54 protein-coding genes and 1 tRNA gene (2 of these 55 only partly in view) are annotated in these 56,941 nt (G+C 51.2%); 25 read left to right on the forward strand and 30 right to left on the reverse strand.

Translation table 11 applies throughout. From position 1 onward, the window contains the following. Positions 1–1,021, forward strand: partial view of an FISUMP domain-containing protein gene (locus BUA93_RS01615; protein ID WP_175547352.1) — the 3' portion only. The gene continues 686 nt to the left of window position 1, outside the view; the window shows 1,021 of its 1,707 coding nt (coding positions 687–1,707); its start codon lies off the left edge, out of view; its stop codon occupies positions 1,019–1,021. A gap of 12 nt (positions 1,022–1,033) precedes the next feature. Here BUA93_RS01615 and BUA93_RS01620 read toward each other — a convergent pair whose 3' ends face one another. Next, positions 1,034–1,723 (reverse strand): LrgB family protein, encoded by a 690-nt coding sequence (locus BUA93_RS01620; protein WP_072976857.1) that lies wholly within the window; start codon positions 1,721–1,723, stop codon positions 1,034–1,036. Further along, on the reverse strand, positions 1,720–2,160 hold the full coding sequence (locus tag BUA93_RS01625) for a CidA/LrgA family protein (RefSeq protein WP_072976859.1): 441 nt from the start codon (positions 2,158–2,160) through the stop codon (positions 1,720–1,722). The genes BUA93_RS01620 and BUA93_RS01625 overlap by 4 nt, the downstream gene beginning before the upstream one ends. Positions 2,161–2,273: 113 nt before the next feature. Between BUA93_RS01625 and BUA93_RS01630 the strand changes: the two genes are divergently transcribed. The 4 genes from BUA93_RS01630 (at position 2,274) to BUA93_RS15810 (ending at position 6,878) form a co-directional block, all read left to right on the forward strand. Continuing rightward, positions 2,274–3,887 carry a phosphohexomutase domain-containing protein gene (locus tag BUA93_RS01630; RefSeq protein ID WP_072976861.1) on the forward strand — a complete coding sequence of 538 codons (1,614 nt, stop codon included), beginning with the start codon at positions 2,274–2,276 and terminating at the stop codon, positions 3,885–3,887. Between the two features lie 24 nt (positions 3,888–3,911). Continuing rightward, complete coding sequence (locus BUA93_RS01635; RefSeq protein WP_072976862.1) at positions 3,912–4,715, forward strand: hypothetical protein; 804 nt, start codon at positions 3,912–3,914, stop codon at positions 4,713–4,715. 105 nt (positions 4,716–4,820) lie between these two features. Next, positions 4,821–5,567: a YebC/PmpR family DNA-binding transcriptional regulator gene (locus BUA93_RS01640; protein WP_072976864.1), complete on the forward strand. Its 747-nt coding sequence runs from the start codon at positions 4,821–4,823 to the stop codon at positions 5,565–5,567. A gap of 174 nt (positions 5,568–5,741) precedes the next feature. Beyond that, a complete protein-coding gene (locus BUA93_RS15810; RefSeq protein ID WP_139257664.1) occupies positions 5,742–6,878 on the forward strand; it encodes a hypothetical protein in 1,137 nt (378 codons plus the stop codon). A gap of 89 nt (positions 6,879–6,967) precedes the next feature. Here the strand turns inward: BUA93_RS15810 and BUA93_RS01655 are convergent, their stop codons facing one another. From BUA93_RS01655 to BUA93_RS01695, 9 genes are all read right to left on the reverse strand, one after another. Then, a complete protein-coding gene (locus BUA93_RS01655) occupies positions 6,968–8,182 on the reverse strand; it encodes an N-acetylmuramoyl-L-alanine amidase family protein (RefSeq protein WP_072976870.1) in 1,215 nt (404 codons plus the stop codon). Next, positions 8,182–8,652, reverse strand: coding sequence for an SsrA-binding protein SmpB (smpB, locus tag BUA93_RS01660; RefSeq protein ID WP_072976871.1), 471 nt, complete (start codon positions 8,650–8,652; stop codon positions 8,182–8,184). Before smpB ends, BUA93_RS01655 begins: the two co-directional genes overlap by 1 nt. A 3-nt stretch (positions 8,653–8,655) precedes the next feature. Beyond that, positions 8,656–9,795 (reverse strand): GTPase ObgE, encoded by a 1,140-nt coding sequence (obgE, locus tag BUA93_RS01665; protein ID WP_083597075.1) that lies wholly within the window; start codon positions 9,793–9,795, stop codon positions 8,656–8,658. A gap of 30 nt (positions 9,796–9,825) precedes the next feature. Further along, positions 9,826–10,791 (reverse strand): N-acetyl-gamma-glutamyl-phosphate reductase, encoded by a 966-nt coding sequence (argC, locus tag BUA93_RS01670; protein ID WP_072976873.1) that lies wholly within the window; start codon positions 10,789–10,791, stop codon positions 9,826–9,828. An 87-nt stretch (positions 10,792–10,878) separates the two neighbouring features. Next, positions 10,879–11,376, reverse strand: a complete 498-nt coding sequence (locus BUA93_RS01675; RefSeq protein WP_072976874.1) for a YchJ family protein — start codon at positions 11,374–11,376, stop codon at positions 10,879–10,881. A 678-nt stretch (positions 11,377–12,054) separates the two neighbouring features. After that, positions 12,055–12,675 carry a methyltransferase gene (locus BUA93_RS01680; RefSeq protein WP_072976876.1) on the reverse strand — a complete coding sequence of 207 codons (621 nt, stop codon included), beginning with the start codon at positions 12,673–12,675 and terminating at the stop codon, positions 12,055–12,057. Beyond that, the gene (gene rlmN / locus BUA93_RS01685; protein WP_072976878.1) at positions 12,669–13,742 is read right to left on the reverse strand and encodes a dual-specificity RNA methyltransferase RlmN; all 1,074 of its coding nucleotides are present in this window, start codon (positions 13,740–13,742) and stop codon (positions 12,669–12,671) included. Before rlmN ends, BUA93_RS01680 begins: the two co-directional genes overlap by 7 nt. Before the next feature lie 86 nt (positions 13,743–13,828). Then, the gene (locus BUA93_RS01690) at positions 13,829–14,185 is read right to left on the reverse strand and encodes a helix-turn-helix domain-containing protein (protein WP_072976880.1); all 357 of its coding nucleotides are present in this window, start codon (positions 14,183–14,185) and stop codon (positions 13,829–13,831) included. Between the two features lie 535 nt (positions 14,186–14,720). Continuing rightward, positions 14,721–14,794 (reverse strand) — tRNA-Arg (locus BUA93_RS01695). Positions 14,795–14,899: 105 nt separating this feature from the next. Here BUA93_RS01695 and BUA93_RS01700 point away from each other — a divergent pair. Continuing rightward, entirely contained in the window at positions 14,900–17,206 is a 2,307-nt protein-coding gene (locus BUA93_RS01700) for a penicillin-binding protein 1A (protein WP_072976881.1), read from the forward strand. A 153-nt stretch (positions 17,207–17,359) separates the two neighbouring features. Here the strand turns inward: BUA93_RS01700 and BUA93_RS01705 are convergent, their stop codons facing one another. Beyond that, positions 17,360–17,905 (reverse strand): TlpA disulfide reductase family protein, encoded by a 546-nt coding sequence (locus BUA93_RS01705; protein ID WP_072976882.1) that lies wholly within the window; start codon positions 17,903–17,905, stop codon positions 17,360–17,362. Between the two features lie 164 nt (positions 17,906–18,069). Continuing rightward, positions 18,070–19,896 carry a hypothetical protein gene (locus BUA93_RS01710; RefSeq protein ID WP_072976883.1) on the reverse strand — a complete coding sequence of 609 codons (1,827 nt, stop codon included), beginning with the start codon at positions 19,894–19,896 and terminating at the stop codon, positions 18,070–18,072. Between the two features lie 69 nt (positions 19,897–19,965). Between BUA93_RS01710 and BUA93_RS01715 the strand changes: the two genes are divergently transcribed. Next, entirely contained in the window at positions 19,966–20,865 is a 900-nt protein-coding gene (locus tag BUA93_RS01715) for a hypothetical protein (RefSeq protein WP_254793800.1), read from the forward strand. A 13-nt stretch (positions 20,866–20,878) separates the two neighbouring features. Next, positions 20,879–21,424: a DJ-1 family glyoxalase III gene (locus BUA93_RS01720; protein WP_072976884.1), complete on the forward strand. Its 546-nt coding sequence runs from the start codon at positions 20,879–20,881 to the stop codon at positions 21,422–21,424. Positions 21,425–21,539: 115 nt separating this feature from the next. On the opposite strand, the gene sufB is transcribed toward BUA93_RS01720, so the two are convergent. Continuing rightward, a complete protein-coding gene (gene sufB / locus BUA93_RS01725) occupies positions 21,540–22,955 on the reverse strand; it encodes a Fe-S cluster assembly protein SufB (RefSeq protein ID WP_072976885.1) in 1,416 nt (471 codons plus the stop codon). Positions 22,956–23,130: 175 nt separating this feature from the next. Between sufB and fliB the strand changes: the two genes are divergently transcribed. Then, the gene (fliB, locus tag BUA93_RS01730) at positions 23,131–24,099 is read left to right on the forward strand and encodes a flagellin lysine-N-methylase (RefSeq protein WP_072976886.1); all 969 of its coding nucleotides are present in this window, start codon (positions 23,131–23,133) and stop codon (positions 24,097–24,099) included. Positions 24,100–24,157: 58 nt separating this feature from the next. Here fliB and BUA93_RS16125 read toward each other — a convergent pair whose 3' ends face one another. The 12 genes from BUA93_RS16125 to cas1 form a co-directional block, all read right to left on the reverse strand. Next, entirely contained in the window at positions 24,158–24,325 is a 168-nt protein-coding gene (locus tag BUA93_RS16125; RefSeq protein ID WP_175547353.1) for a hypothetical protein, read from the reverse strand. Between the two features lie 78 nt (positions 24,326–24,403). Next, a complete protein-coding gene (locus tag BUA93_RS01735) occupies positions 24,404–25,024 on the reverse strand; it encodes a formate/nitrite transporter family protein (RefSeq protein ID WP_254793801.1) in 621 nt (206 codons plus the stop codon). Positions 25,025–25,083: 59 nt separating this feature from the next. After that, a complete protein-coding gene (locus tag BUA93_RS01740) occupies positions 25,084–26,190 on the reverse strand; it encodes an iron-containing alcohol dehydrogenase family protein (RefSeq protein ID WP_072976887.1) in 1,107 nt (368 codons plus the stop codon). 66 nt (positions 26,191–26,256) lie between these two features. Continuing rightward, positions 26,257–27,183, reverse strand: a complete 927-nt coding sequence (locus tag BUA93_RS01745) for a DUF4421 family protein (RefSeq protein ID WP_072976888.1) — start codon at positions 27,181–27,183, stop codon at positions 26,257–26,259. A gap of 110 nt (positions 27,184–27,293) precedes the next feature. Next, on the reverse strand, positions 27,294–27,734 hold the full coding sequence (locus BUA93_RS01750; protein WP_072976889.1) for a DoxX family protein: 441 nt from the start codon (positions 27,732–27,734) through the stop codon (positions 27,294–27,296). 74 nt (positions 27,735–27,808) lie between these two features. Continuing rightward, entirely contained in the window at positions 27,809–28,255 is a 447-nt protein-coding gene (locus BUA93_RS01755) for a GNAT family N-acetyltransferase (protein WP_072976890.1), read from the reverse strand. A gap of 95 nt (positions 28,256–28,350) precedes the next feature. Then, positions 28,351–28,605 carry a hypothetical protein gene (locus BUA93_RS01760; protein WP_072976891.1) on the reverse strand — a complete coding sequence of 85 codons (255 nt, stop codon included), beginning with the start codon at positions 28,603–28,605 and terminating at the stop codon, positions 28,351–28,353. A gap of 60 nt (positions 28,606–28,665) precedes the next feature. Continuing rightward, on the reverse strand, positions 28,666–29,127 hold the full coding sequence (locus tag BUA93_RS01765) for a hypothetical protein (RefSeq protein ID WP_139257666.1): 462 nt from the start codon (positions 29,125–29,127) through the stop codon (positions 28,666–28,668). A 213-nt stretch (positions 29,128–29,340) separates the two neighbouring features. Further along, a complete protein-coding gene (locus BUA93_RS01770; RefSeq protein ID WP_072976895.1) occupies positions 29,341–29,574 on the reverse strand; it encodes a hypothetical protein in 234 nt (77 codons plus the stop codon). Then, positions 29,571–29,795, reverse strand: coding sequence for an NUDIX hydrolase (locus BUA93_RS01775; RefSeq protein WP_254793802.1), 225 nt, complete (start codon positions 29,793–29,795; stop codon positions 29,571–29,573). The genes BUA93_RS01770 and BUA93_RS01775 overlap by 4 nt, the downstream gene beginning before the upstream one ends. Positions 29,796–29,930: 135 nt before the next feature. Beyond that, complete coding sequence (gene cas2 / locus BUA93_RS01780) at positions 29,931–30,242, reverse strand: CRISPR-associated endonuclease Cas2 (protein ID WP_072976897.1); 312 nt, start codon at positions 30,240–30,242, stop codon at positions 29,931–29,933. Further along, positions 30,230–31,126 carry a type II CRISPR-associated endonuclease Cas1 gene (cas1, locus tag BUA93_RS01785; RefSeq protein WP_072976899.1) on the reverse strand — a complete coding sequence of 299 codons (897 nt, stop codon included), beginning with the start codon at positions 31,124–31,126 and terminating at the stop codon, positions 30,230–30,232. Before cas1 ends, cas2 begins: the two co-directional genes overlap by 13 nt. Before the next feature lie 756 nt (positions 31,127–31,882). Between cas1 and BUA93_RS01790 the strand changes: the two genes are divergently transcribed. Continuing rightward, complete coding sequence (locus BUA93_RS01790) at positions 31,883–32,986, forward strand: PDDEXK nuclease domain-containing protein (RefSeq protein WP_072976900.1); 1,104 nt, start codon at positions 31,883–31,885, stop codon at positions 32,984–32,986. Positions 32,987–32,990: 4 nt separating this feature from the next. Here BUA93_RS01790 and BUA93_RS01795 read toward each other — a convergent pair whose 3' ends face one another. Then, on the reverse strand, positions 32,991–33,569 hold the full coding sequence (locus tag BUA93_RS01795) for a GNAT family N-acetyltransferase (protein ID WP_072976902.1): 579 nt from the start codon (positions 33,567–33,569) through the stop codon (positions 32,991–32,993). An 81-nt stretch (positions 33,570–33,650) separates the two neighbouring features. Here BUA93_RS01795 and BUA93_RS01800 point away from each other — a divergent pair, with 81 nt between their 5' ends. From BUA93_RS01800 to BUA93_RS01870, 15 genes are all read left to right on the forward strand, one after another. After that, positions 33,651–34,361 (forward strand): SDR family NAD(P)-dependent oxidoreductase, encoded by a 711-nt coding sequence (locus BUA93_RS01800; RefSeq protein ID WP_072976904.1) that lies wholly within the window; start codon positions 33,651–33,653, stop codon positions 34,359–34,361. Positions 34,362–34,551: 190 nt separating this feature from the next. Continuing rightward, positions 34,552–35,472, forward strand: a complete 921-nt coding sequence (locus BUA93_RS01805; RefSeq protein WP_254793803.1) for a fibrobacter succinogenes major paralogous domain-containing protein — start codon at positions 34,552–34,554, stop codon at positions 35,470–35,472. Between the two features lie 252 nt (positions 35,473–35,724). Further along, on the forward strand, positions 35,725–36,033 hold the full coding sequence (locus BUA93_RS01810) for a type II toxin-antitoxin system RelB/DinJ family antitoxin (RefSeq protein ID WP_072977248.1): 309 nt from the start codon (positions 35,725–35,727) through the stop codon (positions 36,031–36,033). Continuing rightward, a complete protein-coding gene (locus BUA93_RS01815; RefSeq protein ID WP_072976907.1) occupies positions 36,030–36,623 on the forward strand; it encodes a PIN domain-containing protein in 594 nt (197 codons plus the stop codon). The genes BUA93_RS01810 and BUA93_RS01815 overlap by 4 nt, the downstream gene beginning before the upstream one ends. After that, a complete protein-coding gene (locus BUA93_RS01820) occupies positions 36,620–37,042 on the forward strand; it encodes a DUF2442 domain-containing protein (protein ID WP_072976909.1) in 423 nt (140 codons plus the stop codon). The genes BUA93_RS01815 and BUA93_RS01820 overlap by 4 nt, the downstream gene beginning before the upstream one ends. Positions 37,043–37,134: 92 nt before the next feature. Then, on the forward strand, positions 37,135–38,181 hold the full coding sequence (locus BUA93_RS01825) for a fibrobacter succinogenes major paralogous domain-containing protein (RefSeq protein WP_254793804.1): 1,047 nt from the start codon (positions 37,135–37,137) through the stop codon (positions 38,179–38,181). Between the two features lie 446 nt (positions 38,182–38,627). Then, a complete protein-coding gene (gene ilvC, locus BUA93_RS01830; RefSeq protein WP_072976913.1) occupies positions 38,628–40,106 on the forward strand; it encodes a ketol-acid reductoisomerase in 1,479 nt (492 codons plus the stop codon). Positions 40,107–40,503: 397 nt separating this feature from the next. After that, positions 40,504–41,070: a deoxycytidylate deaminase gene (locus BUA93_RS01835; RefSeq protein WP_072976915.1), complete on the forward strand. Its 567-nt coding sequence runs from the start codon at positions 40,504–40,506 to the stop codon at positions 41,068–41,070. A 234-nt stretch (positions 41,071–41,304) separates the two neighbouring features. Beyond that, the gene (locus BUA93_RS01840) at positions 41,305–42,279 is read left to right on the forward strand and encodes a TIGR02147 family protein (protein ID WP_072976917.1); all 975 of its coding nucleotides are present in this window, start codon (positions 41,305–41,307) and stop codon (positions 42,277–42,279) included. Then, complete coding sequence (locus tag BUA93_RS01845) at positions 42,272–43,954, forward strand: pectate lyase family protein (RefSeq protein ID WP_175547354.1); 1,683 nt, start codon at positions 42,272–42,274, stop codon at positions 43,952–43,954. The genes BUA93_RS01840 and BUA93_RS01845 overlap by 8 nt, the downstream gene beginning before the upstream one ends. Positions 43,955–44,017: 63 nt before the next feature. Further along, the gene (locus tag BUA93_RS01850; RefSeq protein WP_072976920.1) at positions 44,018–44,335 is read left to right on the forward strand and encodes a hypothetical protein; all 318 of its coding nucleotides are present in this window, start codon (positions 44,018–44,020) and stop codon (positions 44,333–44,335) included. Between the two features lie 59 nt (positions 44,336–44,394). Further along, a complete protein-coding gene (locus BUA93_RS01855; protein ID WP_083597078.1) occupies positions 44,395–45,732 on the forward strand; it encodes an alpha/beta hydrolase in 1,338 nt (445 codons plus the stop codon). Between the two features lie 58 nt (positions 45,733–45,790). Then, the gene (gene glyA, locus BUA93_RS01860) at positions 45,791–47,074 is read left to right on the forward strand and encodes a serine hydroxymethyltransferase (protein WP_072976923.1); all 1,284 of its coding nucleotides are present in this window, start codon (positions 45,791–45,793) and stop codon (positions 47,072–47,074) included. Between the two features lie 264 nt (positions 47,075–47,338). Continuing rightward, positions 47,339–48,037, forward strand: coding sequence for a hypothetical protein (locus BUA93_RS01865; RefSeq protein WP_072976925.1), 699 nt, complete (start codon positions 47,339–47,341; stop codon positions 48,035–48,037). 8 nt (positions 48,038–48,045) lie between these two features. After that, positions 48,046–48,900 (forward strand): ABC transporter ATP-binding protein, encoded by an 855-nt coding sequence (locus BUA93_RS01870; protein ID WP_254793805.1) that lies wholly within the window; start codon positions 48,046–48,048, stop codon positions 48,898–48,900. Between the two features lie 96 nt (positions 48,901–48,996). Here BUA93_RS01870 and BUA93_RS01875 read toward each other — a convergent pair whose 3' ends face one another. The 3 genes from BUA93_RS01875 to metG form a co-directional block, all read right to left on the reverse strand. After that, positions 48,997–50,892 (reverse strand): BamA/TamA family outer membrane protein, encoded by a 1,896-nt coding sequence (locus tag BUA93_RS01875; RefSeq protein ID WP_072976927.1) that lies wholly within the window; start codon positions 50,890–50,892, stop codon positions 48,997–48,999. Beyond that, positions 50,889–54,782: a translocation/assembly module TamB domain-containing protein gene (locus BUA93_RS01880; protein ID WP_139257670.1), complete on the reverse strand. Its 3,894-nt coding sequence runs from the start codon at positions 54,780–54,782 to the stop codon at positions 50,889–50,891. The genes BUA93_RS01875 and BUA93_RS01880 overlap by 4 nt, the downstream gene beginning before the upstream one ends. Before the next feature lie 94 nt (positions 54,783–54,876). Then, on the reverse strand, positions 54,877–56,941 hold the 3' portion of the coding sequence (gene metG / locus BUA93_RS01885) for a methionine--tRNA ligase (RefSeq protein ID WP_072976931.1). 5 nt of this gene lie beyond the right edge of the window; the window shows 2,065 of its 2,070 coding nt (coding positions 6–2,070); its start codon lies off the right edge, out of view — the gene reads right to left on this strand; it ends in the stop codon at positions 54,877–54,879.

Here is a 56,941-nt window from a genome sequence, read left to right on the forward strand (position 1 = left end):
TGACAGCAACCATGTTCTTGGTTACAGCTCCAACTACTATTATTATTGCGATGGATCGTGGGAATCCTGGGAAGCCGCTCCGTCCGAAATGATCGATACGCTCGGATGGGGAAGCGCCGAAGACGGAATCTTCAGGCCGGGTGATTATTCCTACAAGAGCAATCGCTACAGGGATCTGCCTGCAATCTGCAACTTCAATGGCGAAGGCGGCGCCGTTTACTTTGTCCATGATGGTTCCTGGCGTCTTGCGACCGATATGGAAGTCTGTATGTTGCGCCTTTGCAATAAGAGCCACACCGGGGATACGGAATTGCTGGAAGGTTATACCTATAGGTGCAACGGCGAAGACTGGGTCTTTGATTCGCTTTACTCTAGCGCCAAGGTGGACCGCTTCAAGAAAGGCGTGACTTATGGAACTTTGCTGGATGCTCGCGATAGCAATTCCTACAAGACGGTTGTCATTGGCGGAAAAACCTGGATGGCTGAAAACCTGAGGTATGCGGATACAGTGGCGACGACTACTTTGAAGGCAGGCGGTTCTTCTTGCTGGCGCGACGATCCGAATAATTGCGAAATCGGTGGCCGTACCTATAAGTGGGCAGCCCTGATGGGGATCGCCAGTACCTACAATACGCAGAAATATGCGGATTCTCTTGTCAAGAAACCGGTTCAGGGCGTCTGTCCTTCTGGCTGGCACGTGCCGGATTCAACGGAATGGAAAAGCTTGATTTCGGCCGCGAACAATTCGGCATCCATGATTAAATCCGAAACCGGCTGGCCTTACGACGAAGATGCTGTGCTCCCGAACAATGCCTTGGGCTTTACCGCCGTTCCTGCGGGATATACTTACAGCTCTTATGATTACGGGAATCTCGGAGAAGTGTTCTGCACGATGCACCAGGTGGGGGCATCCTCATTTGTCGGCTACTCCGTGACGTACAGCTCGTCGTATATTTCTAGACGGGAAACGACGAAGGTGAGTGGCTGCCACTTAAGGTGCGTTCAGGATACGGAAGAATAATCTTCCTTTAAATTAAATCCACGGAACTATGATCGGGGCTATCACTGCGGTGAATAGCCCCGCTATTCCTATAGAGAGGCTGCTCATGGCGCCTTGGATTTCGCCGAGTTCCATCGCCTTGGTGGTTCCTAGGGCGTGGCTTGCGGTGCCGATAGCGATTCCCTGAGCCACCTTGTGCTTAATGCGGCAGAACCTGCAGACGGCTGGGGCGGAAACGGCTCCCGTGATTCCTGTAACGACTATCGAGATGATGGTTACCGAGGGAATGCCGCCAATCTGCTCGGAAACAACGGAGCCCATGGGAATCGTGATGGATTTGGGAAGCAGCGAAAGCATAAGGGTGTCGCTGAGGCCGATGGCCTTGCTGACAAGGATGACGCACGCCATGGAAGTCATGCTCCCGGCAACAATTCCGGCGAGGATGGGCTTCCAGAATTTGACGAGCTTGGCGATTTGTTTGTAGAGGGGGACGGCGAGTACGACCGTTGCGGGCGAGAGCAGCACCGAGATGTAGTCTCCGCCGACATTGTAGCTTTCGAGACTGATCCCTGTAGCCAGAAGAAATCCGACGATAAGGATGTTGGCTATCAGGAGCGGATTCAGGAAGGAATACTTCCATTTTTTGCTGATAGTAACGCCGATTTCAAAAGCGGTGACGGAAAGGAGAATGCCGAACAAGGGCGAATTGACGATTTCGTTCATGGATGTCCTCCCTTCTTGTCGTTATTAGAGGCGTCTCGGTTGGCGAGGCGTTGGGCGTGACGTTCGGCGCGGAGGGCCAGGTTCTCGCGGTATTCCTGCTTACGGATAAAAATCTGCGTACAACGCCCGCTGACGGCGAGGGTGGCAAGCGTGAAGACGATGCAGAGAAAGAGCAAAAGGGGCCATTTCGAAAGGACGTCGTCGCCTACAGCCATAATGGCGATGCTCGGAGGGAGGAAAAATAGGGCGAGGTGGTTCAGGAAAAAGCTGGAAACCCCTGAAATTTGCTCAGGCTTGATGATTTTAAGACAAAGTAATGCGAGGAGCAGGACCATGCCGATAATGTTTCCCGGCAGGGGGATTCCCACGATGCGGTGGAGAAATTCTCCCGCAACGCAAATAGCGAAAATGACGGCGAGCTGAAGCGGTATTCTCATGACGGCCGCAAATGTAGAAAATGTCTGTTAGCGACCTCATCCGGTTTGCCGCTTCCTGTGTATTACCCTGTTTTTTACTAAATTACACTCGTTAAAACTCAAAAGGAACCGTTATGGAAAACATTACGCAGATTTGGAAAAAGATTCAGTCCCCCGAATTCAACCCGGCTACCGATATGGGCCTGGTCGAACAGGTAAAGCAGGTCGCACTGACCTCCCAGGAGCCCGCCAAGGTGAGCTTTGGTACTTCTGGCTGGCGTGGCGAAATCGGTTCCGAATTTACGCTCCGCAACCTGCAGGTGGTGGGTGCCGCAATCGTCCGCCTCTATAAGGAAGCTACACCTGAACTTTTTGAAGCTCTCGGCGTGAAGGATTTTGCCGAACTCCAGAAGCGTGGCGTGGTCGTGGGTCACGACAACCGCTTGCTCGGTCACGAATTCTGCGAAGCCGTGGCTGACCAGTTCGCCAAGGCTGGTGTGAAGGTCTACTATGGCGGCGAAATGCCGACTCCGGAATTCAGCGCCTGCATCGAGATGCTCGGTGCCGCCTGCTCCATCAACATGACTCCGAGCCACAACCCGAGCCACTACAACGGCATCAAGTTTAACCCGGCCGATGGCGGTCCTGCCGGTCCGGAAATCACGAACGTGATTACCAAGCTCAGCAACGAAATGATGGCCACCTGGAAGTTTGAACCGGTAGGCAAGGTTGACTGGGAAATCATCGACTCCCTCAAGATTTACAAGGAATTCCTGGTCAAGCAGGGCACCATCAAGTTCGACCGCATCAAGGACTTTATCAAGAAGGGCCGCCTGACTCTCGTTTGCGACCATGTGCACGGTTCTACCCGTCGTCGTCCGGCTGCTCTCCTCGACAATCCGGAATGCCTCATTACGCTTCGCAACGAAGACGATTCTCTGTTCGGTGGTATCGCTCCGGAACCGTCCAGCAAGAACCTCGAAAAGGTCCGCAAGGTCCTTGACGAAAGCAAGTCCTGGTTCCGCCTGGGTGCCATTTTTGACCCGGATGGCGACCGTATCCGCTTCTACGACGGCACCCGCGAAATCGACATGAACCAGTTCGGCGCTATCGCTTTCCACTACATGGCTACCTGGCGCAAGGAACAGGGCTGCGTGGCTAAGTCCGTTGCTACCTCTAACTTTGTGAACATCATTGCCGAAAAGCTCGGCGTGCCCGTGATGGAAACTCCGGTGGGCTTCAAGAACTTCCGCCCGTGGCTTTCCCGTAACGCCAAGCAGAAGGCTCTCGTGGCATTCGAAGAATCTGACGGTATTTCGGGCCTCAACAACACGCTTGAGAAGGATGCCCAGTTCGGCCTCCTCATCGCTCTTGAAATCATGGCGGTGACCGGCAAGAACCTCGGTGAATACCTCGACGCCCTTTACGAAGAATACGGCCGCTTCTATCCGACTCGTTCGGGCTTCGAAGTGGACAAGTCCCTCGTTGGCGAACCGCTGAAGGCCAAGGTGAACGCCATCGCCGATATCGCGAAGCCGGGTGCAAAGGTCATGGTCGGTAACAACGAAAAGACCGTGAAGCAGCTCCTCACGCTCGATGGCGTTAAGATCATCTTCGACGATGACTCCTGGATGCTGGTGCGTCCGTCCGGTACCGAACCCAAGGTGCGCATTTATACGGAATGCCGCAACCCGGATGAAAAGGACCCGATGTTCGAGGCTGCCAAGGCTCTGTTCTTCAAGAATTAATAAGTCTTTCAAAGGGAGGTTCCTATGAAAAAACTTATAGCTGTTCTGTTTCTCGCTTTTGCCGTGGTTTGTTCGGCGCAGTCTTCCCTTAAGCCTGAATTCCAGGCTTTTTCGGGTGCATTGCTGAAGCTCAAGAAGGTGGAAAAGGGGTATCACAAGTTCCGCCTGACGGTGGATGTCAACCCGTGGGCCTTCCAAGCCGATGGTGAAGTGCAGGCTCCGGGCGGAGACGGCGATGCCCTGATTACGGGACTCTTCGATGGCGATGTCTATGCGGTTCTCGCCTATGTCCCTTCTACCGCGGCAGGTTCCGACGGTAAGGAATACCAGGTGGGCCTCTTTGACATGATGCTCTACTTCGATGACGAACCCACAAAGATTCGCAACCTTCGCTTCAAGTTGTTGCCGCCGGCAAACGATGAATGGGCGATGGGTATCTTGAAAGATGCTCTGGAATCTGGCTCGCTGCTCGGCAATGTCTGGGGCGGCAAGTACGACAAGGCAATCACCAAGGCTTCTGCCGATCCGATGGACAAGGCGAAACTTCGCGCTCTCCAGAAGAAGAGTGGCAAGAAAATTGACGAAGATGCGACCATCAATGCTCGCAAGCGTCGTGTCGAGGCTGACGAAGAAGTCGCTCCGAAGAAGAAAAAGAAAGCGGCGATGGAAGATGACGCTTCGTTCAACAAGCGCAAGCGCCGCGTCGAGGCCGAAGAGGAACCTGCTCCGACCAAGAAGAAAAAGAAGAAAAAAGTTTCTGGCGATGAATGCGACGATCCGAGTCTTTCTATCAAGGAAAAACGCCGTTGCCAACTCAAGAACAAGTAAATTCAGAATTCGGAATTATGAATTAGGAGTTGTTAGCTGATAAAAATTCCGAAATCCGAATTCCGAATTAGGTCGATTTTTTAATCTAAAAACTAGAGGTAATCTATGTCCGGTCACTCCAAATGGGCCACCACCAAACGCAAGAAAGCCAAGACTGACGTTGCTCGCGCCAAGGCTTGGAACAAGTTGATCAAGGAAATCTCCATTGCTGCTAAGCTTGGCGGCGGAAACCCGGATGCGAACCCGCGTCTGCGTGCTGCAATTCTCAAGTCCAAGAGCCAGAGCCTTCCGACCAAGAACATTGAAAGCGCTATCGCCAAGGGTACGGGTGCCAACTCCGGTACCGAAATGACGGAACCGCTGTACGAAGGACGCGGCCCGGGTGGCATTGCCATTATGGTGCAGTGCCTGACCGACAACAAGGTCCGTACCGTTGCCGAAATCCGCAACATCTTCAACAAGAACAACGGCTCCATGGGCGAATCCGGTTCCGTTTCTTGGGCATTCACCTACAAGGGCGTGATTATCGTTGATGCTGAAAAGTATCCGGAAGACCAGGTGATGGACCTCGTTCTCGAAGCTGGTGCCGAAGACATGTCCACCGAAGACGGTGTGCATGAAATCTCCACTTCTCCGGAAGCATTCGACGCTGTTTCCAAGGCTCTCGAAGCTGCCGGTATCGAAATGATGAGCGCCGAAATCACCTACGTCGCTAACGACCCGGTGAAGCTCGGCCACGAAGATGCCCAGAAGCTCCTCAAGCTCATCGACAAGTTCGAAGACCACGACGACGTCCAGGACGTTTATCACAACGCCGAAATCGACGACGCCGATATGGACGCCGCCGAGTAATCTCGTGTGTCATTCTGGAGGACCGAGGGTCCGATAGAATCCATAAAACGTTAAAAGCCGATTGCCAAGTGCAGTCGGTTTTTTTTGTGTAAATCACGCTTTTTTGTAAAATTGTTAAGATGTTTGACTGCTATTTTAAATAAATTATATATTATGGTAAAATAGGAGGATTCTATGAATATTCGTAATGTTTGGCGCTTGTGCTGCGTATCGGTAGCATCTCTGTTTTGGGCGAGTTGCGGTAGTGATACAAGTACGCAGGCTCCTGTGCCGGAAGTTAACGATCCGGATTCTCCGGAATCATCGTCGGCGGAACCGGCTTCTTCTGAACAGTCTCCGGAAAGTTCCTCGTCTCTGGAATCGGCTCCTGTCTCTTCGGAATCGCAGCCTTTGTCAAGTGCCGAAGAGGGAAGTTCCTCGTCTATTGATGAACCCGGTTCTTCTGAATCATTGGAATCGTCCAGTTCCAAAGAATCTAGCTCCTCTAGTTCTGAACCATTAGTCTTGGCGAGAGACTCTTCGGTGACTTGCTCGAAAATCGATGATTACGAATCCGTGTGCGGTTCAACGACGACTTCTTCAAAACTTTCTTGTATGGATTTGCAAGAGTTCTTGAAAGCGGATACGGCGGTATCCTGGATGACGTTTAAAAAATGGGAAGACGATTTGGAAAAATGTGGGGCCATTGAGGAGTTTGTTGCACTCTATGGTATCATATACAATCCCTGCAATTCGTACCGTACCGTGACTAAACTTAAATGCTCCGATGGCTTGACCTATAAATGGTTCAAGGAAGAGGATGGCGTTGTCTATACATCCGAAGAGGAATATAACAAGGCCAAGGGAATCAGCTCGAGTTCCGTGGCCGAAAGTTCCAGCTCCGAAGCAGAAAGCTCAAGTTCCTCTTTGCCTAAAGACTATATCCAGTGTACAGAGGATGGTTTCGCCTTGTTTGCCGATATTCTTGCCGAAGTGCAAAAAGAAATTTATCAAAGAATGTCTGATGCATTGGAAAATCCGGACTCGGGCTTGACCGATGCTCAAAAACAGTTCTATGAAGGACTGCTGGATCGTGAAAATAAAAAATTGAAGGGAAATTTATCTCCTTATTATATGGATGATTATCAATATGATATCATGTATACAAGTTTAAAGAATGATTCAAAACATTGGTTCGATGGCTATATTGCCAAAACCTATACTTGTGTGGGAGGAACGCTTACGACAAACGAACACTATCAGGAGAAATACGATAATATCCTTAAAGAGTGTTTAAATATAATTAATCAGGCCGCCGAACGCCTTGATTAATCTTAAAAATGAATCGTTAACAAAAAAGCCGATTGCGATTGCAGTCGGTTTTTATTTCGTCTGATAATCTTTGAAAGGTCTTCTCGGAGCTATCTGCCTAAAGTTTCGCGGTAGTTGTGGACGGCGGCCTTGTAGGTGCTGACCGCCTTGGCGACGCGGGCTGCGATGTCTTCTTGCGCCTTGGCTGTTGTCATGTAGGCTTCTTCTTCGGGGTTGCTGATGAAGCCGATTTCAAAGAGAACGGCTGGCATGAGCGCACCTACGAGCACCATGAAACCTGCGCCGCCGACTCCTCCGCCCTGACGCTTGATTTTTCCGCCGTCAAAAGCCTTGAGCATTTCTTCGGTGAACATGTAGCTGTTCTGCTTGTACTTTTCGAGGCGCGCTTCTAGCTTGAACCATTCGATGGGAGAGAGTTCTTCCTTGGCGTTCTTTTCGCCGTAGAGCGTTGCCACCTTGTTTTCGCGGCGGGCGATTGCCTTGTCTTCTTCGCTTTCGGGAGCGCGGAGCACGTACACGTGGTAGCCCTTGATTTGTTTCTTGCGTTCGGGAGTTGCGTCAATGGCGTTGCAGTGCAGGCTGATGAACAGGTCGCCGTCCCACTGGTTTGCAAGGTTTGCGCGTTCGCCGAGTTCAATGAACACGTCCTTGTCGCGGGTCATCTTGACGTTGAAACCTTCCTTTTCGAGTTCCTTCTTCAGGAGCTTTCCGACGGCGAGCACGATGTCCTTTTCGTTGGAGTTCTTGCCCTGGGCACCGGTGTCCTTGCCGCCGTGGCCCGGGTCGATTACGATGGTCTTGACTTCGCGGGTGCCTGCGGTTTCGTTTTTCGGCGTTGCGGTCTTTGCTGCCGGAATCGCTGCGGTTTTAGCTGGTGCGGCGGAAGCGGCTACGGGAGCCGCTGAGACTGCGGCGACTTTTGTGGGGGCTGCAGCCGGTGCGGGAGTGGACGCCGCAGCGACCTTGTTCGTGTCAGTCATCCTGGAAGGAGCCGAAGGCGACTGACGGGATCCATCCTTAAATAGGCCTGCGACATCGGCAGAATCCAAGAGAATGTGTCCGTCTGTAATTTCGGGAGCGTGCTTAAGCTCAATGGAGTTGCCGTGGCTGCTCACATAGGGGAGCCCGATGGCGAACTTGAGCGTGTCACCTTCACCTGCGAGCAGGAATGTCTTTTGAACTGGGAACCAGTGGAAGCTGGCCTTGTGTTCCCTGGCGACTTGTTCGGCATCAACCTTGTTGCTAGCCCAGGCAGAAGCTGCGAGAGCTGCGCAAAGGAGGATGTGCCAAACAAGATTTCTCATTATTTATGCGCCTTTGCCGCACGGGCCATTTCGAGTTTTGCGTCGCGGTTGATGATGTCCTGACGCTTGTCGCGCTGATCCTTGCCGCGGCAGATTCCCATTTCGAGCTTGGCGCGGCGATTCTTGAAGTAGAGCTTGAGCGGGATGAGCGTGCAGCCCTTTTGCTCTTTTGCTTTGCGCATCTTGGCGATTTCATGCACATGTGCCAAGAGCTTGCGGCGCCTTGCCGGAAAGTGGTTGAAGCGGTTCGCGAACAGGTATTCGTCGATGTGCGCACCCACGAGCCAGATTTCATTCTTGCTCTCGTCGATGTCAATCCACGCTTCGCCCAAAGTGCACTTGCCATCGCGGATAGACTTGACTTCCGAACCGATGAGCATGATACCTACTTCGAAGGTTTCGTCGACAAAGTAGAGGTGGTTTGCCTTGCGGTTTACGATGACCGGAGTGCTTTGTTCCTTTTTCGCCATTCGTTAAGCCTTCTTCTTGCTGCGGGCTGTTTTTGCTCCGGCGGCCTTGGAGCCTGTTTTAGCGGAGCTTTTCGCCGCCGAGCTGGCCTTGCTCTTTGCGATTTTCTTTCCGGTGCCGTCGATGCCGGTGGTGGCGCTGCTGAGTTTCTTGCTTTCCCAGCCGACCTTCTTCTTTTGCACGTGGGGCACGGCTTCGTCCAGAGCCAAGGTGAGTTCCTTGCAACCGTCGCCTGTTACGGCGGAGGTCACGATGACGGCTTCCTTGTGGGCCTTGAACTGCTTGATCGCTTCGTCGATGCCGAGGTCGCTCTTGTTGAGAGCGATTACGTAGGGCTTCTTCGCGAGCTTCGGGTGGAACGCCTTGAGTTCTTCCTTAAGAACGGTGAACTGCTCGTAGGCGTTTTCAGCAAAGCCGTCGATGACGAACAACAGCGTATGCGTGCGTTCGATATGCTTCAGGAACTGGTGGCCGAGACCCTTGCCTTCGCTGGCGCCTTCCAAGAGACCCGGAATGTCTGCGACCACGAAGCTGTGACCGTTCATCTGCACGATGCCGAGCACCGGTTCGAGAGTGGTGAACGGATAGTCGCCGACTTTCGGGCGTCCGCTCGAAATCTTGTTCACGAGGCTAGACTTGCCTGCGTTCGGGAATCCGACGAGGCCCACGTCTGCCATAAGCTTGAGTTCCAAAAAGAGTTCGCGACGTTCGCCTTTTTCGCCGGGCGTGCACTTGCGCGGGGCTTGATTGGCAGGTGTCGCAAAGTGCTGGTTGCCCATGCCGCCCTTGCCGCCGCGAGCGGCAATCCACTTCTGGCCGGGTTCGGTAAGGTCTGCCAAGATGCGACCTTCGGCATCTTTCACGATGGTGCCGCGCGGAACGTCTACGATCAGGTCTTCGGCGCTACGGCCGGTGCAGCGCTTGGCGCCACCGGGCTGTCCACTTTGCGCCTTGTACAGGCGAGCGTTACCCATGTCGAGGAGTGTTGAAAACTGTTCGTTCACCTGCAGAATCACATGGCCGCCGCGACCGCCGTCACCGCCATCGGGACCGCCGAGGGGTACGAACTTTTCGCGGTGGAAACTGCAAATGCCATCGCCGCCCTTGCCGGAGCGAACTTCAATTGATTTTTCGTCTAGGAACATGGGAAGTGGTTCGTGGTTGGTGGTTAGTGGCTAGGAAAGGCTTACGCCTTCATCGATTCCCAGGGCGATATTCATGTTCTGAATAGCGGCACCGCTTGCGCCCTTGCCGAGGTTGTCGATGATGGTCGTTACCTGCATCACGGTTTCGTTGCCGAATACCTGGATGCGGGCGTTGTTCGTATCGTTGCAGACGGTAGCGTCAAGGCGGCCGTTGAACAGCACGGGGGCTGCTTCGTAGGGCATCACCTTCACAAAACGGGAACCTTCGTAATGCTTGGCGAGGATTTCGGTGAGGCCTTCGGGGCCGACCTTCTTGGTGAGTTCATTTGCAAAGATGGCGACCGTGACCGCCATGCCCTTGTAGTAGGGGCCGAGCACCGGGTTAAAGAACGGCGTATTTTCAAGTTCGCAGTACTTCTTCATTTCGGGGAGGTGCTTGTGTGCGAGCGCAAGCGCGTACGGGGCGGGCGCCATGATGGCCTTCGATTCGCCGGCAGCATGTGCAAGTGCTGCAGCTTCTTCGTATTCGGCAATCAGCTTCTTGCCGCCGCCGGAATAACCGGTGATGCTGTAGGCGGCAAGGTTTGCGCTCTTTGGCAGAATGCCTGCGGCAACCAGCGGATGCACGCCGAGGATAAAGCCCGAGGCGTGGCAGCCGGGGTTCGCGATGCGCTTGGCCTTTGCAATTGCTTCACGCTGGGCGGGGCTGAGTTCCGGCATCCCGTAGGTCCAGTCCGGATTCACGCGGTGAGCGGTAGAAGCGTCAATCACGCGGGTGTTCGGATTTTCGCAGAGGGCGGCACTTTCGACAGCTGCTGCATCGGGCAAGCACAGGAACGTCACGTCGGACTCGTTGATGAGTCGCTTGCGTTCGTTAATGTCTTTGCGGAGTTCGGGAGAAATGCGCAACACTTCGATGTCGGTGCGCTTTGCGAGTCTCTCATAAATCTGCAGGCCAGTGGTACCTGCTTCACCATCTACGAAAACTTTGAACATGGTTAATAGTGGTTAGTGGTTGGTGGTTAGTGGTTAGGACTAACAATAGCGGCGAAGCCGCCCTGTTTACTAACCACTGTCTACTGTTTACTTGCCTGCGCCGCAGCACTTCTTGTACTTCTTGCCGGAGCCGCACGGGCACGGATCGTTACGGCCAACGACCGGACCTTCGTGACGGACTGTTTCCTGCTTCACGGCACGACCGTCGTAGAAGAACCATGCGCCGCCGACCTTATGGAATTCGCCGAGCTCGTGGTGGTTACGGGTGATGTTGCCCTGCTTGAAGCGTGCAATGAATTCGACCCAGCCGATGTTCTTTTCTTCTTCGGTCTTGGTCTGCTTGATTTCGATGCCGAGCCATTCGGATTCCTTGCTCCAGGCGGTCACGCTCGGTTCGTCGAAGTCGCTGCGCTGCGTGGGTTCAAGAGATTCCTTGAGCCAGCCGATTTCCTGCTTTACATAAGCGGTGTAGCGGGAACGCATCAGGGCTTCGGGGCTTGCCGCGAGAGCCTTCTGCTTGATGATCGGTTCACAACATTCGCAGTATTCCTTACCGGAACCGCAGGGGCATAAATCTTTTGCCATAATTCAATCCTTGTGTCTACGTTAGAGCGGCTTGGCCGCCGTTAAAATCTGAGAAAAAAATAGAAAAAATAAGGGGCAAGAAATGCTGCTTATGAATAAAACTTGTTCCTCTTTGAACATAACTGCTGAAGGTTAATGTTGTACCTATAAAAAGGCTTGTGTTTATATGCTTATAGGTATAGGGAAAGATCCATAAGATTGTCGTACCTATAAATGCTGCTGAAATTGAATGTTTATAGGTACGATTTAGGATAAAGTAATTGTTTTGCTTGCGGAACGTACCTATAAAATGCATTAAGGTGTGCTATTTATAGGTATTTTGGTGGAGGAAAAGTCTTTTGGTGGGGCCATTGAAACGAAAAAAGTCGTTTTTGTACCTATAAATCCACCAAATAAAGAGATTTATAGGTACAAAAAGTCAAAATGGGCGTCCTACCACCCCAAAAATGTCAAAATTTTTGAAAAATAGGCGCTAGGTTAAATGGAAAAACAGACTTTCTAACGAAAAAGGCGAGTGCTTATCACTCGTCTTTTTCCTTAAGCTTCACACTAAAGATGGATAACTTAACTAAGGCAATAAATTGCCTGGTTTTGTATAGCTCTAGTCCCAAATGCTTGCCTCGGAAATGAAAACGCAAGAGATTCCGCTTCACTCGGCTTACGCATTTGTCGCCTAAATTATAGGCACTTCTTGAGAAGCCAAATTTCTTCCTTGCCTTCGCGGTTCGGGAGGCTGTTTGTCGGCTTGATGCGTTCGACAACGTCGAATACGCCGCCGAGGCGCGCCATGAGTTCGCCTTCGCTGGTGGCGTGCGGCGGACCCTGCAGGGTCTTGCCGTTCATGAGCGGATAGAGGAAGAGAATCAGCAGGCCGTCATCCTTCATCATCTTGTAGCAGACTTCGAAGAACTCGTCGCGGCGGCCCGGGTGGATTGCTGTAAAGCAGCAGTAATCGTAAACGATGTCAAAAAGCTGGCCGCCACGCTTGTCGTCTTTCGGCGAGAGCGAGAACAGGTCCAGGTCTAAGGAACGCAGGTTCTTGTGCTTGCGGCTCAAGTGGTCAAGTTCGTCGACGGCAGAGGGGGCAAAGTCGACAGCCAGCACGTCGTGACCGCGCAAAGCCCATGCTTCGGCATCGTAGCCAAAGCCTGCGCCGGGAACCAGAACGGAACCCGTAGCGGGACAAGAGGGGTGCTTGAAAAATTCCGTCAGAGCGGGCGTCACCTTCTTGAGATTCCAGTAGTCCTTGCCTTCGGCATAAAGATTGTCCCAGAAATCCGGGAGGTTCTGCGTTAACATGATTTACCTTCCTTTTTGTACGCAAGCTGCCCGCAGGCGGCGAGAATGTCGCGGCCGCGCGGGTTGCGGATCGTGATTTGAATTTCGGCTGCCCTAACCATAGCCAAAAAGTCTTCTACCTGCTCCGGCGTGGGGGCATGCAGCGTGGGGTCGTCGCCGTCGTTTAGCACAATGGCGTTCACCTTGACGCGACGGGGGGCGCAAATGCGAATGAGCTCCTTGGCCGCCTTCGGGGTGCAGGTAATGTCCTGGATCAGGACAAATTCAAACGTTACATAATTATCGGTTCTGCGAATGTATTCGTCAACCGCTTCCAAAAGTTTTTCGATGGGCCAGGTCTTGTTCACTGGCATCACGGACGAACGGTATTCGTTGTTGGTGCTGTTGAGGCTTACCGCAAGGCAACAGGGGGTATTGCGGTCCACCAGTTCCTTGATCTTGGGAACGACTCCGCTCGTGCTCACGGTCATGCGCTTTGCGCCCATGTTGAACAGACTCTGGTTATGCAATGTACAGCAGACGCGGTGAACGTTTTCCAGGTTGTTCAAGGGTTCGCCCATGCCCATGAAGATGATGTTGGTGACCTGGGCTGTCTTGCCTTCTTCGTTTAGGAGGCCAGAATCCTTCAGGTACCAGTTTACGTTGATGATTTCTTCCAGGATTTCGCCTGCTTCCAGGTTCCTGGTAAAGCCCATCTTGGCGGTACGGCAGAAAGCGCAGTTCATGGCGCAGCCGACCTGGGTCGAAACGCATACGGAATAGCGACCGTTTGCGGGAATCATCACTGTTTCGATATGATGGCCGTCGTGGGTCCTGAAAAGCCACTTGACAGTGCCGTCGACCGAGACCATGCGGGTTTCTTCGGTCAGTGCGCGGAGAGAGAACTGATTTGCCAGCTTTTCTCGGAGCGCGGGGGAAATGTTCCCCATTTCATCGTAGCTTTTGACCTGCTGGCAGAAAAGCCATTTCTGAATTTGGCTTGCTCGGAACGGCTTCTCGTCCTGCTCGCGGAGCCAAGCTTTGAGCTCGTCCTCCGTTAGCGTTTTTATGTTCTTCGGCCATTCCATCGGAGGGTAAAGATAGCAAAAAAATATATTTTTGTTAAGGGTGAAAACTCACTAAAAAATGAGGGCCCAGCCTTATAATTTGGCTTTTATTTGCGCTTCCGGTGGCATTTCTTTTTTGCGTTTTTGATGTAGGCTGTTGCGATTTTGTTGGATTCGGATGCGTGAAGTGTGTCACTTGTGGGCTGGAAATTTTCGTTCGCCAGTAGTGGGTAAAGTTTGTCTACTTCAGCGAAAAATTCGGATAGGGGAACATTATAGGCGTTTGCAAGAGCGCAAAGAGTGAATATAGATGGTTGGCGTTTCCCGATTTCTATTTGTGAGATGAATTGCCTGGTGATGTTCGAAATGATGGAAAGCCCGTTTTGGGTGAGCCCTCGTTTGTATCGGCTGGCAAGAAAAACGAGGCGTACGGCTTCTTGCAGAGTGTAGTTGTTGTATTCCATATTCCCGTAAAGATAAAGGTGTTATTCCCCTAGTACTCTCTACCCATACACTCTCGTTACGGGGCAATTTTAGAATATCGTTTGTCGCATGCGTGCAAACAGTAGTTTGCAAAATTTGAAAAATAATCTTAACGAAAAAAATGCGGCTCCGGTTTCTCGCCCGTTTGTATAAAGATGAGATTTGTTATTTGATGGTGTTTTGTATAGAAACAAGAAAGGCGTCTCACTTGCCGTGAAACGCCTTCCTTTCTGCGGGTGCCAGGACTCGAACCTGGAGCGGTATATAGACCGGATGTGCCGAATTCATATAAAAAAGCCAGTTGTGGCACATCCTCTCGCAAATGGGCTTGCCCATTTGCTCACAGAAGCGACCGCTCGTTCGTCGTCTCGGGTGCGAAACCTCCGGTTCCTCACTCGCTCTCGCAACCGCCCCTAGTTAATACTAGGGGCTTTGTTGCTCACAAAGGCTCCAGTTTCTCGCCTGATTTCTGTCAAATAAAAAAGACGACTTGCTTGTCGCAAATCGCCTTTTTTCTGCGGGTGCCAGGACTCGAACCTGGAGCCTTTTGGTTCGTAGCCAAACGCTCTATCCAGTTGGGCTACATCCGCTTGATTGATGGCCCAAATATAGCATATTGCAGACTTTTGTCAAGGGTGGTTGAATAAAAAAATGAAATTTTTTCTATCTTTCGTGAAAAATAACAATATTATATTATGAATAAAGTCAAGTCTATACTGCTTTCGATTCTTAATGTTTTGAAAGGGTGGTTTACCGACCGTAAAGTGGTCAAATGGTTGATCATCTTTGCCGTGCCTGTGATTGCCGCCTTCATTGCGGTGATTGCCGTCTATAACCATTTCTCTCCGGAACTGCCTTCGCTTTCGCAGCTTGAACAGATCAATCCGAAGCTTGTCACGAATATCTACGACATGAACGGAAAGATTGCTCACGAATACTTTGTGGAACGCCGCGAATGGACGAGTTTCGATTCCATTCCCGAAAATGCGATCCACGCCGTGATGGCCACCGAAGACCGTGCCTTCTATAGCCACTGGGGCATGAACGTGTGGGCGATTCCCTCTGCTGTTATGGAAAGTGCCTTGTCGGGCAAGAAGCTCCGCGGCGCATCCACCTTGACCCAGCAGCTGACCAAGCTCCTGTTCCTCACGCCGGAACGTACGATTTCGCGTAAGATCAAGGAAATGATGACGGCTATCCGTATCGAACAGACGTATACGAAAGAAGAAATCCTTGAATTTTATATGAACGAAGTTTACCTCGCTGGCGGTAACTACGGCTTCCAGGCCGCGGGCAAGTTCTACTTTGGTCGTCCGCTCGATAGCCTTACGATTCCGGAACTCGCAGTGCTCGCCGGTATGTTGCAGCGTCCCGAAGCTTACCGCCCCGACCGTCATCCGAAGGCTTCCCTGGAACGCCGCAATACGGTGCTCTATGCCATGCGCGATGCGGGCTACATCAACGATGACGAATATCATGAATATATCAAGACTCCGATTGAATTGGCGAAGAAAGAAGTCTCGGATGAATCCGGCTTGTATTTCTATGAAGAAATCCGCAAGTACATGGAAAAGAAGTACGGAGAAAACTCTCTGTATGCCGACGGCGTTTCGATCAACTCGACGATTGACCCGGACATCCAGGCTTATGCCGACAGCGTTGCCCGTGTGCAGGTCGAAAAGGTTCGCCGCCGTGTGAAGTACCGCGCGACCCGCCGCCTGTACCTGAGCAAGAAGTACAACATGCCCGAAGATAGCGTGGTCGCTCATTTCGATAGCGTATACACTCTCTTTAAGAAGGAATACCTGGCCGACGACTTGAAGCGCCCTGCTGACAAGCGCCGTTTCCCGGACTCTATTCTTTACCATCATCCTGAAGTGGCTGCCATCCTGATCGAAAACGAGACGGGTGCAATCCGTGCCATGGTGGGTGGTTCCGACTTCAACCAGTCCCGCTGGAACCGTGCGGTGCAGTCCCTGCGTCAGCCGGGTTCCTCGTTCAAGCCGATTGTGTATTCAACTGCCATGGACAACGGCGCAAGCCCTTGCGATTCCGTGAACGACCAGCCGGTGAGCATTCCTGATCCCGACGACAAGGACAAGAACAAGGTCTGGCGTCCGGCGAACTTCGAACATGACTTCGAAGGTATGATGACGCTCCGTCGTGCGCTGTACCGCTCCAAGAACTTGCCGGCGATTCTTACCGGTATGAAATACGGCCTTAACAACGTGGTGAACTACGCCCGCAAGTTCGGTATCGTTCGTGCTCCGTTGATGGCTGTCCCGAGCCTTGCTTTGGGTTCCGTGGGTGCTACGCTTATGGAAATGACATCCGCTTATACGGTGTTCCCGAATGGCGGTAACCGCATAGAACCTTACATGATCGAATCGATTGTGGACCGCAACGGCGAAGTCATCGAAAAGAATTCCAAGGTCGAACACGAAGTGCTGCGTCCGGCATCGGCCTACCTGATGGTCGACATGCTGAAGGACGTGAATATTCGCGGTACGGCTGCCCGCGTATGGGCCAATGGCTTTACGCATCCGAGTGGCGGCAAGACCGGTACCACAAACGACTACACCGACTGCTGGTACATCGGCTTTACCAAGCAGTACACGATGGGTGTGTGGGTCGGCTCCGACAGTCCGGGAACTTTAGGTGCTGGCCATACGGGTACCGAAGATGCGCTCCCGGTTTGGATCGCCGTGATGAAGGAACTTCATAAGGACTTGCCGCGCAAGCCGTTCCCGGTTCCGGCCGGTGTCGTGAGCAAGGGCGTATGCAACCATACGGGTAAGCTCGCCGGTGAATTCTGCTCCGAAAAGACTTATTGCCTCTATACGGCAGGCTATGCACCGACCGAAGTCTGCGACGGAAATCATTTCGAAGTCAAGACAAAGTCTGCCGATGACGCAACGCTCTTCAGCAACAAGGGTGCAAGTGAGGCTCCCAAGCCGAGCAGCAGTGGCCCTGCCAAGAAGAATACTCGCAAAATGTTCTAGAGGTCGCGTCCTATGGACGCTTTGAGCTATGAGGTCGGTCGCTGAGGCTCCCTTTGGGGGCCTTGCTTTATATGGTTTTGTGACTAAACGAAAAGTGCCCCGGATAGGGGCACGTCCTCATTCCTCAAAGCCACGTAGTGGCGAGCTCTCTTGCTACTTAAACATCTTATTGAGCGTGGCGCGCATGTGGTTCATGTTCGCTTCGTTCAAGGTCTCGTAACGGTAGAAGGTGCCGTCTTTTTGCACCACGTAGACAACTGGGATATAACCAGTGCCGTAGGCGGGGCCGAACTTGTAGTCGCTATCCTGGAATACGGGAATCGCTACGTGGAACTGGTCGATAAACAGGCGGATGTCGTTTTTCTTGATGCCACCGCCAAGACCGATGGCAATGCCAGTAAGGCCCTTGGGTTCGTATTCCTTGACGAGATCCTGAATTTCAGAAATGTGACGCTGGCAGTGCGGGCACTTGGGACTAAAGTAGTAGATCAGGAGCGGCTTGTTGGCGAAATGGCTGAACAGAATTCCCGGATCGCTGATTCCCGACAGCGGCTTCGAAAAGTCCATTTTCATGGGCTGGCCTGTGGTGGAATCTTGCATCAGTTGAATGTCTGCCATCGGAGGTTCCGGTGCGAACTGTGCAAAAGGGGCTACTGTTGCAAGGGCGATAACACTTAAGAATTTCGAAACAAATCGCATGGTATACCTTCAAATCAAATATGTTTGGATGCGGTGACTTGCCGAACCCAACGGCATTAAAATACGAAAAATTTTCATAACAAGACAGAAAAACAACAAAAAAAATCAATTTTTCAAAAAAAAAGACCGTTTGGAGTAGTCCAACTTGGAATAATCGAATCGCGTTATAAGCTGTATGTCGTGGTGAGCATATAGTGGGGCTCGCCCTTGCGCACTCCGTTCAGCGGGATGCTCACGTCAAGCTTGTTAATGAGGCGGCTGATGGACTTGGTCTGTGCGAAACGGACGCCGAAACCGGCGAGGTAGACGAGGTCTTTGCGGTTGATTTCGTCGAGATCCCAGGCCGTTTCTCCGACACTTCCGAAAACGACGAATACCGGCCTGAGGGTTGCCAGTTCGAAGTCTGAAAAGTAGCGCTGTTCCAGGTTGCCGTAAACGCGAGCTTGTCCTGCGTAGAATCCGGTTGGGAATCCGGCGAATCCGTTGTAGGCGTCGAGAGTAACCTGTTTGCCGTAGCGAGCGTCCTTATAGAAATCGACAAGTCCCGTGAGCGCTGTCGAAAAGTAGTTGTTCGCGTGGAAGATGTATTCGCCGAAAGCCTTTCCGTAGTAGTCGTGACTTTCGCCGTGGTCCAGGTAGAAATTCATTTCGGTCTTGAGTGTCAGGTGGTGCGAGCCTCCACCGAGCATCAGGCTTGTCCAGAAGTCCAGTCGGATATCGTTGTCGCTTGCTCCGATCTGTTCGTAGTTCTTGGAAATTTGAGCCTTGAGGGAGTAGCCCTTTTCGATGTCCTCGGTCCACTTGACATTGTGCAGGTTCTTGATTTTTTCGTAGCGGATGTTCGAGAACATAAGGTAGAGGCCGATACGGGAATCCTTATGGTCGGGGAGCCAGTAGTCGTAGGCGAATGAGGAATCCATGACGTAGGTATTCAGGTCGTCGTCGGTGAAAATGTGGCGGAGAAGCGTGCCTTCGCTTGCGGATTCGTAGCGGTAATCGTAGGTGCCGCCGATATAGAACTTGCGGTAGGTGCCGCCGAAGGAGCGGCTGAGCCTGAAACTGAGCGAGTCGTCGATGAAGTCTTCGACCTGCATCAGCGAAACAGTCTTCTTGCTTGTCCAGCGGTTGTAGCGGGGGAGCGACTGGAGGTACTTATCCCTTGCGATGGAATCGATTTCGCTTTCGCTCTTGAGCTTGTTGAGGGTATCTGCCCGGGCGGCTTTCAGCTGGGCGAGGAATCCCTTGTTCTGCTCGTAGTTGTAGGATATAATTCCCGGTGCGAGCTTTCCGCTGCCGTAGTAGTAGGCGATACGTTTGTTCTTCAGGCCTTCGAGTGTGTAAGCCCATTGGTTCTGGCTGCGGCTGAGGAACGGAACGTACATTTTCCAGTAGGCGAGGTGCCCATCGGTGTTGTAGCTGTATAAAAAGTCAAGGTGGTTGTAACGGAACAAAAAGTGCGGGTCGCCGTATTCCACTTGCCACATATTGCGGAATTCGTCGTGCCCATAGTAGAAACCGAGCTTTTGGCCGAGACCGAGGAAATTGCTTTCCTGGATGCCGATACCCCAGTTCAGGTTGTCGTAGCTCCATTCGTTGCCAGCAAATCCGAAACTCACGGGTACGGCTAGCGTCCAGTTGTCGCTGGTGTTCACGGTTGCGATGTTCTTTCCGTTTTCGTTAGAAATGTTGATGCTCGCGTCCGAAAGAAAATTCTGGCTGCGCAGGAAGCGTTCTGCTTCTTGCACCTGAAGGTTAGTGACGGTTTCGCCCTCGTTGAACAGAAGGAGCTTGCGGACGGTTGATTCGCGCGTCTCGACATGGAACCAGTTCAGAAGGTCGTAGGCCCACTTGTCGTATTTGGTGTGGTACTTGGAATCGTCAAACGCGTCGCCGATGTTGTAACGGATGGAATCAATCTTGAACGCACCGGGGGTGTCCTGTGCCAGGGCGGCAAGGGGGACGAACATTAAGATGAACAAGATAATCGGCATTGCGGGGATAATATAGAAAAAAGCTCCCGCCCAAGAAAAATGTTCGGAATATGTTGCTATTTTACGAGTATGAAAAATTCTTTAGAAATTCGGAATGTCGGGATGGATATGAAGAATAGAAGGGGCTTCAAGGCGCTGAAATTATTTTGTCTGTTTGCTGTGGCGATGCTGGTCGGTTGTGCCGGTGGTCGTGACGGGGGTGACCTGGAGGGCGGTGCCGATGATTCCGGCATGAAGGACGCCCCTTGCGAAGTTTGTGGCAAGCGCGGCGATATCGAACTGAAAATCACCGACGAGAAGTCTTACCGAGAGTGGAACAAGAAGGCTTTTGCCCGCCTGGATTCGTCGGCGGTCATGGGCGTTTTTCCGGCGCTTTCGGTGAAAGCGGAGCGCCCTGCCAAATGCAAGTTCTGCCATAGTTACAGTGCCGATGCGCTTGATTTTGACTTGGCGAGGGTGGAAGATTCCCTGATGGTGAGGGCATTCCCGAAAATGCGTCGTGAACTGATGCTTCCTGGGATGCGTCTTCCGGATGCCGATTCGTCGTTTGTTGATAGTTTGTCCAAGATGCTGCTCGAATCGGTTTTCGCGGATGGAAAGAAACTGGCTGATTTTACGCCGTGGCTAGAACGCGACGGGGTAGAACAGGATATTTCCCGAGGACTTCCCGCTTCGTTCAAGAATTTGCTGAATGCGCTGGCGAGTCGCTATGAGTTGCGCTATCTTTCGATTCCCGTTGCGCTTCAGGTGCGAATGGATACGGACTTGGGAAAGAGTGGCGGCTTTACCTGGAAAATCCTATGGACGCTGTGGGATGCCCGTTACGGGGAACTCGTGTTCCTGGTGTATTCGGAATTTACCGCCGAGACGACGAGTCGCGTGGCGCCTGAAAAGGAGTGGGCGGAACCGTTTGCAGCTCGCCTGTGGAAAATGCTTTCGACAGATTTAAGCAAATTGGAAAATCATTAAAAAGAGGTAAACAATGCAGATTTTATTTTTGTTGGCCGATGGTTTCGAAGAAACCGAGTTTGTGACTCCGTTTGACTATTTGCAGCGGGCGGGTTTTGAGGTCGCTCTCGCAAGCGTTTCTGGCAGGGCCGAAGTGATTGGGTTACGTGGCCTTAAAATCCAGACCGACTTTGCTCTTTCGGGGGCCGATACCGCAAAGTTTGGCGCCGTCCTTTTGCCCGGCGGCGGCATTGGCGTCAAGAATCTGAAGGCCTCTGCCGAAGTGGAAAAGGTCATCTGCGATTTCAACGACAAGGGCAAGTGGATTTTTGCCATTTGCGCGGCTCCGCTGGTGCTTAGCAAGGCGGGAATCCTTGCCGATAAGACTGCGACCTGTTTCCCGGGCTGCGAAAGTGAACTTGTCTGTAAAAAGTTCGTCGAAGACCGCGTGGTCGTAGACGGGAACATCGTCACGAGCCGTGGGGCAGGTACTGCCGAAGAATTTGCGTTTGAATGTATCGCGCAGCTCGGTGGCCGTGAACTTTCGGAAAAAATCCGCAAGCAGGTCGTCGCGCGGTAGATTTCATTCAGCAGGTCGTTCTCGACTGACCCTATAGAGGAAAGGTGGGGATCCTTGAACTGCGTTATGGATCCCGTCGCCACGGCGTGGCTCCAGGATGACTGCTTCTAGGCTGTTAACCTACAGAATGTTCGAGCTTAAGGGTCAGTAACTGACGGGCTTCCGTAGCGAATTCGCCCGGGAGTTCTTTGAACACGTCTTTACAGAAACCGCCCACCATCGCCTGAATGGCATCTTCGCGCTTGATGCCGCGGCTTTCGAAATAGAAAAGCTGGTCTTCGCTGATGCGGCTGGTCGTCGCTTCGTGTTCCGTGGTGGAGCTTGCGTTTGCGACAGTGATGTAGGGGAACGTGTGGGCTGCACTCTTGTCGCCCACCAGCATGCTGTCGCACTGGGTGTAGTTGCGGGCGCCTGTAGCCGACTTGCGGATGCTCACTTCGCCGCGGTAGGCGTTGCTGGAATAGTCTGCGCTGATACCCTTCGAAATGATGGTGCTCTTGGTGTTCTTGCCGATGTGAATCATCTTGGTGCCGGTATCGGCCTGCATGTGCCCGTTGGTGAGGGCCACGCTGTAGAATTCTCCGACGGAGTTGTCTCCCAGCAGCACGCAGCTCGGATACTTCCATGTGATGGCGGAGCCTGTTTCGACCTGCGTCCAGCTGATGCGGCTGTTCTTGCCGGCGCACTTGCCGCGCTTGGTGACAAAGTTGTACACGCCGCCGGCGCCCGTTTCGCGGTCGCCTGCGTACCAGTTCTGCACGGTTGAATATTTAATCGAAGCGTTGTCTTTTGCCACGAGTTCCACGATGGCGCTGTGCAACTGCTTGCTGCTGAATTCCGGCGCCGTGCAACCTTCGAGGTAGCTCACGCTCGCACCTTCATCAGCGATAATCAATGTGCGTTCGAACTGGCCTGCTTCCTTGTTGTTGATGCGGAAGTAGGTGGAAAGGTCCATCGGGCACTTGACTCCAGGCGGAATGTAGACGAAGCTTCCGTCGCCAAAGACTGCGCTGTTCAAAGCCGCAAAATAGTTGTCGCCTGCGGGCACCACGCTTCCCAGGTATTCCTCGATGAGTTCGGGATATTCCTTGATGGCGTCGCTGATGCTGCAGAACAAAATGCCCATTTCCATGAGCTTGCGCTTGTGGCTGGTGTAAATGCTGACCGAGTCAAAGACCGCGTCCACGGCTACGTTCGCCAAACGCTTCTGTTCGTCGAGCGGAATGCCGAGCTTTTCGAAGGTGGCGAGCAACTCCGGGTCCACGTCCTCGATTTTCTCATGACTCTTCTTGGTCTTCGGGGCGGAGTAGTAGACGATGTCCTGCAGGTCCACCGGATTAAAGCTCAGCTCGCCCCAATTGGGCTGCTCCATGGTCTGGAGCTTTTCATAGGCTTTTAGTCGGAAATCGAGCATAAACTGCGGTTCGCCGCGGAGCTTGGAGGCTCTTCGGATGACATCTTCGTTCAGGCCTTTTTCGAAGGCCTCGTTTTCGATATCCGTGACAAATCCGTATTTATAATTTTCGCTCATTTTACACCTTTTTTGCGGGTGCAAAGATAGAAAAAGGCGAACGTCGCGACAACCGAGCTTGCCTTATATAGAGGACGGTTTGGGTAATTGCAATATAAAAGTTATATTGTAGGGTATAAATCCATTCTAGGATGGGACACCCATAATCGGATTATGGGTGTGAGGTGATTGGTCTATGATTCTTCGAAAACCCGATTTCTACGATAAATTCAAGTGTACCGCATCGCTGTGCTCCGATACATGTTGCGTCGGTTGGGAAATAGATATCGACAAGGTTTCGCTGGATGCATACCGCAAGGTAGCAGGTGTTTTTGGAGATAAGCTGCGGGCTAACATCGAGGAGGGGCATTTCAAGTTATTGCCTCATGACCGCTGCCCCTTTTTGGACAAGGAAAACCTTTGCGAAATTTATACGCATCTCGGCGAGGACGCCCTTTGCGATATCTGCACCGAGCATCCGCGATTTGTGGAAGTCTTCGGCGATATTATGGAACGCGGAATCGGTCTCTGCTGCGAAGAAGCGGCGAGGCTTCTTTTTGCGGGGGAAGGTCCGCTTCAGTTTGTGACCTGTGAATGCGACGAACCTGAAGATGAACTGGACGAAGATGATATCGAAGTCCGCGATCAGGTGCTATACATGCGTGACGATTTTTTCAATACGCTTGCCGATAGCGATATGAAGTTTGGGAACAAACTCTACAATGTTTTTGGCTACACCGGAGAGAATCCCTTTGCTCCGTTTGAAAGCGTAGAAGCTTTTGTGGATCAACTCGCAAAAACCATTAGCTATGGCCCTGCTTGGGATGCGGCGCTAGCACGAATTCAGAACCGCATCAAGGCTCCCTCAAGTCCCCAAGAACGTGCGGCGCGCATCGAAGACGAAGGCTATTTTTCTGAAAACGACAGTATCCGACTGCTGGCTTATCTGATTTACCGTCACTACGCCAAAAGCTTATATGACGGTCTCGAACAGGGAAAACTGCAGTTCGCCCTGTTCTTCTGGAACGTGGCCCGATTCTTTACAAAGGAATTGGCGGGAGATGCTCCGGGCGACATCAAGGTCAACGCCGTGAAAATTCTTTCGAAACAGCTTGAATACTGCGAAGAGAATATGGCGATGATTGAAACCGCCTTGGACGAATAAGATTCTCTTTAATTGCAGGGCTGAGTGGAAAAATTTTTCTTACTCCAATTTGGAATATCTACGCTTCGAGGCGTTCGCCAATTACAAGACTGAGGTAGGCGACCGCTGCCGAAATGGCGGCGAGGATGCTTCCCGAACCCAGGAACATTGCTCCGAACACGACGGGGGCGAGCATCAGGAGTGTAGAAAACAGGATTTTGTTGTTTGCTATGCTAAAACGATTCATAATTTACCTCTCTTTTACAGAGGTAAATATAGATTTGAAATGATGTCAAAAACTGACAAAATGTAATAATTTCTGTTATTATTCCCGCGTAGGCACGAATCTCCACGCTAGCGGAATCAGTCCACCGCCAATAGAGTTCCCGATGGTAATGACCACGAGAGATTTTAGCATCAACGCTGAAAAATCTCCGGCGAGCGAGAAGTAGAACATGTCTGCGATGCAGTGCTCGAATCCGCTCAAGATAAAGACCATGACCGGGAGAAAAACGATGACAACTTTTCCGGCCTGGTTTTCAATTCTCTTGTAACCGTCGGCGGCAATGAACATCAGCATGCCACAGAAAATGCCCAGTATGAAGAGGCTTACGATGCTGTCGCCCTCCTTGATGAGGCAGAGTGCGTTTGACTTGGCCTGCAGGGTGTCGCCATAGCGTGTGAGCGCAATCATTCTTGCAAAAAGGAACGTCCCGATAAAGTTGCCGAGCCATACGATTCCGAGGAAACCCCAGTAGCTAGGCTTGTTGTTGACGAAATAGCCGACTTTGCCCGTGAAAAGGTTAAAGCCAAAATTCAGGATGGTAAACAGCCCGAGCCCGAAAAGGAACGAACCTAGAATCTTGTTGTCGCTGGAAAGGTAGGCCGTGCCGCCAAGGCCGATGCAGAGGCCAGAGTAAATAGACAGAATAAGATTTTTAATCACGGGCGGCAAATTTAGAAAATTTATACCCGAGTCTAACTTTTAAATGAAATAATTTTTTCTTATTCTACAATCAGCGACTTGTCGTATATGTAGTCAACTTCTTCGGGCGAGATTCCACCGGGAACGAGGTCCAGCTTGGATCGGTTCACCTTCATGGCTGCGGCGAACTGGTCGCGCATTTCGCGCGAAACCTTGCATTTGCCGATGAGCTTGTCAAGCATCGCGGTGAAATCGGCGGTGCTTTCGAGGCACAGGAGTGCCAAAATGCGCTTGACATCTTCGGGAACTTTCTTTTCGCAGATTTCCACGTAGGCAGCGAGGAAGTAACCGACGGCTGGGCCGTGGGGCACGCCCTGATGCAGCGTGAGGTCGTAGCTCATGCCGTGCGGTACGGCGGTGCTCGTGTGCGCGATGGACATGCCCGCGATAGTCGAGGTGAGCATGAGTTTTTCGTAAAGACATCCATCGACGGGGGAGTCGGAGAGGAGCGCGTCCTTAAATTCGCCCCAGAGCTTGAGGCCGTATTCCGGGCACATGCGGTTGAATGCGTTGGAATAGACGTTCAGGATGCTTTCGACCATGTGGGCGAGGGCGTCGACAGCGGTGTTCACGATTAGCGCTTTCTTGGCGGAGGCGAGGTACTTGCCGTCAACAAGCGCGAGCGCCGGGAAAATCTTGTGCGGGATGCTCTTTTTCAGTTGAATCTTGTGGTTCGTGATGATGGCGACCGGAGTTGCCTCGGAACCTGTTCCGCAGGTTGTCGGTACAGCAACGACAGGTACGTGGCCGAGCGGCTTTTCGGGAGCCTTGTGCAAGTTGTCTGCGTCAACACTCGGGTTTGCAAGGAGCAAAGCGACTGCTTTTGCAGCATCGATGGCGGAACCGCCCCCGATGCCGATGATGTAATCGGCATCGAAATCGCGAGCCAGCTTTGCGGCGTTCCCCACGGTATCGGTTGACGGATTTTCTTCGACCTGGTCAAAAACTTGGTACGGCACGCGGCCCGCATCCAGAACGGCGGTGACATCGTTCAAGGAACCGTTCTTCTTGGCGGAAGTTCTGCCCGTCATGATGAATGCGCGCTTTCCAATTGCAAGCAAGTTTTGCGTGTGGTTCTTCACGCAGTTCTTTTCAACATAGATGTCCGTGGGTACATAGAAACGCATAGAATGGTCCTGAAATTATGAGAGTATGCAAAAAAATAGTAAATCGAGGTTGGAAAATTTTGCCGGCTAGAACCTGCGTACCACAAGGATTTCGAAGGCCGCTACGTATTTTTGTTCCAGGTGCTCGCCAAACGCGATGGCAGAATATCCGCTTTTAAGAACGATGTTCCATGCCCATTTTTCCCCGATGTAGCCAAAAGCGGTCTTTATGTCCGATTCGGGTAAGAGCAGGTTGCCATCGTCAGCGTGCTCGCGACCGTACGCGACGCCTACAACGCCCCAGAGGTTCCAGAAATATCCGTTGCTGAAAACGAAGGTGTAAGTGTACCCGACGTCACCCCAAATGGAGGTGATGTCGCGCTTGTCGTTTTCGTAGCCGAGAACCCCGTCGTTGTCTTCGGCAATGTTTCGCTGCAGGCGCCCGCCGATAATCAAGCTCCCGGCAGATTTCTTTTGACGGCGATCCAAAAAGTAGGCGCTCCTGGGGGCGAAATCTCCTTTCGCGGTTGCCATCCAGAGCAACGAGAAATACATGTCCGCAAACCAGAGGTCTATAAATTCCCGTTCCTTTTCGCCGTCGTGTTCGACTTCCGCGGTAAAGCCGCTGTAAAAGCGGAGCTTTGCCGCAAGCCACCAGTTTCCCGGGAAAAAGTCGAGCCCTGTCTCGAAAGCCTGGGTGTCTGATTTTTCTTTTGAAGTGGTAAAAGGGAGACTGTACTTGAAATCGGCAGACACGTCCCACGAAATTCCGAATGTGGTAAACAGACTGTCGTAACCGAAGCCGATGCCCACATCGACCGGCCGGTTCGAATTGAGCATCGAGTTGTTGTAGGCGGAATTCCAGATAGCCACGAAATTGTAATCGCACAAGAAACGCAGCGAGAACCGTTCACGGAACTTGGAAACCGAGGGCTCGTCGCTGTCTTGTGCTTCGGCAAAGGCTAACCCTGCGAATGCTAGGGAGAACAGGAATATTTTCAGGACACTCTTCATCAGGGACCTTGAAAAGATAATAACATAAAGAGCCCCTATAAAATTTTACAGGTACTTCGCTTCGGGAGTATCCTTTAGGATTTCTTTCACGGAAAGAATATAAAAATTTTCTAATCCTTTTGAGGTTGCTTGCGACAGTGGGCGCACCATGTTTTGATTTGTTGTACGCCGTCGGTAGACCAAAGCGCCCAGGCGATCAGCACCGGCTGGAAGAACAGGCGTATGAGTCGGGCTTGGTCGGTATCGAGCCCGAAAGCGCTGATGCCGTTCACGTACTGGCTGATGTTGCCTGGGAAAATGGCGACGTAGAACAGCGCGAGGAGCACCCCCACCGTTCCCTTGTACTTGTACAAGAATATCATGCCGAGGCCGAGAGCGATCTCGACAACCCCTGAGGCCAATACCACGAAATCCAGGAATCCCGGATTCTGCGGAAACCACGACGGAACCTGCGCCAGGAATTCCTGCCTGGCGATGGTCAAGTGACTGACACCTGCATAGGTCATAAAAATGCCCAGCAGAACCCTCAAAACCATTTTTACGTATTTCATACTTCTAATATAGGATAAGTAGAGCGGAAATGCAAAAAAAAAATTTTGCGAGTAAGGAATGATGAAAGGTAGTTTTAAAAAGAAATCTCAATTTCAAACAGTTGGTTCGCAAGCCCGACCGTTGGTTCAAAATCAGCAATCTTCTTGAACCCGTATTTTTCGTATAGGCCGTGGTGCTCGCTTTTGAGATAAACTTTTTTGTAGCCGAGCCTTTGGGCGTAATCAAGCGCTGCGTCAATTAAGCTTTTGGATAGCCGCTCTCCCCGGAATTTTTCGCTAACGTAAACGAGGTTAATAAAGGGGCTGCAATTGAATTTCGGAGGAATGTTCCCGTTCTCCTCGAGAACGCAAAAGCCGACAGCATCTTCACCGTGTACAGCAACGAAAACTTTTTCCCAGTCTAGGAAATCATTCTTTGACATTCGCTCGGCTAAACGACGCCCCGGCTGCCATGGGCAATCTTTCGCGAAAGCGCGGGTCTTTTCCCACCACGGATCATCTTTGCTAATCGCGATTATCATTGCTTGCCTCGTCTTTTAAAGAATCCCTATAGGACTTAACTAAACATGATAAACCTTTTTTAGAGACAATATACCACTTTTTCAAAGGGATGGTTTTACCTCTGCCCAAAAAGAGCCCCTATAAGACCAAAGCCTTCCACGACTCGTTTCACGCCAGAAGTGAAATTGGAAAAAAGAGTCGACGCCGAAGCCAATCCCGTTAATTTTTGCGAAAGATCTATTTTATTTTTAAGGCTATCTAACACTCCGCCCGTTTTTCCAAGCTCTGAGTTAAGCAGCTTGATATCGTTGGACGTCTTCACAAAGGTATTGTTAGACAATAAATTTATAGATACACTTAAACTGGCCATGCAACAAAAATAATTGCACGACCATAAAAAAAACTTATTTTGGGAACAAATTTTTTTAACTCAGCTTGCAGGAGGCGCAAACAAAACGGGCCACCTAGCATAGCGAGTTTTATGAAGGAACATTGCCCAGAAAGCCCAAGCAAAGCCAGGGCCGCAATTTACCAATGCTATCCAAGATACCCCGTAAAAGAAAGATTCCGGACGATCCCAAAACATCACCGCCAAGAAAAGGCTAAAAAATGCGCAAATGGCTATACCGACCACCCACACACTGGACGCACACTCGCCAATTTTTGTGTCGTAAAGACGCTTACCGTCAATCCAGTCATTGCTCACATAGAATGTGTAAAGATAATACGGAAGCAACGCGAACAAATAGACAATAAAATTGTCAGTCCATACAGGAGCCAAAACACCCGCCAAGAACAGAACGAACGGAATGACAGCGCAAAGCATAAAAATTTTGCGTTTCAAGACGGCCTTTCCAACAACGTCCACATTCATGTCATTTACCGTTTTCATTTTAAGCCTCCCTACATCTATAATATATACAAAAATCATGTCAAAAACAAAAAAATGCGCAGAAATCGACTTTTCATTATTCCAAGTCGTAATAAAAAAGTGGCCAACAGGTCACTTTTTCGGACTAATCCATTTTGTGAATTTGTTTTACCTCGACTCATAAAGAGCCTCTATAAGACTAAAGGAAAAGACGATGTGAATGTCTATTTTAAGTTAAAAGAAAGCGATAAATTCTACTTCTTTAAAAGGAAATAAAAAAAACCAGTTTGGAAAGGAAACTGGGAAACCCGGGGTGGGCGAGGCGAGATAAAACCCGTCAGACCCTTCATGGAATTCCCTTTCGGGCCCATGCGTCGCACCACTGTTTTTCAAGTGGCTCTCCACATCAACAATATACATTCTTTTCTTCTCCAAGTCAATAGGGCCATAAGTTTTACCTCGACTCATAAAGAGCCTCTATAAGACTGAGCTTCTTCTTCCAGTTCAGAAAGCGCCACCTTGCGGTAGTCCCCCGTCCAGTCGAGGATTCCTGCGGGAATCTCTAGGGAAGCCTGTTCGCTGATGGCAAAGCGCGGCTGGCGCACGAGCAGCAAGTACTTTTTCCCTTCGCAACGGAGCACCACCAGAACACCGACCGCATTACCGCGCACCAGGACAATCCCGTGCACCGGGCGCCCGTCGGGGAGTGTCGCCGTGGCGGCTAGCTTGAGTTTTACCTCGACTCATAAAGAGCCTCTATAAGACCTGCTTTTTGAATATACCTTATTTTATGCGGGTTCGCAAGCGGTCGGACGCTGAAAAAATCAGAAAAATTGGATAGATTCTTGACTTTTGGGCCATTTTTTCGGAGCCTTGGTGCTGCCGAAGTGGCTGTAGATTTCCAGGAATTCCCTGTCGGAGACGCTCAGCAGGCAGACCGTGGAGCGGGGCTCGATTAAATTGGCGATTCGCCGTCGGTGTGTCCTGCCGTTGTCCGCAGTGGTGCAGTAGCGGACGTACATTCCCCGTTGCACCTTGCTAAATCCCTCTTTTTCTAGTTCCTTGACGAACCTGGCCATGTTTTGGCGGCCGCTCTTGCAGTGTCTTGGAAAATCGAAAATCGTTACGATCCACATACTACCCTCGGGTAGGCGATGTTTTTAGTTTCGCCCATGAAAAATTTTGCGACGGAAGCGGTGGTGTAGGTGAGACATGTTCCCAACTGCACCATCTGTTCCCCGAAGGGAATGTCGGTGTAGAACAATTCCAGAAAGGATGCCTTGACTTCTTTGTCCAATTTTTTCTTTTTGGCCGTGTGTAATTTGTATGCAATCTGATCGATGAAGGGACGGTAGGGTTCCATGATGTCGTCTGCCAGCGGGAATGCGTCGTAATAGTTCCGGTGGAAAATTCCGAGGGAGGGCAGTAACCCGCTCGCCATCAGAGCGCGTGCCGTTGCGGCTCGCAGGAGCGTGTAGCCGTAATTCAAAAAGTCGTTGGGGCGTTCACCGAACCTGTCGCGGATGAACTCCTTGCCGAAAAGTTCCCTCCAGTAGTATTGCGCGGCAAGTCCTTCGCGGTTGCTGGAATCCCCGCTAAGGACTCCGGTGGCGTATTTCAGAAGCCTGTCGTGTTTTTTGCCAAGGGACTTTAGGTGCAGCGCCTGGTTCTTGATTTTTGCCTCCACGACATTTTTCCACATCTGTTTTTTCAGCGGTAGGGGTGCGTCCAGCTGCAGGCGGAAGTATTTCTCTTGCAGGGTGTTTGCGTCCAGGTTCATGAGCATGGATGACGGCATGTGCCTTTCGTTGCAGAATACGACGGCGACATTCTGCTCTGCCAGTTTGCCGATGAGCGGCGTGGTGAGAGATGCCGAATGGTTGTCGATGAGGATGATGGCGATATCCTCGATTGCCCTGAGCGTGACATTGTCGGGATCGTCCTTGTATGTGATTTTGAGCATAGAATTTTGGACCGAAAGCTGGACGGGGCTTTCGAATACGAGAGTCTGTTTGGGCATGTTTATCCTTTTGTTGCTGAGTGTATTTGAAATATGCTAAAATTTAAGTCTCGAACGAGAAATTTCTAAAAAATGTTGAAATTACGCGTATTCTTGGCGATTTTTACAAAAAATACCTTGCGCACTATTGAAATGAATGAGCTTTTTTGCTTGAATTTTGATTTTTTTTCAAAATTTAACCGAATGAAATATTAAAATCGTACCGATTGAAAATGTAAAATCAGACCGATTGTATTGACAAAATTAGACCGATTATGTAATGAATAGCGCAGCCTGCAAACGCCCCGATGGAGTATTCGTCGTGCCGATTACGGCATTGAAAAATTAGTAAAGGTTGTTTTCCCGCGGCTCATAAAGAGCCCCCCTTGACCGGGAATACACATTTACTTATATTACAATCGTAATTCGATAATCCTCGCGACAGTCGACATAGACCATTTGGTCCGTACGTGCATTCGCGGCGGGGCCCATCAACCTTCTTGGCGGTCCTGTTGGATAGCTGGTAGGAAAATACCCTACTCGGGTTCACTCGAAAGAGTGGCAAGTAACGCCGGGGCTGCAACCACTTAGTGCTTTAGCACTTAGTGGGCCATGGTCCCCTTTAGGGGAGAAAGCCCCCGCCAACAGAATTGCAAGATTATCCCATTCCACGCAAATCGTGGAAACTCCATTACAAAACAAAAAAGAACGGGCGTATAGTGCGTCGTTTTTACGGTGTATTCGCACCGTTGTGCAACCATTTTAAAGAGGATGTCAATGTCGAAAAAATCTATCAATATCTTGGACAAGGATTACATTCACTGGGTCAAGGAACTTTCTTCCCGTTATCGCAAGAGCCAGATCAAGGCGGCGGTGAAGGTAAATAGCGAAATGTTGCGCTACTACTGGGAATTGGGACGCGATATTGTAACCAAGCAGGCTGAAAGCAAATGGGGCAGCGGCTTCATGAAGAATCTGAGCCGAGACTTAAAGGCTCAGATTCCCAGTGCCACTTGTTTTTCTCCCACGAACATTCTGTACATGAAGAACTTTTATCTTATGTATCGCCCCTATTTGGAAAATGCACCCAAGATCGGGGAACAAAAGGAAGATTTTCCAATTACTCAACAAGTTGTTGAGCAAATTGCCCATGACATCTTTTCAATTCCATGGGGACATCACGTTGTCTTAATGGACAAGTTCAAGGAAAATCCTCAAAAGGCCCTGTTTTTTGCCCGCCAGACGGTAGAAAATGGCTGGAGCCGTTCGTCCCTTTTGAATGCGCTTTCAAGTGACCTTTACGAGCGCAAAGGAAAGGCGTTGACGAATTTTGAGCGGACTCTCCCCGCCGAAACAAGCGATTTGGCCCAGGAACTGACGAAAGATCCTTACAATTTCGCGTTTACGGGTATTACGGGTCGCTACAACGAAAAACTGCTGAAAGATAGCCTGCTGAACAACATTACCCGTTTTCTTGTGGAATTGGGCACGGGATTTGCCTATGTCGGCAGGGAATATGGTATTATGGTAGGCGAAAGGGAGAAGTTCATGGATTTGCTTTTTTACAACCTGAATCTCTCTTGCTATGTCGTTGTCGAGGTGAAAATCGGGCGTTTCGAATTTGCCGATATCGGGCAATTGGGCGGATACATGGTGGCATGCAACCACATCCTTAAAAAGGAAGGGCGCGACAACCCGACAATCGGTCTGCTGATTTGCAAGGAAAAGGACAAGGTGCAGGCACAGTACGCACTGGAATCAAGTACGCAACCTATCAGCATTTCGGAATATGAATTGGAAAAATTCTACCCTGAAAAGGTTGAAGGCACAATGCCCTCTATTGAGGAAATTGAGAAAAGATTGTGCGAAGAGTCGCTGTAAAATCTTACGGGTACTTTGCTCCGGGAATATCCTTCAAAATTTCTTTCCAGAAGTCGCGAAATTCTTTGTCGGTGACGGTGCCGCCTGCGCTGAGTAGGCGGTAGTGCTCGCCTTGCCAGACGTAATCAAAGGGGGAGGGGTCAAAGCCGTTGCGGGAGTAAAATTCGCGGCGACGATTCCTGCGTTCAAGTTCTTCGGCGTCCTTGGAATCTTCTTCGACTTCGATATCGACGACAATGCGCGTGTCGGGGTGTTGCCTGCGGATGGCCTGCAAAATTTGCGAACCGTACCCGCGGCTGCGCAGTTCTGGAACGACTGCGAAATAGACGATGTTCGTGATGCTCCCGTGCGTGATGGAGTTCGAGAACCCGCAGAACATGGGAGCCGCGGCAATTTCTTTCCCGACTTCAGCGTGATTCTCGCCTTCCTCCTTGTCGAAAAACGCCCAGAATTCCCGCCTGATTTTGTCATTGAGCAAATGCTTTATCGGGATGCGTTCGTTCGCCGGGAACGCCGATTCGTACAGCGCCTTGACCTGCGGAAACCAGGGGGCATCTCTTGTGACATCGAAATACTGGAGCATCAGCAGAAAGAATAGGATAATGCGGCTTGCGTGTCAAGTTGGGGCGCGCGCTTCGCTGTATTTTAGTGTATATTTACCAACATGAAATCGTTTGAAGATAAAGTGGTCGTGGTGACGGGCGGGGCGCACGGGATTGGCGCTACCGTCGTGAGTGAATTCGAGAAAGAGGGGGCGAAGGTCGCGTATATCGACATTCGCGAGAATCCTTGCTTTGTGGGGGACCTCTCCAAGAAGGAAGTCCTCGAAAAGTTTGCGCAGTTCGTTATCGAAAAGTACGGGCACGTGGATGTGCTGGTGAATAACGCGCTCCCGCTGATGAAGGGCATTGACGAGTGCAACTATGAGGAATTCAGCTACGCGCTGGCGGTCGGCGTGACGGCCCCGTTCTACCTCGCGAAACTTTTCGCGCCGCATTTTGGGTCGGGTGCAAGTATTATAAACATTTCTTCGAGTCGCGACCGCATGAGCCAATCGCAAACGGAGAGCTATACGGCAGCGAAGGGCGGGATTGCAGCCCTCACGCATGCGCTTGCCGTGAGTTTTGCAGGTCGCGTGCGCGTGAATTCTATTTCGCCCGGTTGGATCGATACGGATTTCAAAGTATATGAAGGTCCCGATGCCACGCAACAGCCCGCAGGCCGCGTCGGGAACCCCTTGGACATCGCGAACATGGTGCTTTATCTTGCCAGCGACAAGGCCGGCTTCATCACCGGCGAAAACATCTGCATCGACGGCGGCATGACCCGCCAGATGATTTACCACAACGACTGCGGCTGGAAATTCGAAGGATAAAATGCGGAAAATGCTGAAGAACTTGCGTTATTCGTATCAAAAATGCAGAAATTGTTGCGAAATTGATGTTGAAAATGTAGATTCATTGCGTAGTGGACAAATAAATTAGGGGATGTCTATGAAAAACATGCAAAAATACATCGCTGCGAACTTGCTGAATGCGAATGTCGCAACTTCTTTCACTCTTCTCATGTTCACGTTTTTTTTTGCTGCTTGTTCCACGCCGACGGTTTCTAGTGATGATTCTGCTGAAAGTTCTGAAAAGGTTGAACAGGAAGATAACTCGTCTTCTTCTGGCATAATCAATGGTAAAAAGCCCGATAGGTCTAGTTCGTCCGAAAATAAAATTGAGTCAAGTAGTTCTGCAAGCAGTGTAAATTGCTCTGCTCTTTTGGCTGTAGAGACGGAGTGGAGCTGGAATGTGCCGAAGGAATGCCGATTTAATCCTGATATTGACTACGGAATTATGACCGATGAGCGCGACGGCAAGGTTTATAGGACAGTGAAGATTGGTAATCAAGTATGGATGGCGGAGAACCTGAACTATGCCGATAGTGTCAAAACTCCGAGTTTATTGGAACGCAGCTGGTGCTTCGATGATGAACCCAAGAACTGCGATGTTACCGGTCGACTTTATACATGGGCTGCGGCGATTGATTCTGTGGAACTTTATAGGGACATGTCTATTGATTGTGGAAGCTACAAGGCTTGTACATTGCCCGACACAGTGTATGGAATTTGTCCAAGCGGTTGGCATTTGCCGACAGAAACAGAATGGGAGGCTCTCATCACGAACATAGGTGGCACCATCAGTCGCAATGGCCAGACGTGGAACTCGGATGTAGGACAGGTTCTCAAGTCTAAAACAGGTTGGAAAGAATGGAGCTATTCTGGTAACGGCACGGATACATATGGATTTTCCGCGCTACCTGCGGGCATTAGATCTTCTTTTGATGGCAACTTCCATAGCGATGAGGCTGACTTTTGGAGCTCTACGGAGAATGATGAGACTGTTTGGTCTGTATGGCTGTACTACGGCAATTCTGTTGCTAATCTGATCTCCATTGCTGCCAAATACAATGGCTGTTCAGTTCGTTGCGTAAAGGACTAGGTTGGCCTTTTCTGTAATAGTGACGTCTGCCTAGATTTAAAAATTATACCATTTGGTATTATTCCAAATGGTATAATTTTTGGGGGAGGGGGGTGTGTAACGGATTTGCTACCCTAAATTATAGTCGTCCGTGATATGCGGGCGGCGTTTGTGTTAAAGAGAATGAGACTGAAAATTGCTAAATAACTGCAAAAGTATTGCTTTTTGCAGTTGTTATGGCTATATTTTGATATGATAATGCAGGAGGTCTGTATGCCGATGACGGTTTTGCAAATAAGGATTGAAGATGATTTGAAAAAACAGGTTTCCGACCTGTTTGAAAGCCTTGGAATGGATATACCCACGGCTGTGCGCATCTTTTTTAAGCGTGCTCTTGTCGAAAACGGAATTCCCTTTGAGGTGAAGGGAATGCCTTCTCCTACAAAACAGGATGGCATTAATTTGTTGAATGCGTTACATGCGGCTCAGGAACAGGCATATAAAAATGGCGTTGCGAATCTAAGCGAAGAGGAAATTGAAGCCGAAATTAAGGCCGCTCGTATGGAGAGGAAGAAAAAATGATTTTTGCTGTGCTCGATACGAATGTTTTAATTTCTGCAGCTCTAGCGCATAATAAGTATTCTATTCCTTATTCTGTTTTTAGGGGTGTTGTTGAAAGGCGTTTTGTCCCTCTTGTTGATGATAATATAGTTCGCGAGTATTGGGAGGTGTTTTCTCGTCCAAAATTTTCATTTATGCAAGAAACAATAAATGATATTGTCGGAAATACTATAAAATTTGCGATAAATCAGCCGGTTCCACCATCTGGTATAGAACTCCCTGATAGCGATGATGTTGTCTTTTATGATGTGGCTAGGGCTCATCAAGATAAAGGTGCTTATCTTGTGACAGGAAACTTGAAACACTTTCCAAATTGTGGGTTTGCTGTTTCTCCCCGTGATTTTATGAATATCATTACACCGAACAAAGGAAACCACATGGTTAACGATAATTCTGCTGTTTATGACCCTACGGGGCTTTTGGCTGCTTTGCACGAAGCTCAGCGTCAGGCTCATGAAAATGGGGTGGACAATCTGACCGAAGAAGAAATCGAGGCCGAAATCAAGGCTGCTCGCGCGGAGAGAAAGAAACGGCTTGGAACGAACGGATGAACGAAATTACGGAAAAAGATGTAAAAAGGCTTTGGGTCGAAAAGGACGCTGTTTGTGTCGAACTGAAAGACGGCCGAATCGGGCGTGAACTCATCCGCGATTACGAACCGCTGCGGAAGGCTACGCGAAAGCAGTTGGAGAATTGCCGCGTAGATTGCGATGGCGTGTGGTTTGACGATCTGGACGAAGGCCTGGATCTTTCGGGATTCTTTTCGCCGAAAAAGACAAATCCCATTGGCCGCATATTTTGGCTGTTCCCCGAACTGAACGCTTCGGCGTTTGCCCGCCGATTGGGAATCCCTCAGCCCCTGTTCGCCGCATACGTAAACGGAACGAAAAAGCCCTCTTCGGCAAGAAAGAAACTCATTGACGAGGAACTCCGCCGTATCGGCAGGGAACTGCTGAAGACCGTGGCGTAGTTTTTGTCTTCTGTGAGGCCGCCTTTTTGTCGTTTTAGGCGAAATAAATTACATTTGCTTTGAATTTATTATATCGGGTTACCGGAGGATTTATGAAAAAGTTTCTTGTTGCGATGGGATTGGTGGCGTTTGCTGTTGTCGGGTGCGACGATAGTTCGTCGGCATCTGCAGGGCAAAACGATGAACCGGCTGTTGAATCGTCTTCTTCGAGTAGTGGCAAGGTCACTGATAAGGTTGGTGAGCCTGCCGAAGGGTCATCTAGCAGTGACAAAACGAGTGTGTCCAGCAGCAGTTCTGCTGATGAGCTGTCGAGCTCTAGCCTGGTCGAGATATCAAGTTGTAGCGAGGGTGAAGGGACGTCTAGTTCATCCGGACAAAAAATAGAGTCCAGTAGTAGTTCTGCAAGCGGGATAAATTGTTCGGCGCTCTTGGAGGGCGAAACGGGTTGGAGCTGGGATGTGCCGAAGGAATGCCGCTTTAACCCTGATATTGACTACGGCTCCATGACCGATAGCCGTGATGGCAAGGTCTACAAGACTGTGGAAATTGGTGATTTGGTATGGATGGCTGAAAATCTGAACTACGCCGACAGTGTAACGACCACGAGTCTCAAGGGTAAATCCTGGTGCTACAACGACGTGGCCGCCAACTGCGACGTGGCCGGTCGCCTTTATACCTGGGCGGCGGCGATTGACTCGGTGGCATTGGCGTCCGATGAAGAGAACCCTTTGGATTGCGGTGACGGCAAGACCTGCGCCATGCCAGACACTGTGTACGGGGTTTGTCCGCCGGACTGGCACTTGCCAACATATGCAGAGTGGAATGCCTTGTTCATGGCGGTGGGGGGGTATAGAACTGCGAGCTGGGCTCTCAAAACTCAGAGCGGCTGGATCAATAGAGACAGTCGCACAGAAGGTAACGGCGAGGACGAGTTCGGCTTTTCCGCGTTGCCTGCAGGCAGCTGGAGCGACGTTGGGTCTTACTACTGCGATGAGGGCCGCAACGCGCGTTTCTGGAGTGCGTCTGAGTATGGTGAAGACAACGCGTACTTTTTAGGCATGAACAACGTCTTCTCCGATGCGAGTCTGTCCCCCACCTACAAGAGCCACGGGAATTCAGTTCGCTGCGTAAAGAACTAAAAAAGCGATTATTATGATTTCGCTTGCTTTGGTGTAGTTTACTTTGTTTGAGTAGAAAAGGAGATGCCCGACTAAATCGGGCATGACAATGAGAATGGATTGCTTCGTCGTTGCACTCCTCGCAATGACGTAATTCGGGGTTTTAGGGGCGGAGCCACTAGGCGTGGGGGTGGTGTAGGACCCGTCGATAGCCTGGCCGCAAAGCGAACATTCCGGAACGGCCATGCGAGCGTGCGGAGCAGGCTGAGTCGGGGCCGAAAACAGGGGGAGGCTTCCCCCTTTTGTGTAATTCGGGACTGGATTCTTCGTTTCGTACTTCGCACTTCACTCAGAATGACGTTTTTTGCACTTTTCTTGCGCGATTCCTAATCACTAATCACTAATCACTAACCACTAAAATGCTATCTTTCCCCCCGGAAACATTCTAATTAACAGAGGTTCAAAAAATGAATTATTTCAATTCTATCCCTATGCGTCGCCAACTCGAAGAAATTGGCCACTGCCGTTTCATGGAACATTCTGAATTCAGCCGTGGTGTTGAAGCCCTCAAGGGCAAGAAGATCGTGTTCGTCGGTTGCGGTGCCCAGGGTCTCCATCAGGGTCTTGACCTGCGCGATAGCGGCCTCGACGTCTCTTACACGCTCCGCAAGGAAGCCATCGAACAGAAGCGCCAGTCCTGGAAGAACGCTACTGAAAACGGCTTCAAGGTCGGTACCTACGAAGAAATGATTCCGGATGCAGACCTCGTTTGCAACCTCACACCGGACAAGCAGCACCACAACGTGATCCCGGCTATCATGAAGCTCATGAAGAAGGGCGCAGCCCTCTCTTACAGCCACGGCTTCAACATCGTTGAAGAAGGCCAGGAAATCCGCAAGGACATCACCGTGATCATGGTCGCCCCGAAGGGCCCGGGTTCCGAAGTCCGTAGCGAATACGTTCGCGGTTTCGGTATGCCCTGCCTTATCGCTGTGCACCCGGAAAACGACCCCGAAGGTAAGGGTTGGGACTACGCCAAGGCTTACGCCGCTGGCCTCCATGCCGACCGTCCGGGCGTTCTCGAAAGCTCTTTCGTTGCCGAAGTGAAGTCCGACCTCATGGGCGAACAGACCATCCTTTGCGGTATGCTCCAGACCGGCACCATCCTCTGCTACGACAAGATGGTGAAGGAATTCGGCGTTGAACCGGCTTACGCGGTCAAGCTGCTCCAGTACGGCTGGGAAACCATTTCCGAAGCTCTGAAGCATGGCGGCATCACCAACATGATGGACCGTCTCTCCAACCCGGCCAAGATCCGCGCAACGGAACTCGCCGAAAAGATGAAGAAGATTATGAAGCCGCTCTACCAGGAACACCAGGACAACATCATCTCTGGCAAGTTCTCCAGCACCATGATGGTGGACTGGGAAGCCGGCGACAAGGATTTGCTCAAGTGGCGTGGCGAAACGGGCGAGCTCGAATTCGAAAAGGTCGAAGCTACCGACAAGGTCATCACCGAACAGGAATACTTCGACCGCGGCGTTCTCATGACCGCCATGATCAAGGCCGGTGTGGAACTCGCATTCGAAACCATGTGCTCCGTGGGCATCAAGCCGATGAGCGCCTACTACGAATCTCTCCACGAGACTCCGCTTATCGCGAACCTCATCGCTCGTAAGAAGTTGTACGAAATGAACCGCGTGATCAGCGACACCGCCGAATACGGTTGCTACCTGTTCGCCAACAAGTGCGTGCCTCTGCTCGCCGACTTCATGAAGAATGAAGTGAAGAAGGACGACATCGGCGCTATCTACGGCGAAGGCAAGACCACTGCTGTGGATAACGAAGAGCTCATCAAGGTGAACAAGAACATCCGTCAGCATCCGGTGGAAGAGGTCGGTGCTTGGCTCCGCGAACGCATGAGCGGCATGACGAAAGTTGTCTAAGCTTCGTCTAGCTTCGTTCTCGACCCTCTCGCTGTACTAGTTGTACAGCTTCGGGGTCTGCGGCCTCGCTATACTCGCTTATCCAAGCTTTCGGAAAGAAGTATAACTGGTTGTAGTGAACATTTTAATTGTGAGCAATAAAGCGCCTCGTATTAACGAGGCGTTTTTTGCGAGAGTGAGGCGATGTCGTAGGTACCTATTTGCTGTAGAGCCGAACGGTCTTGTTTGTACGCTACGCGCAACCACGCCTCGTTCTGCTCGCTTATACTTAGCGGGATGAAAATTGAAGAAGTCCGTCGGGTACGCGCCCGGCGGGCTTTTTCTGTATTCTCGCTTTGCCTGCAAACCACTGTCTACTGCCTACTTCCTACAGTCTACTCTTACTATATTATCCCACATGAATAATTCTCAATCTCGCAGCAAGCTTCGTGACGAAGTCTATACCCAGATGATGTGCGCGCAGGCGCGCCTTTCTAAAGACCAGAATACCCAGATGGGGGCGGTGCTGGTGAGTGCCGACGGTCGCGTGATCAGCACGGGCTACAATGGCGCTCCGGCTGGTTTCGACGACGAGACGGTGCCGTACACCCGCGAAAAGCAACTGCTGGCGTACGATTTGCTGGATGCCGATTCGGGCGAGGTCCTGAGCCACCACGAGTTCGAGGCCAACAAGTACCCGTTCATGGTGCATGCCGAAATCAACGCATTGCACTATGCCCGCGGCAAGGTTCCTCCCGGCTCCAAGCTCTACGTGATCGGTTTCCCTTGTGAACGCTGCTCTTTGGATATTAGCCTTTCGGGCGTTGCCGAAGTGTTCGTGACCAAGGACGATTATGACCCGAAGTCCACGCTGAACAACGGCCGCGATACGGCTTACTACATGTTTGCGCAGGCGGGAATTATCGTGACGCTGTGCGGTAAGCGCATTCGTCCGGTGGTTTCGAAGCCGTTAAATAGAGCTTAGAACTTAGATCGCTGCTCCCCATAGAGGATAACTCAACTATAGAGCTAAAGTTCTAAGTTTCGTATAGCTGCAGAACTTAGGTTATTTTTTTTCTAAGCTCTAAGTTCTGTCAACTAAGTTCTTTTATGTACTGTAGACATTTTTATTTAAAAAATGTAGACTTTTTGGCTGAATATTTATTATATTAGTAACCGGGAGCATTTTGCGCTCGGTTCTTTTTATTGGATTTTTAATATGGTGAATCTTTTTGAATACTTGAACTACCGCGAATTCTTGCGTGACGCCTATGAAGAGCGCCATAAGGGTGACTGGCGCTTCAGCCATCGCTACATTGCTGACCGCGCCGGGTTTGATGCGTCGATGTTCAACAAGATTCTGCAGGGCAAGCGCAACCTGACCAGTCGCCTGGTTTCGGTGTTTGCCGATATTTTTTGTAATGATGACCGCGAAAAGGCCTACTTTGCCGACATGGTGGCGTTCAACCAGGCGAAGAACCATTCCGAAAGCCGTCAGTACCTGGAAAAGCTGGTGGCCACCAAGGAATGCAAGGTCGAAAATGTGGCCAAGGACCAGTTCGAATACTTTGACCACTGGTACCATGCGGTCATCCGCGAATTGGTGACCTTTTACCCGTATGTGGGCGATGACGCGGCGCTTGGCCTGATGGTGCGCCCGCCGATTACGGCTTCGCAGGTTAAGTCTTCGATTGCGTTGCTGGAACGCCTCTCGATGATCAAGAAAAACGAGGCGACGGGCTTTTACGAACAGACGCAGGGCCTGATTTCGAGCGGGTCTGAATCTTTCAGTACGGCGGTCAACTCTTACATTCAGCAGAACTTGAATGTGGCGCAAGACGCCATGGACCGTTTTGAACGCGGTGAACGCAATTTGTCGACGCTGGCCTTTGCCTGCGACGAGCCGACTTACAAGGAACTGGTCGAAATGGTGCGTCGCTTTAGGCGCGAAGTCTTGGCGAAGGTGGGCCAGTGCGAAAAGCCCAATCGGGTGTTCCAGCTCGGTATGCAACTGTTCCCGCTTTCAGACCCGTATCCGCCACCGCAGCGACGCGGGCGCAAGCGCCGTATTCGCGGACTTGAAATGACCGAAGGCGAATCGCAGGTTGTCGTTGATGCGAACGAGGCGACGGAACTCAAGGATGGATTGACCGAAACCTTAAGAAATGCCGAAGGGGGTGCTGCCGATGCTTAAGAATTTGTATAAAAGTTTGCTTGCGTCGGCTTTGCTTGCAGGTTCGTTTACAGCTTGTAGCAATGACAAGAATGTTGCCGGCGGTACCGAGGCGGAATCGACGGTTGTTGCGCTGCAGATTCAGGTGTCGGGAAATGCCGCTTATTCCCGCGTGCGTGCGCTTCCGGACGATTTCCTGGCAGAAGAGGCGACCGAAGCGGAATGGATCGAAACCGATGAAAATGGCTTCGTGAAAATTCCGATGGAACCGGGCGCATACACGGTTGAAGCCCGCCATGTGGATGGATCCGATGCAACGGGCGCCGTTTACAGTGTTGCTCTTGATTCCAGTTCTTCTAATGTAATTGATACGATCAAGCTTGTTGAACTTTCGTCGATCGAGGGCTTTGTGTTGCTTGGTGAATCAACGCCGGTGATTCGTATCGCAGGCCTTGACCGTTATGTAGTTCCCGACAGTACGGGACATTTCGTAATCGACTCCTTGCCGACGGGAAGTTTTGAGGTCCTGTTCGGTGACCCGCAGACGATCAATTCGGCCAAGGTAGAATCAACTACGGGCGACACTCTGTACGTAGACTGCTCCGATTCCGTGGTTCAGGTGACCGGGTCTGTTGAATCGGTAGCCACGGAAGTCCCGAATGGCGACTGGAACGAACATGCCGCACTCCTTGCTCAAGTTGACGGTTATGCCGTGGGCGTGCTCGGTGCGGCTGGCGTGACCGATAGTTTAGGAAATATCTCTGCTGCCGAAGGCGAAATCTGTGTCGTAACAACGACTGAAGACTATGTGATTGTCGAAGATACGACCGAGGTGGATTCGGCCGGAAATGCGAAAACGTCCGCCGTGATTGCTCCGGGTTCACTTCGTGAGTGCGCCTACAAGGAAGGTCCAACATGGATTTTGTTCGAAAAGAGCGGCACCTACAATTTGGAATCTCCGCTTCGCCTCGGTTCCGATAAGACTTTTGACGGCCGTGGGCGAGATGTCCGCATTACGGGTATGGGGATTCTGACGCAGGAATCTAGCAATCTGATTTTTGAAAACCTGACATTTACCGCACCCGCTATTACGGTACAGGATACGAGTTCACGCCGAGCGCTTTCGCTCCATAATGGAACGCATCATGTCTGGGTCGACCATTGCGTGTTCGAAGAATACCCGCTGGTGGAACTCGATGTAAAACGAGGTTCCCACAACGTGACGATTTCTTGGTCGCGCTTCGAAAATGCACAGACCGGTGTCCTGTTTGGCCTGGCGGCTGACATCATTATGGATACGGCGCAGAGCTTGACCATGCATCACAATTATTTTGCGGGACTTTCTCGAGACGGAATTCTTGCTCACGGCGGAAAACTGCATGCTTACAATAATTTCTTCGACTCTGTAGAAAAGTCGGGCGTGGTCTGTTCCGATGCGGCGCGTTGCCTGATCGAAAAGAATGTGTTCAACAATGAGTTGCCCGTGACGCTTTACCGGTGGTACAACGAAGATGGCTCTCCGGTTGATTCGACGGTCGGCTTTGTGAATATGGTCGAAAACAAGTTCTCGGCAGGGGGCTCGGATTCAGATTTTGCTGACCATGCGGTTGGATTCGTTCCTGATTACAAGTATGAATCGGGGCTTGCTGATGTTTCGCTTGTACTCAGGTTGAAAAACGAGAGCGGTTCCCGCTGAAACAAGCTGTTTCTGCCCGTGCAAGGACCAGACGATCTTTCATAATTTTTTATCTTAGCCGGTATGAAAGAAAAACTGCCGGCTTTTTTGTTTATGCTTGCAATCCCCCTGTCGATTGTTCTCTACCTTAAGGTGGAATCGGCTTCGGGTTCTGAAATCGTAGCACTCCTGTCGGCGGTGGGACTTTATCTGGTGGTCTTTTTCTTGTTGGCGATGTTCTTCAATTCACGTGCGAAAGATGCCGATGGTAAGGCTGTTTCCGCTTTAGATAATTTGTTCGCGGAAAAGAAGACGAAGGCGGAGCTTGCTCGCGAGCAGATCTTACGCAAGCAGAAAGAAATCGAGGCTCAAAGAGCGGCTGAAAATAAACCGAAATTTTGACAGCCTCTTTATAGACAAAATAATTTCCTTTAGCTATATTTTGTGCGTAAGGAGATTATATGAAGAAAAATGCTTTATTATTGGCATGCTTGATAGCCTTTGCAGGCGCAGGAGAACGCTACAAAGACCGAATGTTCGATGTTTCTGTCGAAAGGGACGTCGTCTATGCCTCCGGTGTAAAACACCTCAAGAAACTGAATACGATTTCGCTTGGGCTTTTGACCTATGCTATAATGAACGATGGCATGCCGGTCTATCTCTACGAAAATGAGACTGACTTGACCAGTGTCAATTTGCATATGGATATTTACAAGCCGAAAAACGATTCCGAAAAGAAAAGGCCGGCGGTCTTGGTGATGCACGGTGGAGCCTTTGCTGCGGGGTCTAAGAACGATTACGACCAGCATTCAATTACCTATTGTGATTCCTTGGCTGCTCGTGGCTATGTTGCTGTTGCCGTGGAATACCGCCTGGGTATTACGGCGGTGGTTAAAGACAAGGCTCTGACCGTTGATAGCCTTGATTTCTCGAGAACCGTTTATCGCGGAATTCAGGATGTGCGTGCTGCGGTTCGCTATGTCAGGATGAATGCGGACAAGTTGGGCGTCGATCCGGGACGTGTTTATCTGATTGGAAACAGCGCGGGGGCAATTCTTTCGCTCGAAAACATCTATATGGACAAGGAATCCGAAATTCCTGCGGCAGCAAGGAGCGTGCCGGACTTGGGAGGGCTTGATGCTTATGGCGTGCAGGGGGCAAATGCCCAGGCTAATGCGGTGGCGGCTCTTTGGGGTGCGGTTCATGACCCGAAAATTATTGAAGATGTCAAGAAACCGGTGCTCTTGGTGCATGGAAAGGCCGACAGTACGGTTGTTTTTAAGACCGCTCGCCCCTTGAGCAACATTGCTGGCGTACTTGAAAATTTGATGCCTGCGGCGGCAGCATCGATTGGCGCTCTTGCATTCCATGTGAACACTCCGACTCTTTACGGAAGCTATGTCATAGACTCGGTGCTTACTGCAAACGGGGTGGAACACGATACCTATTTTGTGGATGGCCAGCCCCATGAATTCTATGACGATCCTGCAGAAACGAAGAATGTTCAAAACAAGGTCTTTAATTTCCTATATGCCCAGACGCAAAAGCCGGCAGGTCCCGAGCGCATTGTACTTGCCTTGGCAAGGCCGTCTCAGCTTAAGATGGGTGAAGATAATCGCAGTTTCTATTTGACAGGTGGGAACGAACGTCCGTATGCCGTTGCCGACTTGAGAGGCCGCATCGTGAAGAGCGGTATGGTGTTTGCGGGCGAATCGGTCGATTTGATGGACCTGGAACGCGGTGTATATGTGCTTCGCGTGAAGGGCGAACGCCCGTTGCGCTTCGGTTTGACCAAGTAGTTTTTTATAAACCCTGAAAATTGCTATATTTGGCGCGTACAAATCAAGGAGTAGCTAAATGCTCAAATCTACACTGCAACAGACCGATCCGGAAATCTACAACATCATCCAGGAAGAAGCCGAACGCCAGGAATATGGCATCGAACTCATCGCTTCCGAAAACTACACCTCCAAGGCCGTCATGGAAGCCATGGGCTCCGTGCTGACCAACAAGTACAGCGAAGGCTACGTGGGCAAGCGCTACTACGGTGGTAACGAAGTGATCGACAAGATGGAAGCATTGGCCATCGAACGTTGCAAGAAGCTCTTTGGTTGCGACCACGTGAACATCCAGCCGCTGTCCGGTTCTCCGGCCAACGCCGCCGTGTACTTCGCCGTCCTCAAACCGGGCGACAAGGTCCTCGGCCTTAAGCTCGACCACGGTGGACACCTTTCTCACGGCCATCCGGTGAACTTCTCCGGCATGCTCTACAACTTCGTGCAGTACGAAGTCGACAAGGAAACGGGCCGCATCGATATGGACAAGGTCCGCGAAATTGCTCTCCGCGAAAAGCCGAAGATGATTCTCGCCGGTTTCTCTGCCTACAGCCGCAACCTCGACTGGAAGCGCTTCAAGGAAATCGCCGACGAAGTGGGCGCCCTCACCATGGCTGACATTTCTCACGTCGCAGGCCTCATTGCCGGTAAGGCTATCGATTCTCCGGTGCCGTACTTCGACATCGTGACGACCACGACCCACAAGACTCTCCGTGGCCCGCGTTCCGCTATCATCATGTGCAAGGACCGCACCATCCAGAAGATGGTGAAGGGCGAACTCAAGGAAGTATCTTTGGCCAAGGAAATCGACAAGGGCGTGTTCCCGGGCATGCAGGGTGGTCCGCATGACCACATCAACGCCGGTAAGGCCGTTGCATTCCTCGAAGCTTTGCAGCCGGAATTCCAGACCTACGCGAAGAACGTCATCAAGAACGCTCAGGCCATGGCCGACGAAATGATGAAGCTCGGCTACAAGGTCATCAGCGACGGTACCGACAACCACCTCATCGTGGTGGACATGACCTCCAAGGGCGTTTCCGGTAAGGAAGCCGAAGTCGCGATGGAAAAGGTCGGCATCTCCTGCAGCCGTTCTACCATCCCGTTCGATCCGCGCAAGCCGATGGACCCGTCCGGAGTGCGTCTCGGTACTGCCGCTATCACGACCCGTGGCTTTGACGAGAGTGACACCCGCGAAGTGACCCGCATCATCGACCGCTGCATCAAGGCCAAGGACGACGATGCTGCTCTTGCCAAGATCCGTCAGGAAATTGTCGAACTCTGCAAGAAGCACCCGCTGTATAAGTAATTTTGCGGAGCAAAATTACTTGGGCTATGAGCTCGGTCGCTACGCTCCCTTTGAGGCGTGAGCGCGGACCTTCGGGCCTTTGAGTAAAATAATGGCGCCTTTGGCGCAAGATATTGAAAAAGTGGTTCGCGTTTGACGGACCGCTTTTTTGCATTTTCCTTCGACCTCAAAGGCGCTTTGGCGCCGACCTCAAAGCCTTGCATGAGCAAGGCGACCCCATGCTTCGCACCTTTTATTATCTTTACCGCATAAACAAGAGGTTTTATGCAGTCCTGGACTGAAATCAAGAAAATCGAGAACCCGACCGAAGAACAGCAGCTCGAGGCGGTGAAACTCAACTGGTATGCCATCAGCCTTATCGAGAACCCGACGGCTGCCGTGCAGAAGGCGGCGTTCGAGCAGAACGTGCAGGCGATTCTCTACATCAAGAATGGCCTTTGTGAAGATTTGAAGGCGGCGCTCAACGCCCTCGACGAACCCGCGCTCCTTGCCGCGGTGAACGGCGACCCGAACATTCTGAAGTTCGTGACGAATCCTGAACTTCTCAAGGCCGCTGTGCGTAGCGACTGGAAAATCGTGAAGAAGATTGATAACGCAAGTGACGAATTGTGGGCCGAGGCGGTTCGCGTGAATGTCGATGCGCTCAAATTTGTCCGTCATCCAGGTGAAGCCGTTCTGATGGCTGCAGTGGAACGTGACTGGACCTATTTGCAAGAAATTGAACATCCGACGGCTGCTATCGTTGTTGCCGCGGTCAAGCAGGATTACCGTGCCTTTGAGTATGTGAGTATCAAGAATCGTACCGAGGCCGTGCAACTTGCAGCCGTACGAACCGATCCGCGTTGCATCCAGTACCTGCAGCGCGCTTCTGAACGGGTGCAGATGGAAGCGGTTCGTAACAACAAGGATGTCTTTCACTTGATCAAGAATCCGGCCGAAGCGGTCAAGGAATTCTGCAAATAGGATTTGCGATGGATTCGTTGCTGCAACGCCCGTTGATTGCTCTCGATTCTGTGACGTTCCGTTATCCGAAATCGGATGCGGACGCTCTTTCCTGTGTGTCGCTTGAAATTCCGCAGGGGAGTTTCTTTGCGCTTCTCGGCCCTAACGGGGCCGGCAAGACGACTTTGCTTAGACTGCTTTGCGGACGCTTTTCGAAGTTCTCGGGCTCGCTTGATGTTTCCGCGGATGTTCGCGGGGCAAATGGTTTTCTGGATCCGCTAGCCTGTGGTATTTTGCTTGAAAATCCGGGAATTTATCCGAAGCTTTCCATATCGGAATACATAGATTACTTTGTCGGCTTTTATGCGGCGCGTATTGATTCTTGGAATGAATCTGTTTCTCGCGAACGCATTGCCGAACTGGCGCGGAAACTGGAATTGCCTTCTCTTGAAACCCGTATGTCCGCCCTTTCGCTCGGAAATCGCCAGAAGGTGCAGCTGCTGCGTGCGATGGCACCTGCGCCGCGCCTGTTGATTCTTGACGAACCGGTGGCGAATCTCGATCCCATGTCTCGCGAAACGGTGTGGTCGCTGCTTGCCGATTGGCGAAAAGAAGAAGGTGGCACGGCAATCGTCTGTTCGCATATCCTCGCCGAAATGGAAGAAGAAGCGACGGATTACGCAATTATTGATCGTGGCCAGCTGCTAAAAAGCGGACGCGTGGCCGATATTGCTGCTCAGGAAACATCCTTCAAAATAGAATCGTCTGCATCTTTAGAACAAATTCGTGCGGCGCTTGCCGCGGCAGGAATCAATGCGGATGTCATGTGCGAAAAAGCGGATCTTGCGAAATTATACCGAGATGTAGTTTCAGGAAAAAGATGAACAATGTGAAATGATTTGCTTCACCTTCCTCATTTCACACTCCACACTTCACATTTCATACATCACACTCCACACTTTTCACTGCGGCCCTGCCGCCTAGAATGTCTGCGACAGGTCGAACGCGAACCTGCCCCAGCCAAATGCTTCCGGACTCCAGTTGCTCAAATCCTTCTTGAAGGCGTAATCAAGACGGAAGGTCAGGAACTGCCAACGGTAACGTACGCCGAGTCCGAGGCTTTCGCTTTCGCGTTTGGCGTAGATGCTTTCGTTGTCGGTCACGAGAGTCCAGTCGTAGAATTGCACGATTTGCCAGCGTTGCCACGATTTCCATGGGAATGTCCAGCGGATTTCTTCGTTTAGGCGGTAATAAAGTGGCGTGAGGCCGGTGTTGATGCGTTCCTTCTGTTTGGTGCAGTCGTCATCGACGCAAACGGAGTCGGTGTAGCTGGCATAAATGCTGCGGAATCGGTAGCCACGGACGGAACGCGAACCGCCCTGGTAAAATACGCGTGCGTCGTCTTCGAGTGCCTTGGCGAAGAATTTGCCGACGCTTCCGCTTACGGCTCCGTTGAATGTCCAGAATAACGGATGGTACAGGTTTACAGTGAGTTCGCCATAAGTGTAGGGGTCGCCAACCATCGTCAGATTTTGAATGTTTCCGTTCCAGTTAGAACCCGCGCCGAATGTCGGTGCAAGTCGTATCCCTTTAACCGGATTGAAGTAGTCGTCGGTATAGTCAAAGGTGAGGGCGGTTTCTGCTTTCAATTTGAAGAGTTTGTCTTCGTTCTTGTTCACGTATCGGGTATCGAGCGTGCCACGGAAGCGGATGTGCTTGGTGATGCCGAAGGTCAAGTCTGCACGGTTGATGACTTCGTAGCGTTCTTCTAGGCTGTCGGGGTAGGCGGGCGGATTGATTTTTTCGTGGTTCAGCGTGACATGATCTTCAAAGCGGATGGCAGTCGGAATGAAACTGAACGAGGTCCCGAAAAGGAGCGGGTTTGCATAACCAACGGAAGCCTCCTGCTTGTGCTGGGCCACGATGGCGCTGGTTGAAAATTCGTGGAAGTGCCCGAAGAAATTTTTGTGCTTGGCAGATGCATGTGCTCCGAAACCATAAATTTCTTCGTAGAAGAATCCGTAACGCATTTCTCCGGGAATGCGCTCGGTGGCTTCCAGGTAAACATCCGAAAGGCCGTCTTGGCGGAGGGAATCGCGCATCTTGATTTGGGTGAATAACTGTGTCGAGTAGAGTTTCGATCTGAAGGAGTGGTATTGGTTACCGTCGATAATTTCACCCTGGGGAATTTTCCACAGCGAAGAAAGCCAGGTTGTGTCGGTCAGTCCGGCTTCCTTGATTGTGTCTTGCCTGTTGCGCTTGTCACGGGAACGGAAACTTCCGCTCACCATATTGCCCATGATGACTTTTGCTCCGGGATCTACGGTGATTTCAACGCGGATTTTCTTTTGCGCGGTATCCAGGAACTCTACGGAAGAAAGGGTGGCGTGCAAGTATCCTTCTCGGCGGTAAGCCTTCTGGATGTTCTCCATGTCTTCGCCGATATCTTCCTGATTATAGTAGTGGTCTTGCGCCGTGTTCAGTCCGCTTGTGTCTATGTCGACGGTTCTTTCTGGTGGCGCAATCAGCTTGATTCCGTCAAAACGATAACGTTCACCGTCGCGAAAGCTGATGAAATATCCGCGGACAACGCTGTCTGCCGAAATGATGTCCCTCTGGATTTCCATGGAAATGTCCAAGCTGTAGAAACCTCGCGAATAGTAGAGCGCCTTGATGTTTTCGAGCGAGAGGCGCATCATGAAATCCTGCTTGGTAGTATCCATCATGCCGAATTCTTCGGGAACATCCAGCTGTTCTTCCAGCTGAAAACTCGAGAATGCCTTGTTGCCTCGAATATTCAAGTACCAAGGGTGCTTATCTTCTTCGGCAAGACAGTATGCTGTTACGAACAAAAGAAGGAGTAAAATTATTCTCATTTGGATTCCTCCTTCGGTTTGTCCTTGTTTTGCATTGTTTCGCAGCGGCCAAGTCCGAGCAGACAGGGATTCCAGAATCGATAGGTGTAGTCAATATCGATATTTTTCTCGATACGCGATGTTTCACTGCTTTCGGTACCCGTGTTGGTCAGGTACTGTTTTGAAATCAGCATGGCGTTCAGTTCGAGCGATGGCGAAAGATGGTTCTTGTGCGAGTATTCCGCTTCCTGGAACACGGGGAGCGTGTAGTTGACCCCGAATTGCAAGGCTTGGTCGTAGGTACGGTTTTCGCTGCTCTGGTCTTGCGTGTAGCCGAAAATGAGACTGAGGTTCCTTACCCAACGGTCAAGCGATACCGGAACCTTGAAGTAGCTCGAATCCTTGTCACTCGTGGTGTTGTTTTCGAAAAGCATCACCTTCATGTCGATATCACCGATGTAGTCGCCTCCAAGGGTCTTGTTCGCAGTCGACGAGATGACCTTGCCGATTGCCTTACCTGCAAGCTTGTTCCAGTCGGTTTCTTCGCCGTTGTCTTCTGCAATACAACCTAGCAAAATGTTGTAGTAAATCGATGCCGCCGACGATTCTCCGCCGCAGTTCGACGATGGTACCGCCTGCAGGTTGGTGATCGTTCCCTGGAGATCCAGATTGATGGGACAGGTCTCCTTTTCTTTTTCGGAAGTCTCGGAGCAGTAGGGAAGTTCCTGGCTGCTGGATACGTCGATGACGCCGTTTTGCCACGGAACGTCGTTCCAGGAAATCAGAAGGTTGTTCAACTCGAATTCGTATACTTCCCTGACTCCGATAAAACCACTGTTTGTGTTGGTGATATCGCCGCGCAATAGGGGACGCACGGTATTGCCAAGTACCCAAATGTCCATGGAAAGCGGGAAGGTGGCAAACGGGGTGACCACGGCGATGGAGTCCATCTGTGAGTCGCTGACATGCAGGGACAGGTTGATAGGGCTTGCAACAGAAATCTTTTCTTCTTGTGCGCCAGTCTTTCGTAACCTGGCGACAAAATTATTGAACATGGTCAGGTACTTGTCTAGGGCCGACGGCGTGATGTCGATGTCGAAATTCCTGTAGAATACGGCCTTGTCAATCACGATATTTCCGGTAATCGTATTGTTCTTGATGAGTCCTTCGCGGCCGTGCGGAATGCTGAAGCCAATATCGCCACGCGCTTTCGCTTCGGCCTGGCCATAGACTTCGTCGTTAAACTTGTATGAAATCTGAGGAATGTTTGCCGTAATGAGCAGCTCGTCTTCGTTGTCGGTCGTGTGGCTGTGCATGTTTTCGAGCAGAAGCCAGTGACTGCCGGACTGGATGGTGAATCGGTCTGAATTGATATCGATGCCCATCAGCTTCATGCTGTCAAGGCTAAACTGCAGATTGGCCGAGATGACTTCGCCGCTGTCGTTCTGGGTGCGTGCTTCGTTGATGTCCAAGAGTCCATTTTCAAGATGTCCACGCATATAGATGGGGAACTGAACCTTGGTCCTGGGAGGTTCGTAAATGGTGGAGTCTACCCGTAGATCGGCGGTGATACCCTTGAGTCCTTTTTTGAGTTCCGCCGTCATGTCGATGTGCAGGTCGGTATTCTTGATTTCGCTGACGGTTCCCGGAATGAACCAAGAGCCGTTGGCGTCAATGGTTCCGTTGAAAATGAAGTCGTTGTCGATAAATCCCTCGGCCCAGAGGGTTCCTCCGTTATCGCTACCGTGCGAGAAACTGACATGTCGCTTTTCGTTAAAGACGTTGTTGATGATGACTTGCGTGTTGCCCGTCCAGCCGCCCCCGCCGATGTCGAGATAGGAGTTGAGTTCGACCTTGTCGTTTTCGGCAAAAATGTTCAGCTTGCGTATGTTGAAAAGTTCGGGGGGAATGCTCCTGAACTTGATGTCGTAGAAGTCCAGGTTGCCGATGAGCTTGTTGCCTTGCTTGTAGCTCAGGTCGCCGTTGAGCATGCCCGAGGTCAAGGTGCTGTCGTTCAGGGGTTCCAGTAGCAAGGGAATGCTGAACTCGTGAGAAGATATGTTGGCGTAGAGTAACTGTACCGGCAAGAATCCGGAGGTGTGGAAGTCGGGGTTGGAATCGTTCGGCAGGATGAACGCCCCTGTGGCGGTCGCCGTATTCCTGTCATGTGTCGCATCGAACTTGTCTATGAAAATCGTATCGCCATTTTGCCGGACCGCCGCTTCGGCCCCCAGTTTGAAGGCGTCGAGGCGTCCGTCAATAGATACTTCTGCACTTCCGATGTTGTGGTCAAAATCCTGACTCCACTTACCCGTGACGAGTCCATTGATTTTTTTGTCGAGATCGATATCGGAGAAGGGGATTGTTGCAAAGACGACGTGGTCCGCTTCTACATCAAGGGCGATGGTGTCTCCGATGTTCACGTAGGCGCTAGCCTTGCCGCCGTTCCGCTGCGAAACGTTCCAAGAGGTGTGCGGATGCGGATCGTCCCATTTGACATCTCCGTTGAAGTCGAAAGTTTCTTTGGGGGAATAGATGATCCCGTTCGAAAAATCGATGCCCTTGAGGTTGAGATCCAATGACACCTGTAGCGAGTCGGCAGCAATGTGGTAGGCGTTCACGATGGAATTGATTTTGGCTAGAATCTTGAGCGAGTGCCCGTCGAAAGCTCCGTATACCTTGGAACGCGCCCCTAAGGTCAGGTTTCCTTGCGTCCAGTCCAACGCCCATGGTTCGTAAGGGGAAATGTCTCCAGTGAATGTAATCATGAGGGAATCGCTAAGATCGATGGCCCCGTCTACGAGAGAACCTTGTCTAGTTTCTACGGATACATTGATTTTTTTATCGTGCAATTCCGCGGACTTGATTTCCATGTCCATCGGCATCATCTGAGGACCGAATTCGGCACTCATCTGTTTGACGCGCCCCGTCATAAAACCGTTCATATTCTTGTCAAAGGAGCCGTTCAGCTTGATGCTTCCTCCCTCGTCGTTCTTCAGGAGGATATCTATGTCCAAATTGTTCTGGTCTCCCGCAAGCTTTATAGAGACATCTTCTGGCAGCAATGGCCAGAATTCCCCGACCCTGGTCTTGATGGTTGCGTTGTAGGTGGTGCGTTTCTTTTGCAGGTCAACGGTCGCGTCTGCGGAAACTTTCAGTTTTTCAATCTTGGGAACGATGTCGGGCAATTCAACGGGAATCCAGTCCTTGGGATTGCTAATCGTCATGTTCGTGGAAGTCTTCAGCGAGGTCAGATTGTCCTTGGGTGCCTCGATATTGACGTTCAGGGAGTCCGACTTCGTTTTTACCTTGCCTTTGAGTTTCAGTTTCTGGGTTTCGAAGTTGGCATTCAGGGCGATACTTGTGGCTGAGGGCAAGAAGTCGCCTGTGGCTTCCTGGACATTGAGCTGAACGGATTTTCCGCCGTGGTTTCTTGCTGAAATGTTTTTTGCTTGCCATCCTTTGCCGTCCGATAACATGACCTGGGCATTCTGGACATCAAGCTGGACTAAAACGGGTATGTTCAGGTTGTCGGGTAATTTTGGTGGGCCGGTTTGGGCGTCGTCGGTATTCTGCATTCCGGAATCGCTGGGGAGTTGGATTACCGCGATGACGGAGTCGACTTGCAATTTGGCTCCCCTTGCGCTTCCAAGCAGGGTGATGTCCAGGTCTGGATTAGCGACCTTGATTTCGGTCCCGTCTACGGATATGCGGACGGAATCGAAATGGTGGACCAGCAGGTTTTCCATGCTATGGCCGTAGGGGGTAATTGTGACGCCTGCAAAAGTGTGCGGAGTGGACAAAATTCGCTCGAAAAGCGCACGCGCAAACCAGACGCCAAGGGCAATGGCGCCAACAACAGCCGTGGCAAAGACGGCTGTTCCTACAAATGTCGTAGGTCGTTTACTCAACTTGATTACAAGTATAGAAAATATGGAAACCGCAATCGGCTTCCATATTCAAAATGAGTGCGTAAATTGTTGATGCTCAATAAGTTACGAATTTCTAGTGTATTCCGGCGCCGTCAGCGACATCGCAGGTCACCGGCTTTCCGTTTACCTCAAGTGCGAGTGTATCGCAGAACACGGCGCCACCCTTTGCGGAAAGCGCGATCTTCTCGAAATCTTTCACCTTGAGTTCACGCGGTTCGCTCGGAGCTACACCCTTAAATAGGGCGCGGTCACCCGGCTTTGCGTCTTCTGGAACGCTCACGAGTCTGCACTTGTGCGTTTCGGGTTCGAGGTCGCCTGCGAAAAGCATACCCTGGCTCATAATGCCGCGGAGTGCGCTCGGCTTCAGGTTTGCGAACAGGAGAATCTTTCTGTTCTGGAGTTCTTCGGCCTTGTAGCTGCTCTTGAGTCCGCTGCAAATCGTGCGGGGCTCGCCTTCGCCAGCATCTACCTTGAGTACATACAAACTAGTAGCGTCCGGGTGGTCCGCCACTTCGACAATCTGCGCCACGCGGAGGTCCATCGCTGCGGGAACATCGGCAGCTGTCAGCGGCTTGTTCTGCTTGGGCTTCTGCTGGACTTCCTGCTTCTTGACTTCTTCCTCGATACGCGGGAAGAGCGGCTTGCCTTCGCCGAACACTTCGCCACCCTTGAGGATGCCCCAGGCGAGGTCGTTCACGTCGGTGAACTTGCTGCCGATCATGGCTAGGCCTTCCTGAGCCTTGGTCGGAATCACCGGCCATAGCAGGCACAGCGAGAGACGCACGGCTTCGGCAGAAATGTAGAGAACCGTTGCGAGTTCGTCCTTTGCGGCGGGATCCTTCGCGAGTTTCCACGGGGCCTTGATTTCAAGATAGCGGTTGATGCTGCGCACCAGCGACATGATTTCGTCAATCACCTGCGAAAGTTTCACCTGCGGCACCCATTCCATCACGTTGCCAATCACGCGCTTTGCGATCGAGACGACTTCATTGGCGGCATCATCCAGGTTCGATGCGGCGGGAAGCTTGCCTTCAAAGTTGGTGAGCACCAGGCGGTGTACGCGGTTCAGCACGTTGCCGAGGTCGTTGGCGAGGTCGCTGTTGATGCGTCGAACAAAGCTTTCGTGCGTGAAGTTTGCGTCTTGTCCCACGACCATTGCCGAGGCGAGGAAATAGCGGAATGCATCTACGCCGTACTTGGTCATGTAATCCATCGGATTCACCACGTTACCTGCGGACTTGCTCATCTTGTCGCCTCCGTTCACGAGCCACCAGCCGTGGGCGAGGATGTGCTGCGGAAGCGGAATGTCGAGGGCCATGAGCATGGTCGGCCAGTACACGCTGTGAGTCGTCAAAATGTCCTTGCCGATGAGGTGATATGTGGCGGGCCAAATCGGCGTGCCGTCGGCATAAGTCTTGTGGAAGGCGGTCGAGGCGCTCACGTAGTTCAAAAGGGCGTCGAACCATACGTAGGTCACGTAGTCCTGGTCAAAGGGCAGCGGAATGCCCCAGCTGAGGCGTGCCTTCGGGCGGCTAATGCACAGGTCGTTCAGCGGCTGGCGCAGGAATCCGCGGATTTCGTTCCAGCGGTAGTCCGGTACAATCCAGTCCTTGTGGCTTTCCAAAAAGTCAATCAGCTTCTGCTGGTAAGAACTCATCTTAAAGAAGTAGTTCTTTTCCTTGAGCCATTCCACCGGGCGGTGACTGATGGGGTCGCACTTGTTTTCGTCAAGTTCGTCTTCGCCAAAGAAGCGTTCTTCGCCGACAGAGTACCAGCCTTCGTATTCCTTCGAGTAGATTTCACCCTTGTCCCAGAGCTTCTGGAGGCATTCTTGCACGAAGGCCTTGTGTTCGGGCATTGTGGTGCGGATAAAGAAGTCGTTTTCGATATCCATCTTTTTCCACAGGTCTTCGAAACGGTGGTAGTATTCGTCCACGTGCTGCTGCGGCGTGACTTCGCGCTTGGCGGCGGCGCGCTGCACCTTCTGGCCATGTTCGTCGGTACCGGTTAAGAAGAAGGTCTGGTAGCCGATAATCTTGTGGAAGCGGGTCAAAATATCCGCGAGGACAGTGGTGTAGGAGTGCCCGATATGCGGGGCGTCATTCACGTAATAAATCGGGGTTGTAACGTAAAAATTC

This window comes from Fibrobacter sp. UWH4, assembly GCF_900142475.1.
GTDB lineage: Bacteria > Fibrobacterota > Fibrobacteria > Fibrobacterales > Fibrobacteraceae > Fibrobacter.

Bases quoted from the DNA above. Each gene is read 5' to 3' on its own strand.
- BUA93_RS01620 (WP_072976857.1), bottom strand. From the start codon at position 1,723: ATGAACGAAATCGTCAATTCGCCCTTGTTCGGCATTCTCCTTTCCGTC.
- BUA93_RS01625 (WP_072976859.1), bottom strand. From the start codon at position 2,160: ATGAGAATACCGCTTCAGCTCGCCGTCATTTTCGCTATTTGCGTTGCG.
- BUA93_RS01630 (WP_072976861.1), top strand. From the start codon at position 2,274: ATGGAAAACATTACGCAGATTTGGAAAAAGATTCAGTCCCCCGAATTC.
- BUA93_RS01635 (WP_072976862.1), top strand. From the start codon at position 3,912: ATGAAAAAACTTATAGCTGTTCTGTTTCTCGCTTTTGCCGTGGTTTGT.
- BUA93_RS01640 (WP_072976864.1), top strand. From the start codon at position 4,821: ATGTCCGGTCACTCCAAATGGGCCACCACCAAACGCAAGAAAGCCAAG.
- BUA93_RS15810 (WP_139257664.1), top strand. From the start codon at position 5,742: ATGAATATTCGTAATGTTTGGCGCTTGTGCTGCGTATCGGTAGCATCT.
- BUA93_RS01655 (WP_072976870.1), bottom strand. From the start codon at position 8,182: ATGAGAAATCTTGTTTGGCACATCCTCCTTTGCGCAGCTCTCGCAGCT.
- smpB (WP_072976871.1), bottom strand. From the start codon at position 8,652: ATGGCGAAAAAGGAACAAAGCACTCCGGTCATCGTAAACCGCAAGGCA.
- obgE (WP_083597075.1), bottom strand. From the start codon at position 9,795: ATGTTCCTAGACGAAAAATCAATTGAAGTTCGCTCCGGCAAGGGCGGC.
- argC (WP_072976873.1), bottom strand. From the start codon at position 10,791: ATGTTCAAAGTTTTCGTAGATGGTGAAGCAGGTACCACTGGCCTGCAG.
- BUA93_RS01675 (WP_072976874.1), bottom strand. From the start codon at position 11,376: ATGGCAAAAGATTTATGCCCCTGCGGTTCCGGTAAGGAATACTGCGAA.
- BUA93_RS01680 (WP_072976876.1), bottom strand. From the start codon at position 12,675: ATGTTAACGCAGAACCTCCCGGATTTCTGGGACAATCTTTATGCCGAA.
- rlmN (WP_072976878.1), bottom strand. From the start codon at position 13,742: ATGGAATGGCCGAAGAACATAAAAACGCTAACGGAGGACGAGCTCAAA.
- BUA93_RS01690 (WP_072976880.1), bottom strand. From the start codon at position 14,185: ATGGAATACAACAACTACACTCTGCAAGAAGCCGTACGCCTCGTTTTT.
- BUA93_RS01700 (WP_072976881.1), top strand. From the start codon at position 14,900: ATGAATAAAGTCAAGTCTATACTGCTTTCGATTCTTAATGTTTTGAAA.
- BUA93_RS01705 (WP_072976882.1), bottom strand. From the start codon at position 17,905: ATGCGATTTGTTTCGAAATTCTTAAGTGTTATCGCCCTTGCAACAGTA.
- BUA93_RS01710 (WP_072976883.1), bottom strand. From the start codon at position 19,896: ATGCCGATTATCTTGTTCATCTTAATGTTCGTCCCCCTTGCCGCCCTG.
- BUA93_RS01715 (WP_254793800.1), top strand. From the start codon at position 19,966: ATGAAAAATTCTTTAGAAATTCGGAATGTCGGGATGGATATGAAGAAT.
- BUA93_RS01720 (WP_072976884.1), top strand. From the start codon at position 20,879: ATGCAGATTTTATTTTTGTTGGCCGATGGTTTCGAAGAAACCGAGTTT.
- sufB (WP_072976885.1), bottom strand. From the start codon at position 22,955: ATGAGCGAAAATTATAAATACGGATTTGTCACGGATATCGAAAACGAG.
- fliB (WP_072976886.1), top strand. From the start codon at position 23,131: ATGATTCTTCGAAAACCCGATTTCTACGATAAATTCAAGTGTACCGCA.
- BUA93_RS16125 (WP_175547353.1), bottom strand. From the start codon at position 24,325: ATGAATCGTTTTAGCATAGCAAACAACAAAATCCTGTTTTCTACACTC.
- BUA93_RS01740 (WP_072976887.1), bottom strand. From the start codon at position 26,190: ATGCGTTTCTATGTACCCACGGACATCTATGTTGAAAAGAACTGCGTG.
- BUA93_RS01745 (WP_072976888.1), bottom strand. From the start codon at position 27,183: ATGAAGAGTGTCCTGAAAATATTCCTGTTCTCCCTAGCATTCGCAGGG.
- BUA93_RS01750 (WP_072976889.1), bottom strand. From the start codon at position 27,734: ATGAAATACGTAAAAATGGTTTTGAGGGTTCTGCTGGGCATTTTTATG.
- BUA93_RS01755 (WP_072976890.1), bottom strand. From the start codon at position 28,255: ATGATAATCGCGATTAGCAAAGATGATCCGTGGTGGGAAAAGACCCGC.
- BUA93_RS01760 (WP_072976891.1), bottom strand. From the start codon at position 28,605: ATGGCCAGTTTAAGTGTATCTATAAATTTATTGTCTAACAATACCTTT.
- BUA93_RS01765 (WP_139257666.1), bottom strand. From the start codon at position 29,127: ATGAAAACGGTAAATGACATGAATGTGGACGTTGTTGGAAAGGCCGTC.
- BUA93_RS01770 (WP_072976895.1), bottom strand. From the start codon at position 29,574: ATGAGTCGAGGTAAAACTTATGGCCCTATTGACTTGGAGAAGAAAAGA.
- cas2 (WP_072976897.1), bottom strand. From the start codon at position 30,242: ATGTGGATCGTAACGATTTTCGATTTTCCAAGACACTGCAAGAGCGGC.
- cas1 (WP_072976899.1), bottom strand. From the start codon at position 31,126: ATGCCCAAACAGACTCTCGTATTCGAAAGCCCCGTCCAGCTTTCGGTC.
- BUA93_RS01790 (WP_072976900.1), top strand. From the start codon at position 31,883: ATGTCGAAAAAATCTATCAATATCTTGGACAAGGATTACATTCACTGG.
- BUA93_RS01795 (WP_072976902.1), bottom strand. From the start codon at position 33,569: ATGCTCCAGTATTTCGATGTCACAAGAGATGCCCCCTGGTTTCCGCAG.
- BUA93_RS01800 (WP_072976904.1), top strand. From the start codon at position 33,651: ATGAAATCGTTTGAAGATAAAGTGGTCGTGGTGACGGGCGGGGCGCAC.
- BUA93_RS01805 (WP_254793803.1), top strand. From the start codon at position 34,552: ATGTTCACGTTTTTTTTTGCTGCTTGTTCCACGCCGACGGTTTCTAGT.
- BUA93_RS01810 (WP_072977248.1), top strand. From the start codon at position 35,725: ATGCCGATGACGGTTTTGCAAATAAGGATTGAAGATGATTTGAAAAAA.
- BUA93_RS01815 (WP_072976907.1), top strand. From the start codon at position 36,030: ATGATTTTTGCTGTGCTCGATACGAATGTTTTAATTTCTGCAGCTCTA.
- BUA93_RS01820 (WP_072976909.1), top strand. From the start codon at position 36,620: ATGAACGAAATTACGGAAAAAGATGTAAAAAGGCTTTGGGTCGAAAAG.
- BUA93_RS01825 (WP_254793804.1), top strand. From the start codon at position 37,135: ATGAAAAAGTTTCTTGTTGCGATGGGATTGGTGGCGTTTGCTGTTGTC.
- ilvC (WP_072976913.1), top strand. From the start codon at position 38,628: ATGAATTATTTCAATTCTATCCCTATGCGTCGCCAACTCGAAGAAATT.
- BUA93_RS01835 (WP_072976915.1), top strand. From the start codon at position 40,504: ATGAATAATTCTCAATCTCGCAGCAAGCTTCGTGACGAAGTCTATACC.
- BUA93_RS01840 (WP_072976917.1), top strand. From the start codon at position 41,305: ATGGTGAATCTTTTTGAATACTTGAACTACCGCGAATTCTTGCGTGAC.
- BUA93_RS01845 (WP_175547354.1), top strand. From the start codon at position 42,272: ATGCTTAAGAATTTGTATAAAAGTTTGCTTGCGTCGGCTTTGCTTGCA.
- BUA93_RS01850 (WP_072976920.1), top strand. From the start codon at position 44,018: ATGAAAGAAAAACTGCCGGCTTTTTTGTTTATGCTTGCAATCCCCCTG.
- BUA93_RS01855 (WP_083597078.1), top strand. From the start codon at position 44,395: ATGAAGAAAAATGCTTTATTATTGGCATGCTTGATAGCCTTTGCAGGC.
- glyA (WP_072976923.1), top strand. From the start codon at position 45,791: ATGCTCAAATCTACACTGCAACAGACCGATCCGGAAATCTACAACATC.
- BUA93_RS01865 (WP_072976925.1), top strand. From the start codon at position 47,339: ATGCAGTCCTGGACTGAAATCAAGAAAATCGAGAACCCGACCGAAGAA.
- BUA93_RS01870 (WP_254793805.1), top strand. From the start codon at position 48,046: ATGGATTCGTTGCTGCAACGCCCGTTGATTGCTCTCGATTCTGTGACG.
- BUA93_RS01875 (WP_072976927.1), bottom strand. From the start codon at position 50,892: ATGAGAATAATTTTACTCCTTCTTTTGTTCGTAACAGCATACTGTCTT.